Annotated in this window: 65 protein-coding genes (2 of these 65 running past the window's edge); 26 read left to right on the forward strand and 39 right to left on the reverse strand. The window is 42.3% G+C overall.

The window, feature by feature from the left end; translation table 11 throughout:
• From ABIB50_RS07480 to ABIB50_RS07495, 4 genes are all read left to right on the forward strand, one after another.
• Positions 1 to 168, forward strand: partial view of an NUDIX hydrolase gene (locus ABIB50_RS07480; RefSeq protein ID WP_429378573.1) — the final stretch only. The gene continues 381 nt to the left of window position 1, outside the view; only the last 168 of its 549 coding nucleotides appear in the window; the start codon falls outside the window, past its left edge; its stop codon occupies positions 166 to 168.
• A gap of 87 nt (positions 169 to 255) precedes the next feature.
• Complete coding sequence (locus ABIB50_RS07485; protein ID WP_429378575.1) at positions 256 to 894, forward strand: hypothetical protein; 639 nt, start codon at positions 256 to 258, stop codon at positions 892 to 894.
• Positions 891 to 1,193 (forward strand): winged helix-turn-helix domain-containing protein, encoded by a 303-nt coding sequence (locus ABIB50_RS07490; RefSeq protein WP_429378577.1) that lies wholly within the window; start codon positions 891 to 893, stop codon positions 1,191 to 1,193. Before ABIB50_RS07485 ends, ABIB50_RS07490 begins: the two co-directional genes overlap by 4 nt.
• An 81-nt stretch (positions 1,194 to 1,274) precedes the next feature.
• Complete coding sequence (locus tag ABIB50_RS07495) at positions 1,275 to 2,006, forward strand: ferritin-like domain-containing protein (protein ID WP_429378579.1); 732 nt, start codon at positions 1,275 to 1,277, stop codon at positions 2,004 to 2,006.
• Between the two features lie 82 nt (positions 2,007 to 2,088).
• On the opposite strand, the gene ABIB50_RS07500 is transcribed toward ABIB50_RS07495, so the two are convergent.
• The 4 genes from ABIB50_RS07500 to ABIB50_RS07515 form a co-directional block, all read right to left on the reverse strand.
• Complete coding sequence (locus ABIB50_RS07500; RefSeq protein ID WP_429378581.1) at positions 2,089 to 2,280, reverse strand: cold-shock protein; 192 nt, start codon at positions 2,278 to 2,280, stop codon at positions 2,089 to 2,091.
• 138 nt (positions 2,281 to 2,418) lie between these two features.
• Positions 2,419 to 2,607 carry a cold-shock protein gene (locus ABIB50_RS07505; protein ID WP_429378583.1) on the reverse strand — a complete coding sequence of 63 codons (189 nt, stop codon included), beginning with the start codon at positions 2,605 to 2,607 and terminating at the stop codon, positions 2,419 to 2,421.
• A gap of 62 nt (positions 2,608 to 2,669) precedes the next feature.
• Complete coding sequence (locus tag ABIB50_RS07510; protein WP_429378585.1) at positions 2,670 to 3,092, reverse strand: PH domain-containing protein; 423 nt, start codon at positions 3,090 to 3,092, stop codon at positions 2,670 to 2,672.
• An 87-nt stretch (positions 3,093 to 3,179) separates the two neighbouring features.
• A complete protein-coding gene (locus tag ABIB50_RS07515) occupies positions 3,180 to 3,896 on the reverse strand; it encodes a hypothetical protein (protein WP_429378587.1) in 717 nt (238 codons plus the stop codon).
• A 56-nt stretch (positions 3,897 to 3,952) separates the two neighbouring features.
• On the opposite strand from ABIB50_RS07515, the gene ABIB50_RS07520 reads away from it, so the two are divergent.
• Genes ABIB50_RS07520 through ABIB50_RS07530 form a run of 3 tightly spaced genes read left to right on the forward strand, consistent with a single transcriptional unit; the run spans position 3,953 to position 6,779 of the window.
• Positions 3,953 to 4,666: an SAM-dependent methyltransferase gene (locus tag ABIB50_RS07520; RefSeq protein WP_429378589.1), complete on the forward strand. Its 714-nt coding sequence runs from the start codon at positions 3,953 to 3,955 to the stop codon at positions 4,664 to 4,666.
• The gene (locus ABIB50_RS07525; protein WP_429378591.1) at positions 4,667 to 6,274 is read left to right on the forward strand and encodes an FAD-dependent monooxygenase; all 1,608 of its coding nucleotides are present in this window, start codon (positions 4,667 to 4,669) and stop codon (positions 6,272 to 6,274) included.
• On the forward strand, positions 6,267 to 6,779 hold the full coding sequence (locus ABIB50_RS07530) for a GtrA family protein (RefSeq protein WP_429378593.1): 513 nt from the start codon (positions 6,267 to 6,269) through the stop codon (positions 6,777 to 6,779). Before ABIB50_RS07525 ends, ABIB50_RS07530 begins: the two co-directional genes overlap by 8 nt.
• Positions 6,780 to 7,198: 419 nt before the next feature.
• Here ABIB50_RS07530 and ABIB50_RS07535 read toward each other — a convergent pair whose 3' ends face one another.
• From ABIB50_RS07535 to ABIB50_RS07560, 6 genes are all read right to left on the reverse strand, one after another.
• The gene (locus tag ABIB50_RS07535) at positions 7,199 to 7,798 is read right to left on the reverse strand and encodes a tRNA-(ms[2]io[6]A)-hydroxylase (RefSeq protein WP_429378595.1); all 600 of its coding nucleotides are present in this window, start codon (positions 7,796 to 7,798) and stop codon (positions 7,199 to 7,201) included.
• Between the two features lie 16 nt (positions 7,799 to 7,814).
• Positions 7,815 to 7,985, reverse strand: a complete 171-nt coding sequence (locus ABIB50_RS07540; protein WP_429378597.1) for a type II toxin-antitoxin system RelE/ParE family toxin — start codon at positions 7,983 to 7,985, stop codon at positions 7,815 to 7,817.
• Positions 7,986 to 8,119: 134 nt separating this feature from the next.
• Positions 8,120 to 8,296, reverse strand: a complete 177-nt coding sequence (locus ABIB50_RS07545; protein ID WP_429378598.1) for a hypothetical protein — start codon at positions 8,294 to 8,296, stop codon at positions 8,120 to 8,122.
• 25 nt (positions 8,297 to 8,321) lie between these two features.
• A complete protein-coding gene (gene nadD, locus ABIB50_RS07550; protein WP_429378600.1) occupies positions 8,322 to 8,894 on the reverse strand; it encodes a nicotinate (nicotinamide) nucleotide adenylyltransferase in 573 nt (190 codons plus the stop codon).
• A 46-nt stretch (positions 8,895 to 8,940) separates the two neighbouring features.
• The gene (gene gmk / locus ABIB50_RS07555) at positions 8,941 to 9,510 is read right to left on the reverse strand and encodes a guanylate kinase (protein WP_429378602.1); all 570 of its coding nucleotides are present in this window, start codon (positions 9,508 to 9,510) and stop codon (positions 8,941 to 8,943) included.
• 68 nt (positions 9,511 to 9,578) lie between these two features.
• Positions 9,579 to 10,457, reverse strand: coding sequence for a YicC/YloC family endoribonuclease (locus ABIB50_RS07560; RefSeq protein ID WP_429378604.1), 879 nt, complete (start codon positions 10,455 to 10,457; stop codon positions 9,579 to 9,581).
• A gap of 195 nt (positions 10,458 to 10,652) precedes the next feature.
• Here ABIB50_RS07560 and ABIB50_RS07565 point away from each other — a divergent pair, with 195 nt between their 5' ends.
• Positions 10,653 to 11,348, forward strand: coding sequence for a hypothetical protein (locus ABIB50_RS07565; protein WP_429378606.1), 696 nt, complete (start codon positions 10,653 to 10,655; stop codon positions 11,346 to 11,348).
• Positions 11,349 to 11,350: 2 nt separating this feature from the next.
• Here the strand turns inward: ABIB50_RS07565 and rnc are convergent, their stop codons facing one another.
• The 3 genes from rnc to ABIB50_RS07580 are packed head-to-tail and all read right to left on the reverse strand — an operon-like array spanning position 11,351 to position 13,593.
• Positions 11,351 to 12,076, reverse strand: a complete 726-nt coding sequence (gene rnc / locus ABIB50_RS07570) for a ribonuclease III (protein ID WP_429378607.1) — start codon at positions 12,074 to 12,076, stop codon at positions 11,351 to 11,353.
• A 6-nt stretch (positions 12,077 to 12,082) separates the two neighbouring features.
• Positions 12,083 to 13,336, reverse strand: coding sequence for a beta-ketoacyl-ACP synthase II (fabF, locus tag ABIB50_RS07575; protein WP_429378609.1), 1,254 nt, complete (start codon positions 13,334 to 13,336; stop codon positions 12,083 to 12,085).
• A gap of 20 nt (positions 13,337 to 13,356) precedes the next feature.
• Complete coding sequence (locus ABIB50_RS07580; protein WP_031266521.1) at positions 13,357 to 13,593, reverse strand: acyl carrier protein; 237 nt, start codon at positions 13,591 to 13,593, stop codon at positions 13,357 to 13,359.
• Between the two features lie 151 nt (positions 13,594 to 13,744).
• Between ABIB50_RS07580 and ABIB50_RS07585 the strand changes: the two genes are divergently transcribed.
• From ABIB50_RS07585 to ABIB50_RS07595, 3 genes are all read left to right on the forward strand, one after another.
• Positions 13,745 to 14,164, forward strand: coding sequence for an IPExxxVDY family protein (locus ABIB50_RS07585; protein ID WP_429378611.1), 420 nt, complete (start codon positions 13,745 to 13,747; stop codon positions 14,162 to 14,164).
• A 65-nt stretch (positions 14,165 to 14,229) separates the two neighbouring features.
• Entirely contained in the window at positions 14,230 to 15,666 is a 1,437-nt protein-coding gene (gene pyk / locus ABIB50_RS07590) for a pyruvate kinase (RefSeq protein WP_429378612.1), read from the forward strand.
• A 379-nt stretch (positions 15,667 to 16,045) separates the two neighbouring features.
• The gene (locus tag ABIB50_RS07595; RefSeq protein ID WP_429378614.1) at positions 16,046 to 17,308 is read left to right on the forward strand and encodes a BamA/TamA family outer membrane protein; all 1,263 of its coding nucleotides are present in this window, start codon (positions 16,046 to 16,048) and stop codon (positions 17,306 to 17,308) included.
• Positions 17,309 to 17,480: 172 nt separating this feature from the next.
• Here ABIB50_RS07595 and ABIB50_RS07600 read toward each other — a convergent pair whose 3' ends face one another.
• From ABIB50_RS07600 to ABIB50_RS07630, 7 genes are all read right to left on the reverse strand, one after another.
• Positions 17,481 to 17,918, reverse strand: coding sequence for an SPW repeat domain-containing protein (locus ABIB50_RS07600; protein WP_429378616.1), 438 nt, complete (start codon positions 17,916 to 17,918; stop codon positions 17,481 to 17,483).
• A gap of 87 nt (positions 17,919 to 18,005) precedes the next feature.
• Positions 18,006 to 18,392, reverse strand: coding sequence for a hypothetical protein (locus tag ABIB50_RS07605; RefSeq protein WP_429378618.1), 387 nt, complete (start codon positions 18,390 to 18,392; stop codon positions 18,006 to 18,008).
• A gap of 44 nt (positions 18,393 to 18,436) precedes the next feature.
• On the reverse strand, positions 18,437 to 18,931 hold the full coding sequence (locus ABIB50_RS07610; protein ID WP_429378620.1) for an energy transducer TonB: 495 nt from the start codon (positions 18,929 to 18,931) through the stop codon (positions 18,437 to 18,439).
• A gap of 18 nt (positions 18,932 to 18,949) precedes the next feature.
• Complete coding sequence (locus tag ABIB50_RS07615; RefSeq protein WP_429378621.1) at positions 18,950 to 19,747, reverse strand: energy transducer TonB; 798 nt, start codon at positions 19,745 to 19,747, stop codon at positions 18,950 to 18,952.
• Positions 19,748 to 19,752: 5 nt separating this feature from the next.
• Positions 19,753 to 20,199 carry an energy transducer TonB gene (locus tag ABIB50_RS07620; RefSeq protein WP_429378622.1) on the reverse strand — a complete coding sequence of 149 codons (447 nt, stop codon included), beginning with the start codon at positions 20,197 to 20,199 and terminating at the stop codon, positions 19,753 to 19,755.
• A 113-nt stretch (positions 20,200 to 20,312) separates the two neighbouring features.
• A complete protein-coding gene (locus ABIB50_RS07625) occupies positions 20,313 to 22,595 on the reverse strand; it encodes a TonB family protein (RefSeq protein ID WP_429378623.1) in 2,283 nt (760 codons plus the stop codon).
• A gap of 2 nt (positions 22,596 to 22,597) precedes the next feature.
• Positions 22,598 to 22,969, reverse strand: a complete 372-nt coding sequence (locus ABIB50_RS07630) for a BlaI/MecI/CopY family transcriptional regulator (protein ID WP_429378624.1) — start codon at positions 22,967 to 22,969, stop codon at positions 22,598 to 22,600.
• Positions 22,970 to 23,119: 150 nt separating this feature from the next.
• Here ABIB50_RS07630 and ABIB50_RS07635 point away from each other — a divergent pair, with 150 nt between their 5' ends.
• The gene (locus tag ABIB50_RS07635; RefSeq protein WP_429378625.1) at positions 23,120 to 24,523 is read left to right on the forward strand and encodes an MBL fold metallo-hydrolase RNA specificity domain-containing protein; all 1,404 of its coding nucleotides are present in this window, start codon (positions 23,120 to 23,122) and stop codon (positions 24,521 to 24,523) included.
• A 95-nt stretch (positions 24,524 to 24,618) separates the two neighbouring features.
• On the opposite strand, the gene ABIB50_RS07640 is transcribed toward ABIB50_RS07635, so the two are convergent.
• The 5 genes from ABIB50_RS07640 to ABIB50_RS07660 all read right to left on the reverse strand — a co-directional run bounded on the left by ABIB50_RS07640 (position 24,619) and on the right by ABIB50_RS07660 (position 28,914).
• Positions 24,619 to 25,317 (reverse strand): DUF4197 domain-containing protein, encoded by a 699-nt coding sequence (locus ABIB50_RS07640; protein ID WP_429378626.1) that lies wholly within the window; start codon positions 25,315 to 25,317, stop codon positions 24,619 to 24,621.
• 30 nt (positions 25,318 to 25,347) lie between these two features.
• Entirely contained in the window at positions 25,348 to 26,358 is a 1,011-nt protein-coding gene (locus tag ABIB50_RS07645) for an inorganic phosphate transporter (RefSeq protein WP_429378627.1), read from the reverse strand.
• A 17-nt stretch (positions 26,359 to 26,375) separates the two neighbouring features.
• On the reverse strand, positions 26,376 to 27,026 hold the full coding sequence (locus tag ABIB50_RS07650) for a DUF47 domain-containing protein (RefSeq protein ID WP_429378628.1): 651 nt from the start codon (positions 27,024 to 27,026) through the stop codon (positions 26,376 to 26,378).
• A gap of 47 nt (positions 27,027 to 27,073) precedes the next feature.
• Positions 27,074 to 28,138, reverse strand: coding sequence for a sensor histidine kinase (locus ABIB50_RS07655; protein WP_429378630.1), 1,065 nt, complete (start codon positions 28,136 to 28,138; stop codon positions 27,074 to 27,076).
• Between the two features lie 242 nt (positions 28,139 to 28,380).
• Entirely contained in the window at positions 28,381 to 28,914 is a 534-nt protein-coding gene (locus tag ABIB50_RS07660; RefSeq protein WP_429378632.1) for a YceI family protein, read from the reverse strand.
• Between the two features lie 84 nt (positions 28,915 to 28,998).
• Between ABIB50_RS07660 and ABIB50_RS07665 the strand changes: the two genes are divergently transcribed.
• Complete coding sequence (locus ABIB50_RS07665; protein WP_429378633.1) at positions 28,999 to 29,505, forward strand: hypothetical protein; 507 nt, start codon at positions 28,999 to 29,001, stop codon at positions 29,503 to 29,505.
• Between the two features lie 44 nt (positions 29,506 to 29,549).
• Here ABIB50_RS07665 and ABIB50_RS07670 read toward each other — a convergent pair whose 3' ends face one another.
• From ABIB50_RS07670 to ABIB50_RS07690, 5 genes are all read right to left on the reverse strand, one after another.
• On the reverse strand, positions 29,550 to 29,645 hold the full coding sequence (locus tag ABIB50_RS07670; RefSeq protein WP_429379239.1) for a hypothetical protein: 96 nt from the start codon (positions 29,643 to 29,645) through the stop codon (positions 29,550 to 29,552).
• A 33-nt stretch (positions 29,646 to 29,678) separates the two neighbouring features.
• On the reverse strand, positions 29,679 to 30,323 hold the full coding sequence (locus tag ABIB50_RS07675; protein ID WP_429378635.1) for an HD domain-containing protein: 645 nt from the start codon (positions 30,321 to 30,323) through the stop codon (positions 29,679 to 29,681).
• Positions 30,324 to 30,357: 34 nt separating this feature from the next.
• Positions 30,358 to 30,624: a helix-turn-helix domain-containing protein gene (locus ABIB50_RS07680; protein WP_429378637.1), complete on the reverse strand. Its 267-nt coding sequence runs from the start codon at positions 30,622 to 30,624 to the stop codon at positions 30,358 to 30,360.
• A gap of 89 nt (positions 30,625 to 30,713) precedes the next feature.
• The gene (locus ABIB50_RS07685; protein WP_429378639.1) at positions 30,714 to 31,208 is read right to left on the reverse strand and encodes a hypothetical protein; all 495 of its coding nucleotides are present in this window, start codon (positions 31,206 to 31,208) and stop codon (positions 30,714 to 30,716) included.
• Between the two features lies 1 nt (position 31,209).
• Positions 31,210 to 32,382 carry a THUMP domain-containing class I SAM-dependent RNA methyltransferase gene (locus ABIB50_RS07690; RefSeq protein WP_429378640.1) on the reverse strand — a complete coding sequence of 391 codons (1,173 nt, stop codon included), beginning with the start codon at positions 32,380 to 32,382 and terminating at the stop codon, positions 31,210 to 31,212.
• A gap of 221 nt (positions 32,383 to 32,603) precedes the next feature.
• Here ABIB50_RS07690 and ABIB50_RS07695 point away from each other — a divergent pair, with 221 nt between their 5' ends.
• The 4 genes from ABIB50_RS07695 to ABIB50_RS07710 all read left to right on the forward strand — a co-directional run bounded on the left by ABIB50_RS07695 (position 32,604) and on the right by ABIB50_RS07710 (position 37,535).
• The gene (locus ABIB50_RS07695; protein ID WP_429378642.1) at positions 32,604 to 32,966 is read left to right on the forward strand and encodes a DUF3127 domain-containing protein; all 363 of its coding nucleotides are present in this window, start codon (positions 32,604 to 32,606) and stop codon (positions 32,964 to 32,966) included.
• A 284-nt stretch (positions 32,967 to 33,250) separates the two neighbouring features.
• Entirely contained in the window at positions 33,251 to 35,011 is a 1,761-nt protein-coding gene (locus ABIB50_RS07700) for a sensor histidine kinase (protein WP_429378644.1), read from the forward strand.
• A gap of 111 nt (positions 35,012 to 35,122) precedes the next feature.
• Positions 35,123 to 35,815 (forward strand): response regulator transcription factor, encoded by a 693-nt coding sequence (locus tag ABIB50_RS07705; RefSeq protein ID WP_429378646.1) that lies wholly within the window; start codon positions 35,123 to 35,125, stop codon positions 35,813 to 35,815.
• Positions 35,816 to 35,972: 157 nt separating this feature from the next.
• Complete coding sequence (locus tag ABIB50_RS07710; RefSeq protein WP_429378647.1) at positions 35,973 to 37,535, forward strand: M20/M25/M40 family metallo-hydrolase; 1,563 nt, start codon at positions 35,973 to 35,975, stop codon at positions 37,533 to 37,535.
• Positions 37,536 to 37,601: 66 nt separating this feature from the next.
• Here the strand turns inward: ABIB50_RS07710 and ABIB50_RS07715 are convergent, their stop codons facing one another.
• Positions 37,602 to 38,174 (reverse strand): pentapeptide repeat-containing protein, encoded by a 573-nt coding sequence (locus ABIB50_RS07715; protein WP_429378649.1) that lies wholly within the window; start codon positions 38,172 to 38,174, stop codon positions 37,602 to 37,604.
• Between the two features lie 67 nt (positions 38,175 to 38,241).
• Here ABIB50_RS07715 and ABIB50_RS07720 point away from each other — a divergent pair, with 67 nt between their 5' ends.
• Complete coding sequence (locus ABIB50_RS07720) at positions 38,242 to 38,478, forward strand: DUF433 domain-containing protein (protein ID WP_429378650.1); 237 nt, start codon at positions 38,242 to 38,244, stop codon at positions 38,476 to 38,478.
• Complete coding sequence (locus ABIB50_RS07725) at positions 38,468 to 38,821, forward strand: DUF5615 family PIN-like protein (RefSeq protein WP_429378652.1); 354 nt, start codon at positions 38,468 to 38,470, stop codon at positions 38,819 to 38,821. The genes ABIB50_RS07720 and ABIB50_RS07725 overlap by 11 nt, the downstream gene beginning before the upstream one ends.
• Here the strand turns inward: ABIB50_RS07725 and trpC are convergent, their stop codons facing one another.
• The 5 genes from trpC to ABIB50_RS07750 form a co-directional block, all read right to left on the reverse strand.
• Positions 38,822 to 39,607, reverse strand: coding sequence for an indole-3-glycerol phosphate synthase TrpC (gene trpC / locus ABIB50_RS07730; protein ID WP_429378654.1), 786 nt, complete (start codon positions 39,605 to 39,607; stop codon positions 38,822 to 38,824).
• Positions 39,608 to 39,665: 58 nt separating this feature from the next.
• Positions 39,666 to 40,316, reverse strand: a complete 651-nt coding sequence (locus ABIB50_RS07735; protein ID WP_429378656.1) for an anthranilate synthase component II — start codon at positions 40,314 to 40,316, stop codon at positions 39,666 to 39,668.
• Between the two features lie 53 nt (positions 40,317 to 40,369).
• Positions 40,370 to 41,785 carry an anthranilate synthase component I family protein gene (locus tag ABIB50_RS07740; RefSeq protein WP_429378657.1) on the reverse strand — a complete coding sequence of 472 codons (1,416 nt, stop codon included), beginning with the start codon at positions 41,783 to 41,785 and terminating at the stop codon, positions 40,370 to 40,372.
• 223 nt (positions 41,786 to 42,008) lie between these two features.
• Positions 42,009 to 42,446, reverse strand: coding sequence for a cytochrome B (locus tag ABIB50_RS07745; protein ID WP_429378658.1), 438 nt, complete (start codon positions 42,444 to 42,446; stop codon positions 42,009 to 42,011).
• 385 nt (positions 42,447 to 42,831) lie between these two features.
• Entirely contained in the window at positions 42,832 to 44,022 is a 1,191-nt protein-coding gene (locus ABIB50_RS07750) for an anhydro-N-acetylmuramic acid kinase (protein WP_429378659.1), read from the reverse strand.
• A gap of 168 nt (positions 44,023 to 44,190) precedes the next feature.
• Between ABIB50_RS07750 and nagB the strand changes: the two genes are divergently transcribed.
• The 4 genes from nagB (at position 44,191) to ABIB50_RS07770 (ending at position 53,551) form a co-directional block, all read left to right on the forward strand.
• Positions 44,191 to 46,107, forward strand: coding sequence for a glucosamine-6-phosphate deaminase (gene nagB, locus ABIB50_RS07755; RefSeq protein ID WP_429378661.1), 1,917 nt, complete (start codon positions 44,191 to 44,193; stop codon positions 46,105 to 46,107).
• Positions 46,108 to 46,831: 724 nt separating this feature from the next.
• Positions 46,832 to 47,932 (forward strand): acyltransferase family protein, encoded by a 1,101-nt coding sequence (locus ABIB50_RS07760; RefSeq protein ID WP_429378663.1) that lies wholly within the window; start codon positions 46,832 to 46,834, stop codon positions 47,930 to 47,932.
• Positions 47,933 to 48,028: 96 nt separating this feature from the next.
• Complete coding sequence (locus tag ABIB50_RS07765; RefSeq protein WP_429378664.1) at positions 48,029 to 50,893, forward strand: M16 family metallopeptidase; 2,865 nt, start codon at positions 48,029 to 48,031, stop codon at positions 50,891 to 50,893.
• A gap of 93 nt (positions 50,894 to 50,986) precedes the next feature.
• Positions 50,987 to 53,551, forward strand: coding sequence for a ligase-associated DNA damage response DEXH box helicase (locus tag ABIB50_RS07770; RefSeq protein ID WP_429378665.1), 2,565 nt, complete (start codon positions 50,987 to 50,989; stop codon positions 53,549 to 53,551).
• A gap of 20 nt (positions 53,552 to 53,571) precedes the next feature.
• On the opposite strand, the gene ABIB50_RS07775 is transcribed toward ABIB50_RS07770, so the two are convergent.
• Together ABIB50_RS07775 and ABIB50_RS07780 are read right to left on the reverse strand one after the other, a co-directional pair.
• On the reverse strand, positions 53,572 to 54,138 hold the full coding sequence (locus ABIB50_RS07775; RefSeq protein WP_429378666.1) for a DUF922 domain-containing protein: 567 nt from the start codon (positions 54,136 to 54,138) through the stop codon (positions 53,572 to 53,574).
• Positions 54,139 to 54,153: 15 nt separating this feature from the next.
• Positions 54,154 to 55,101 carry an SPFH domain-containing protein gene (locus tag ABIB50_RS07780; RefSeq protein WP_429378667.1) on the reverse strand — a complete coding sequence of 316 codons (948 nt, stop codon included), beginning with the start codon at positions 55,099 to 55,101 and terminating at the stop codon, positions 54,154 to 54,156.
• Between the two features lie 72 nt (positions 55,102 to 55,173).
• Between ABIB50_RS07780 and ABIB50_RS07785 the strand changes: the two genes are divergently transcribed.
• The 3 genes from ABIB50_RS07785 (at position 55,174) to ABIB50_RS07795 (ending at position 55,998) form a co-directional block, all read left to right on the forward strand.
• Positions 55,174 to 55,359: a hypothetical protein gene (locus ABIB50_RS07785; RefSeq protein ID WP_429378669.1), complete on the forward strand. Its 186-nt coding sequence runs from the start codon at positions 55,174 to 55,176 to the stop codon at positions 55,357 to 55,359.
• A 176-nt stretch (positions 55,360 to 55,535) separates the two neighbouring features.
• The gene (locus tag ABIB50_RS07790) at positions 55,536 to 55,721 is read left to right on the forward strand and encodes a hypothetical protein (protein ID WP_429378670.1); all 186 of its coding nucleotides are present in this window, start codon (positions 55,536 to 55,538) and stop codon (positions 55,719 to 55,721) included.
• Positions 55,722 to 55,812: 91 nt separating this feature from the next.
• Positions 55,813 to 55,998: a hypothetical protein gene (locus ABIB50_RS07795; RefSeq protein ID WP_429378672.1), complete on the forward strand. Its 186-nt coding sequence runs from the start codon at positions 55,813 to 55,815 to the stop codon at positions 55,996 to 55,998.
• Positions 55,999 to 56,057: 59 nt separating this feature from the next.
• Here ABIB50_RS07795 and ABIB50_RS07800 read toward each other — a convergent pair whose 3' ends face one another.
• Positions 56,058 to 56,097 carry the 3' portion of a C40 family peptidase gene (locus tag ABIB50_RS07800; RefSeq protein WP_429378673.1) on the reverse strand. 542 nt of this gene lie beyond the right edge of the window, so 40 of the gene's 582 nt are visible here — the last part of the coding sequence; the start codon falls outside the window, past its right edge; it ends in the stop codon at positions 56,058 to 56,060.

A 56,097-nucleotide genomic window follows, 5' to 3' on the forward strand; every position in this document is an offset into this window, starting at 1 on the left:
AAAGGCGGCATCAAAGTGCAGGAACAAGCGTTAGACGAGCATGAAGAAATTGTGGTTGAAGAATACACCATCGCCGAAGTGAAGCAACTGCTGGCTGATAATAAAATAGCCCAGTCGTTACATTGTACCGGGCTATTTTATGCGCTGATGAAATTGGGCGAGCTTTAATCAACCCCATCTCCTATTCATTTTTTCTTAAAATAAATTTGCCCAATCCATTTATATTCGTTTACTTTGAATTACAAAGTTCTTTATATGAAAGAAACCGATATTAAAGACGACCTGGCATCCATACGCAGTTTAATGGAGCGGTCATCAAAGTTTATATCACTTAGTGGCTTATCAGGGATATTGGCCGGCGTATATGCTTTAGTAGGGGCTATAGCGGCCTATAAGATCTTACAACACGCACCTCCTTATCAGCTATCCTTTGGCGTTGATACTTCCCCAGATTATGCTGATAGCACTACTACTATTTTACTTCCATTGATCCTGGTAGCTATTACAGTGCTGGCTGTATCAATATTAACTGCTATCATACTTTCATATCGCAAAGCACAGCAAAAAAGTCAACCTTTCTGGAGCAAAACCAGTAAAGCGCTATTGTTCCACATGGCCACTCCATTGCTTGCCGGCGGGCTTTTAATCATCATATTTATAGCACGCGGCTATTTTGGTATAGTTGCACCGGCATCATTAATATTTTATGGCTTATCGTTAGTTAGCGCCAGTAATTTTACTTTTAATGCGGTAAAATCGCTTGGCTTGTGTGAAATAGTTTTGGGTTTAATTAGTGCTTTGTATCCCGGTTACGGTTTGTATTTTTGGGCGATAGGATTTGGCGTGCTGCATATTATTTACGGCAGTGTGATGTACTTAAAATACGATAGGTGAAAATACAATTTGATAAATTAGATAAAGCTTTTGAGAACCGCCTGCGCCTGCAAATTATGAGCGTATTGGTGGCTAATGATCGTTACGACTTCAACTCGCTTAAAGAACTGCTGGATGTTACGGATGGTAACCTGGCATCGCATTTAAAGGGCTTGGAGAAGGAGGAATATATACTGGTTAATAAATCGTTTTTGGGACGCAAGCCAAATACCAATTATGAAGCAACAGTCAAAGGTAAAACAGCATTTAAAAATCACCTGGATGCTTTGGAGCAGTTAATAAAGTCGACAAAAAGATAAACTATATTTTTTTATCTATTTACTTTGAAATACAAAGTACTTTTTAAACCATAAATCTATAACCCTTTAAAAAATATCATCATGAACAACAGCCAATACTGGATAAACCATTTCAGGGCAAATGCCACCGAAAAAAGAGTGAATTGGGACATAGAACCCATAATAACAGACGAAGAAATAGCAACCATCCTGCCATCACTGCAAGCCTGGCAACTGGGCGAAACATCCGAAGGGAAGCACCTAATTGCCGCGTCAACCAAGTATGCAATAAAAGTTGGCGACCCGCAGTATTTAGTGGCCGTGCGGCTGTTTATCAAAGAGGAGCAAAAACACGGCAATAATTTGGGCACTTATCTCGACCTTATAAACAAACCCCGGATTAAGAAAAATTGGGGGGATAACTTATTCAGAAAAATTCGTTACTTCAACACCAATATGGAGCTGTGGACGGTGGCCGTTATTATAGTTGAAAGCACCGCGCAGATCTTTTACCAGGCGCTTAAAGATGCTACCAAATGTACGCTGCTAAAACAGATCTGTACCGATATATTGATAGATGAAGCTTATCATATTACTTTCCAGACAGAAAGGCTGGCCATGATCTATGAAGGCAAAAGCAATTTCTCAAAAAGCTGGCGGGTTGTTGGCTATAACCGGTTCTTTTACGCCACTTCTGCGCTGGTATGGTTCGCGCATAAAAAATTATTTAAGGCTGGCGGCATAACCTATGAAATGTATACCAAAAAAATGCACTGCAAATATCTTAAAACACTCAAAATCGTAACAGATACCGAGAATGCCTTGTGGATTTAAGCCCTTATATCTAAACCTTATCAACTAAAAAAGCCTTCCCGCAAATAGCGGGAAGGCTTTGTAATGACGGATAAATATATAGTTAAGCTACTTTTACATTTATAGCATTGATACCTTTTCTGCCATCTTCAACATCAAAGCTAACGGTATCGTTATCACGAATGTTGTCGATCAATCCTGTTGAGTGTACAAAGATTTCTTTGCCACCATCATTAGGTGTAATAAAACCAAACCCTTTGGTCTGATTAAAGAATTTTACTGTTCCTGTTTGCATTATATTTTAATTATTTTTGGTAAATATAAGTTAAATTATTGATAATTAAATAAATATGTTTTTTATCGCCAAATTTTTGTCAATAAAAAAAGCCTTCCATTGTGATGGAAGGCTTTTTTACGATTAATAAATATAGTTTTAAGCTAATTTTACATTTACCGCGTTAAGGCCTTTTTTGCCGTTTTGTACTTCGTATTCTACTTCGTCATTCTCGCGAATTTTGTCTACTAAGCCTGATACGTGTACAAAGATCTCTTCTCCGCTTTCAGATTTGATGAAACCGAAGCCTTTAGAGTCATTAAAAAATTTTACTGTTCCTGTTGCCATTATTGATTGTTTTTAAAATTAATGCAAGGTAGTAAAATATTTAATATTCAATACTATACCCATTATTTCGATATTTTTTTCTCTTTTAGCTTTACTTCTATGTTATTATTTATGGTTTGTAAGTGTGCAATGAAGTCCATTTTATGAGGCGGCGAGATAACAACACTGTCGTATTTATTAAAAAATATTTCAATCCTGTCTGACGATAATGCCGGGGCGCTTAATGCCGAATTAGTTTCCACTATTGATTTAATTGCTGAAATATCAATGTCTACGTTATAGAAAAAACCACTATGTACGTTAAGAATATAATCGTTTACAGTGTAATAAGTGGTAACTATCATATGGATCAGAAAACCAATTATTAAAAGGCTACCTATTAAGGCTAACCATAAACCATTGATTAAATAAAAGACGGATAGCCCGCCCATCAAAATAACTAACGGGATCCACACAATAGGGCCAATTTTTGATTTATAAACCATCTTACTTAGGGTTTTAGGTAATAAGTTAGACGGTATACGTGTTAGTTTGGTAATATGTTTATTATTTAACTAATAAGCATTAAAACGCTACGCCGCGTCCGAGATGTATTTAACCAAACATCGTTTTGCTACCGGCAATAGGGTTTGCTCCAGCGGGAAAGTAATATTGCTATGCACATAATATACAGCAGGGTTAGGCAGGTGTTTGTTTTGTTTGATGAGATGCAGCTTTATCGCCTCGGGTGTGTTGATAATGCTGTGCTGGTAAGTATCTATCAATTGAATGTTTATACCCCGGTATTGATCATCCTTATCTTCAAAAATCGTGAAATGATATTCGTACAAATGATTAGTAGTCTCCTTACCGTTACGCAGCGAAAAGTATCCGTCATAAGGCAACAGTGGCATTATGCCAACCGGGTCGATATTTAAACAGCTCTCCACAAAATCATAGATCTCTTTACCGGTTTGTATAGCGGGGTCCATTTGATGCAGCGCATAGGCAATGATCTGTTCTATCTCGCGCATGGTGCTGTCATCTTCCACAATTTTTTGATAGGTGAGTTTTACAGCAGCGATATCAGTCTTGGTTAACCGCTGCGGGAAGGCATTTTGCAGCGTGGTTTTATTTTGCTTAAAGCAGACAAGATTATTGTAATGAAACACCAGGTCGCTTAAGTTTGGGTACAGGCGGGTTCTATCAAAATGGCGGTTTATCTCCTGCAGATAGGCTAATAGCTGGTACTTTTTGTACTCAAAATCTATCGAACCTTCAATAAACCAGTTAATGCCTAATGATTTCATAAATCTATCTCCCTTACATGCCCCTTAAATTAAACAAAAATGACCAATTTTGCAATATGCCCAACGGAACCCTGTTTTTAATACCTGTACCGCTTGCCGAAGAGGCCGCGGCCAAAACTTTTACTCCTTACCTGGTTGATACCATAAACCACATAAAGGAATACATCGTAGAGAATGAAAAAACTGCGCGTCGTTTCTTAAAAGAAGCTGGTCTTAAAACACCACAAAGCGAGCTTGTGATCCATGATTACGGCAAGCATGCACGCGGCGCAAGTATCAAGCCTTATTTTATTGGCCTGCAATCTGGCAAGGATGTAGGGTTAATGAGCGAGGCCGGTTGCCCCGGCGTAGCTGACCCGGGATCAGAGATTGTTGCCGAGGCGCATAAGCGTGGAATAAAAGTTGTTCCGTTGGTTGGGCCAAGTTCTATTTTGCTGGCGCTGATGGCATCGGGCTTTAATGGCCAGGGTTTTGCCTTCCAGGGCTATTTGCCTATTGATAAAGTGGAAAGGAGTAAACGGATAAGGGAGTTGGAAGGTCTGTCAGACCGCTTAAATCAAACCCAGATCTTTATCGAAACACCTTTCCGCAATAACCCTTTATTAGAAGAAATACTACGGACGGGACATCCAAAAACCAAGCTTTGTATTGCCAGTAATTTAACCGCGGTTGATGAGTTTGTGCAAACTAAAACCATCGCCGAATGGCAAACCCAGGTGCCCGATCTGCATAAAAAGCCAACCATTTTTATTATATCGCGTTCTGTATAAGTGTTAATTGCGCAGCAACATACCTCTGTTTTAATTGTGGGTGCCGGCCCGTCGGGGTTAATGATGGCCGCCCAGCTGTTACGGCATGGGGTGCAGCCAATTATTATCGATAGCAAGCAAGGGCCGACAGATGAATCAAAAGCGTTGGCGGTACAAGCCAGGTCGCTGGAGATCTATCGGCAAATGGGTGTGATAGATCGTATCATCGATGGTGGCAAACAGGCTGGTGGCGTAGCATTTAATTATGATGGCAAAGTGCTGGCCCAATTGTCAATGGCCAACACGGGGGAAGGGTTAACCAAGTTCCCCTTTATCCATCTGTATCAGCAAAGCAAGAACGAGCGGCTGTTGCTTGATTTCCTAACAATTAATTGCTGCCCGGTTTATTGGGATACAAACCTAATCACCGTTAAACAAGTTGGCAAACAGGTAGAAGTTCAGCTACAGTCGGGTACAGAAACAGTAAGCCTTACTGCGGATTGGCTAATAGGTGCCGACGGCGCCCACAGTATGGTACGCAAACAGTTACAAATACCTTTTAATGGTGACACCTATACAAACGAGTTTTACCTGGCGGATGTGGAGTTGGACAATCAGCAGCTAAGCGAAACAGAGGTTGGTTTATATCTGTCAAAAAATGGATTCGCGGGTTTTTTCCCGATGCCGGAGGCTCATTGCTATCGCGCGATAGGCAACTTGCCCGCGGGCATCGTAGCTACCGAGAATCTGCAACTTGAAGATATACTGCCGCATTTAAAAGAGGTTACACAAACCGAAATTAAAGTAGTTAATCTTAAATGGTTCACTACCTACCGCCTGCATCACCGCATGGCCGATAATTTTAGGAAGCAAAGCGTTTTTTTAATTGGCGATGCGGCGCATATCCATTCGCCGGTTGGGGGGCAGGGTATGAATACCGGCTTGCAGGATGCTTATAATTTGGGGTGGAAATTAGCAGGCGTTGTAAATAATCAGCTTAAAGAAAATATTTTAGACACCTATGCAGCCGAGCGCATGCCGGTGGCCAAGGATCTGCTTAACACTACCGATAAAATGTTTAAGGTAGTAATGTCAACCAGTTGGCTAACCTTATTGTTTAAGAAGTGGGTATTGCCTAAACTGCTTAAGTTTGTTTGGAGCAAGGATGGTATCCGCGAGATCTTTTTTAAACGGGTATCACAAATATTTATTAAGTACCGTCATAGTGCCATCAGTTTGCAATTAAGTAATGCTAACCAAGTTAAAGCCGGCGACCGCCTGCCTTACCTAAAAATATTTGATGAAAAGAAACAGGAAGAAACCGACCTGCACGAATGGTGCGCCAAGCCCGGTTTTACGCTTATTGTATTGGGCAAACTGCAAGAGCTGGACCTGTTTACACTGGCTAAATGGATCACCCAAAACTATCCCGCAAATCTTAATTTTTTTTATCTGCCGCCATCAGCTAAAAATTCGGAGGTATTTAAAACTTTTGAGGTTAGTAGCGAGGGTAAAAAGAAAGCGCTCATCATTCGCCCGGATATGCATATAGGGTTAATAAATGATGTGGTTGATATTGAGATGATGGATAATTATCTACATAACGTGGTGGGAGTGAAAAATGCATAATGTCCATCTATTTATCAAGAAAAGTATCCTGTTTATAATCGATCTTTTTTATCCCCTATTTAAAAGGCTATTTTCCCTGCAAACGTTTAGATACCTGGCTTGCGGCGGCGTTAATACTTTGCTTGATATAAGCATGTTTGCGGTAAGCTATCATTTAATATTCAGAAAGCATAATGTATCAATCGGGGCTGTAACTATCAGCTCACACATTGCTGCTTTATTGCTGGGGCTTTGTATCACATTGCCGATTGGCTACTATCTTAACCGGTACGTAGTTTTCCAGGAATCGGGCTTGCGACGCAGGGTGCAGCTATTTCGCTATATTTCGGTGACTTTTTTATGTATCTGCCTTAACTATACGCTGCTTAAATTATTTGTTGATTACCTGGGTTGGTATCCTACCCCATCAAAAGTGTTAAACACTGTTTTTGTGGCCGCGTTTAGCTATATAACCCAAACATATTTACTTTTCAGGAAACAGGAAACCATAAACCCCATGGGCTAACAAAAAAGCGCCCCCGATTAACCGGGGCGCTTAAATCAAAATACTCACACCTCATTTTTGATTACCTTATCGGGGTATCGTGTATATATATAATTAATAGTTATTCGTATGTATCGGCACAAAGGTGTTGGTGTATGATGATTGTATCTGCAACTAAACTACCCGGTTATCGACTAAATCGGGCGCGCGGTTTCTTTGGCCCCTCAACTAAATACACCGCAGCGAAACTAATTTCTGTAACGAGTGCCCGCTGTGCCGTCATTAGTCTTTAACCAGGTAACTGTATAACCTTTTATCTCGCTCTCAATCCTATCGCTTAAGTTTAAATTACAGGTTAAAGGTGCAGATAGCCGGCCGGCGATCTAAATTTGTATCGTTGAATGTAGTTTTTGTGTCGATAAACGTCAATACCGGTTGTTTTAGCCGTGGATAGTTTCGGCTTTACCGTAGTTTTTTACTACCTGCGCCTCAAACTCCAGGAACTCTTTCCAGCGCTTATCTACATTAATAGCAACGGCGTGCTTTTTAGCCAGGTTAATAAACATGGTATAATGAGTGGCCTCACTTATCATTAATTCATGATAAAATTCTGAGAGCTGTTTGTCATTAATATTTTCAGACAATACCTTAAAGCGTTCGCAACTGCGCGCTTCTATCATGGCTGAAAATAACAATCTGTCGATCAACTGCGCTTCTCTGCCGCCACCGACAATGATGAATTTACGCAACTCGTTTACATAATCATCCTTACGTTCTTTACCCAACACATAACCGCGCTGCAAAATAATCTCATGCACTCGTTTAAAGTGATCCATTTCCTCCTGCACCAACGCAATCATTTGCTGCACCAGGTCGCTAAGGTTTGGATTTTGAACGATAAGCGTAATGCCATTGGTAGCAGCCTTCTGCTCGCAATAGGCATGGTCTATCAATAATTCTTCAATATTGCTTTCTACCACATTCTTAACCCAAGTTGGGTCGGTAGGCAGTTGTAGTTTAAGGATTGTTTTTTCGCTCACAGGTCAAAGGTAGTGGTTAATCTTCGTCAGTAAAAGCGGGATTATTTGTTATTGAACGGGCGTTATGATGGATAGTAAGTATACTAATTTGTGTATCAGATAACACTTCATAAATGATCCTGTAATTTTGAAGAATTAGTTCACGAAAGCTGTCGTTATTTAAGTCCTCCAATTCCTTTCCTAACAATGGCTGATATTATAATTTATCAATAGCAGTCTCTATTTTCTTACGCTCAAGAGTGGCATATTTTGGAGAATCACGCTTTATATAGTTAACTATTTCTCTTAGATCATTTTTAGCAATCTTTGAGACTACTATTTTCACCACGATTCCACTTCTTTTTTTAGATCATCCCAGTCAGTTCCTTCTCCGTCAACTATTTCCTTTTGCGCTATTTCGATCTTCTGCAACAGTATTATTTTGCCTATTAAATCTTCAGTCGAAACATTCTCAGGCATATGATCAATAAGCTGGTGCACTTTATCTTTAGTAAGCATATCTTCTCCTTTTTATAAAAAAAAATTACTTATACAAACTCTTACTCTCAATAAATTTTAAAACAGGATCGGGTACAAAATATTGTACGTTCTTTTTCTCTGCGATAGATTTACGGATAAAAGTAGCTGATAACTCCATCTGCGGAGTCATGGTAATAGTTACCGCAGGGTGCGACGCCAGCTCAGCATTTTCATAACCCGGGCGCGGGTAAACATAGATTTGGTAATCGCGCAGTATCAGTTTGTAGTTCTTCCATTTAGGCAGGCTCACCAGGTTGTCAGACCCCATAATCAACGCAAACTCGTGCTGCGGGTATTTCTCCTTTAAATGGGCAAGCGTATCAATAGTATAGGATGGCTGTGGCAATTTTAATTCGACATCGCTAACTTCTATATTTTGGGCGTTATCTGTAGCCAGGCGGGCCATTTCTAACCGATCATAAGTGTTTATCAGGTCGCCATATTTTTTTAGCGGATTTTGGGGCGATACAACTAACCAAACTTTATCTAAAGTTGTATGGTTAGCCAAATAGTTGGCAATAATAAGGTGCCCAATATGGATAGGATTGAAAGAACCAAAAAGCAGTCCTATTTTCATTATTTATCAGTTAATAGTAATGTGTAGAGATATTAACCGGCAGCAACTATACAATAAAGTTCCTCACCAATTCTTCCGCCTCTTTGCATGCCGTTTGAAGATCGTGATTTTTTAGGATAATATCAAATCGCGGCGCGTAATTCAATTCTTTTTCTGCTTTGGCAAAGCGTTCTTTTAATTTATCGGCGCTATCTGTACCCCTGCCTGTTAAACGCTCCTTTAAAACGTCAAGTGATGGCGGCTGTACAAATATGGCCAATGCCTGCCCGTTATATTTACGCTTAAGGTGCAGGCCACCCTCTACATCGATGTCAAATATTACGGTTTTACCCTTTTTCCAGATGCGTTCTATTTCGGTACGCAGGGTGCCGTAAAAAGTACCAGAATAAACCTCTTCAAACTCAACAAACTGCTTCTTGGCTATCCGGTGTAAAAACTCTTCCTTAGTTATAAAGTGATAAGCTTTATCTTGTTCCTCATCACCGCGGGGCATCCTGGTGGTGGCTGATATAGAAAACTCCAGTTCAGGAAATTTAGTAAGCAGGTGCTTCACTATAGTAGTTTTACCAGCTCCAGATGGTGCAGAAAATATAACGAGTTTTCCTTGTTTGGCCATTGGGTATTAGTCATCGGTCACTGGTCATTGGGTAAATAGCCTAATGACTATTGACCAATGACCATTAACTATAATACGTTAAGTAATTGTTCTTTAATTTTTTCAAGTTCCTCTTTCATCCCCACTACCAATTTTTGGATATTGGCATCGTTGGCTTTTGAACCTAAAGTATTTATTTCGCGGCCTATCTCTTGCGATATAAAGCCAAGTTTTTTTCCATTGGCATCGGCATTTTTCAACGTCTCGATAAAGTAATCGCAATGGGTTTTTAAACGTATTTTTTCCTCCGTGATATCCAGTTTATCAATATAATAGATCAGTTCCTGCTCAAAACGATTGTTGTCTATACCCTCGCGGCCGGCAGCTTCACTTAAAAAAGTATTCAGGCGCTCACGGATAACCGGTACACGTTTAGGCTCTTCAACCTCAACCAGTTTAAGGTTTTGCAGGATGATATCTATCCGGTACTTAATATCCTGCTCTAAGGTGTTACCTTCATCACTTCTAAACTGCTGGAAAGCCGCCATAGCCTGGTTAAAGGTCTTTTCGGCAATTTTCCATTCATCTTCTGATAGCGTCTCCTCGTCGTATTTAACTACTTCGGGCAGGCCAAGTGCCAGTTGCAGCAGGTTGGTTGCAGGTTCACCTACCTCCTCGCTAACCGCTTTTAGCTGCGAGTAGTAGTTTTTTAACAATTCGGTATCAATACCAGCTGCTTTAACCGGGGCCGAGTTTGTCTGCTCTATATTAAACGATAGGTTTACCTTACCCCGCTCTATCTGCTTACTGCAATCGTTACGTAACTGGAACTCTTTCTCAGAGAATATTTTGGGCAGGCGAAGCGACAGTTCAAGAAACTTACTGTTCAGGGATTTGATCTCGACCGTATATTTTGTGTTACCTGAGTCGAAAGTTGCAATTCCATATCCTGTCATGGATTTTATCATGCGCAAAGATAGTTTTTTTAGGCTGTTTACCCAACCCGGTAGTGAAATTGACTTATATCTTAAAAAAATAGCTACAATTTAGTATATCCGCATTAATTTAAAAATTAACACTTTTTTACATTTTCCCTCGTTTACAATGTGTAATTTTGTTTGTTGATCAAGTCATTTATATATTATCGTTTCAGCGCAGCACTTATGCTGTGTTTTTGTTTAGTATCAGTTGCTTCTGCACAGCAATTATTTACTGTTAAGGGTGTCGTATTTAAAAAAAACACCCCTATAACTATTGCTTTTACCTCCATAAGCAACTTAAACCGTAAAACCGAAGTATTGAGCGATGAACTGGGCGGCTTTCGTATCCAGGCTGCCATAGGCGACTCGCTACTGTTCAAAAAATCCGAATATACCAGCCAGGTTATCGTGGTCTTAAAATTTTCAGACCAGTCTGTTTACATGCAGCCGGTAATTCATTTAGACCAGGTTACTATTAAGGACTTGAGTAAAAAACAAATGCTTAATGATGTAATGGACGATTATAAACGCAAGGGTCAATACTCATCTTTAAACCCAAGTGTGGGTTCTGTTTTAAGCTCGCCGTTAACCGGATTATATGAGCTGTTTGGTAAGGGTCCTGATCAGGCCCGCAAGTTTCAGAGGTATACCAAAGAAGAGCTGGAACGTGTAGAAGTAGCCAAACGTTATAACAAACCGCTGATTAAAAAGATCACCAATATGCCCGATGAGGACCTGGAAGATTTCATGATCAATTTCACACCTAATGTTGAGGATATCAGGATCTGGACAGATTACGATATTATCAAGTACATACAAAGATCGTACGACTATTTTAAGAATAACAGGGGCACCCTGAAATTACAAAAGCTTAATTAGTTTTAAATCCCCAAAGCTTCGCAAGCCTTTTCGGCAGCTAACTTCTCTGCATTTTTTTTGCTGAACTCTTTTCCCAAGCCCATTATTTGCCCGTCTACACTGGCCTGTACGGTAAACAGCTTGGTGTTTTCGCCATCGCCGTTATCAATCAGATCAAAAGAGATATCCTTGCTATGGCGCTGGCACCATTCTATCAGCTTGCTTTTAAAGTTGGTCTCGGTTTGTTCAAGGGTATGGATATCAATATGCGATTTGATGATATGGTTAACCAAAAAGTTCCTGGTAAAATCGTAGCCCTTATCTAAATAAACAGCGCCAACCAATGCCTCAAAGGCATCGCCTAACAATGAGCCCTGCCTGGTTGGGCCCAGTGCGCGGTTGTCATACTCTATCAATTTTTCAAAACCCAGTTTGCGCGCCAATTGGTTAAGGTTAACCCGGCTTACAATTTTTGAGCGCAGCTCGGTCAAAAAGCCCTCATCCTCATACGGATAAAGCTTAAAAAGCACCTCGGCAACAACGCTGCCCAAAACAGCATCGCCCAAAAACTCCAGGCGCTCGTTGCTGTTTTTTACGCCTTTTTTTACGCTTTGCGCTACTGATTTATGGCGAAACGCCAACCGGTATAACGACAAATTGCCCGGTACAAAACCGAGCAAATTTTTTAAAACTTTAACGTACTTTCTGTGTGGAGAGAGGTATAGTTTATATAACCGGCTAACTGGCATCCACTATTAAGCTTCGTATTTTTTAAATATTACAGAAGCATTGTGGCCGCCAAAACCAAAACCATTACTTTGTACAATGTTTATATCGCGTTTTTGAGCCTTGTTAAACGTAAAGTTTATTTTAGGGTCAAACGTCGGATCATCGGTAAAGTGGTTAATCGTTGGTGGTATGATGCCATGGTTTAAGGCTAATATAGATGCAATAGCTTCAACCGCGCCGGCAGCACCTAATAAGTGGCCCGTCATTGATTTGGTTGAGCTGATATTTATCCGGTAAATATCTTCGCCAAAAACATCCTGTATAGCCTTAATTTCCTGCGGGTCACCAATTGGAGTAGATGTTCCGTGAACGTTTACATAATCAATATCTGATGCCTGCAGGCCTGCGTCCTCAAGCGCCGAGCGCATTACCAGTGCAGCACCAAGGCCGTCCGGGTGAGGGGCAGTCATATGGTAAGCATCAGCACTCATGCCGCCGCCCATCATTTCTGCATAAATTTTAGCACCACGTGCTTTAGCGTGTTCAAGTTCCTCTAAAATAATGGTACCTGCGCCTTCACCTGCAACAAAACCGTCGCGGTCAAGATCAAACGGGCGCGATGCCGTTGCCGGATCGTCATTACGTACAGACAGCGCGTGCATCGCATTAAATCCGCCTATACCGGCCTCATTAATAATAGCTTCAGACCCACCGCTTATAAACATATTAGCTTTACCCAGGCGGATATAGTTAAAAGAGTCGATAAGCGAGTTGTTTGATGATGCACAAGCAGAAACTGTCGAGAAATTTGGACCACGCAAGCCATATTTAATGGAGATATGCCCCGGCGCTATATCGGCGATCATTTTTGGAATAAAGAACGGATTAAATCGTGGTGAACCATCGCCCTTGGCAAAGTTAACCACTTCATCTAAAAAGGTTTTTAAACCACCAATGCCTGACCCCCAGATAACACCAATGCGGCTGGTATCTAATTTCGAAAAATCTACACCTGCGTCTTTTACTGCTTCTTCGGTACTATACAAGGCGTATTGTACAAAAGGATCAAGCTTACGCGCATCCTTTCTACCCAAAAAAGCGTCTGCGTCAAAGCCTTTAACTTCGCACGCGAATTTTGTTTTGAACAGTGTTGTGTCAAAACTCTTGATCAAAGCTGCGCCACTTACTCCGTTGATCAATGAGTTCCAGTATTCTGGAACGGTATTGCCAATTGGAGTAAGTGCCCCAAGCCCGGTTACTACAACTCGTTTAAACCCCATTTAATTAAATTAAGGAGAGCTTATTTAACGTTTTTTTCAAGGTAAGCTACGGCTTGACCTACTGTGCCGATAGTCTCAGCCTGATCGTCAGGGATAGCCACATTAAATTCTTTTTCAAATTCCATGATTAGTTCCACGGTATCTAAAGAGTCAGCACCAAGGTCGTTGGTGAAGCTAGCCTCAGGTGTAACTTCAGATTCGTCAACACCCAATTTTTCTACGATTATAGCTTTTACTCTTGAAGCGATATCAGACATAGTATTATAGTTTAATGATTAATAATTTCAGTGCAAAGAAAAATAAAATCTATCAAATATCAAATCTAAAACTTTTTAGTTTAGAGGGTAACAAAATTTTAGATCAAAAGGTTTCAATTTGTATTTTTACCGGCGCAAATGTAATGATATATTGAATAGAAAATTTTTAAAATTTGAGATAGATCTGGATTTTGTGCTCATCGCAGTAACAACTTCGCTTAAAGACTATCGTATTTGTTACTTAATTAACAAATATTTAAATTTTAATTTTGTCAAAACCGATGACCTGGCTGTTGATATACACCCTGGCGCACCATCGGTATACTTCTCTTTATATGAATATAACTGGGAAGCCAGTGAAACAGATTTCTTTTTTATTGGCAATAAAGGCAGCGACGGCTATTTAATACCCGAGATGAAAAAGGCAGATTATTTTTTAATGATAAAAAATTATATTGATGATAATGACCTTGACAACCTTATTTCGGCATTAAATAAGATCCCTGAAATTGTGGCAGCAGTAAAGATTGACCCTAAAAAAATAAAATCACGCGAAAATCTCTTATTTTAGCGCCGAATTAAAAAAAGAGCACGAAGCGTTTTATATACGCTGCCCAAATATTGAACCCATAAACTATGAATATACCGTATAACCGTACTAAGATTGTCGCTACAATGGGCCCTGCCTGTTCTAAAAAAGAAACATTGTTAGCAATGATCAAAGCCGGCGTAAATGTTTGCCGCCTTAACTTTTCGCATGGAAAGCCAGAAGACCATAAAAAGTTTGTTGACCTGATAAGGGAAATAAATAACGAGCATAAAACAAACGTTGCCATGCTTGCTGATTTACAGGGCCCTAAGATCCGCATTGGTTTAGTAAAAGATGGCGGTATACACCTTAAAAACGGTACCCATATTAATATTACTACGCATGAGTGTATAGGCGATGATAACCAAATCTACATTACGTATGATACTTTCCCGCAGGATGTACAGGCCAATGAAATTATTTTATTGGACGATGGCAAGATCCAGATGCGGGTTATTGAAACCAATAAAATTGATACTGTAGTTTGCGAAATTGTACACGGCGGGATTTTAACATCACGTAAGGGCGTTAATTTACCAAATACCAAAGTGTCTATCCCAAGCTTAACCGAAGAGGACCTGGAGAACTTACAATACGCCCTTGAGTGGGATATTGACTGGATAGGCTTATCATTTGTACGTAACGCTGATGATATAACGGAGCTTAAACAAGTGATAGCACGCAGCGGCAAGGCAGCCAAAGTAGTTGCTAAAATTGAAAAGCCCGAGGCTATAGACAATATTGATGCCATTATAGCCGCTACAGACGGTGTGATGGTTGCACGTGGTGACCTGGGCGTTGAAATGCCTTTAGAGGAAGTGCCATTGCTGCAAAAAATGATAGCCAGCAAATGCCGTGCGGCATCAAAACCGGTTATTGTTGCTACCCAGATGCTGGAATCAATGATAACTACCCCGCGCCCTACACGTGCCGAGGTTAATGATGTTGCAAACTCTGTATTAGACGGCGCCGACGCGGTTATGCTTAGCGGCGAAACATCAGTTGGCGAGTTCCCGCTGATAGTTATTGAAACTATGGCTAAAATTGTACGTAACGTTGAAGAGTTGGGTTATCCATACAATTCAGACAGAGGGTCTGTATCTGACGTAAACTCTGCAGGTTATTTAAGTGACGCCGTTTGCGAGTCAGCAGTTCACCTGGCCGAGCGTACCAACGCGGTTGGTGTAGTATCTATGACTACATCAGGCTATACTGCCTTCCAGATATCAAGCTACAGGCCAAGGGCACGTACCTTTATATTTACGGCTAATCCACACCTGTTAAACGCGCTTAGCCTGGTATGGGGTGTACGCACTTTTTATTATGATAAAGTTGAAAGTACCGACCAAACTATAGCCGATGTTAACAATATGCTTAAAGCCGAGAACCTGGTAGGCACTGGCGACGTGGTAATTAATACTGCTGCTATACCTATTGTTAATCATGGTAAAACCAACATGCTTAAAGTAACTGTGATAGACTAATATCACCAATTACATACTAAAAAAGGGCTGCCCGTTATTTAACAGGCAGCCCTTTTTGTTAATATATGCCTGCGCGGCACACTAACTCTGATACCCTGGCAGCATTGCCAAAATAACAATCCCAATACAATCTTACTATCTTCATAACTTTGATTTATCGTTATCCGTTTAAATATGACTATTAAATTTACTTAAGGTTTATTTTCTATTTACAATATTATAATTAGCTTTAAAAACATGCCTTATTTATTAAAGATACAATTTGTATCTTTTTTGTTACATAAAATTTCATTTTTATTATGCTTTTATTATATTCGTTGCATTAAGCCCCTATAATAAATTGATTAAACAAGTGTGGAAGCATGCTATTACAGTGTGCATGGTACTATTAAGTACCGGGATATTATTTGCCCAGGACAAACAGGATTCGCCCGAGGTATTGCGCAGGCAAACCGATGCAAAGGAAGTTATAAGCAATTTTTTTAGCGGCAAAAAGAAAGCCGACACCACATTAAACGGTAAAACCCACTCTACATTTTCTACATTGCCATCCGCAGGTTATAACCCCAGTGTTGGTTTTTCGGTTGGTGTAACCTCAACCGGGGGCCATGTTTTTGGCAATCCAAAAACTACAACTTTCTCAGTTGTAAATGCCAATGCCTATATATCTACGCTGGGCCTTGCATCATTCGAGGCTAAGAACAATATATTTACTAATGACGATGAATATAACATACAAGGCGGCATACAGGTTGGTAAAACCGTAGCGCTTGATTATGGGGTGGGTACGGGCCACCGTGTACAGGGCGACGGAACCTTCGCGCTAAATGATCTTCCGCTGGATAATAACCCTGATGTTTTCCCCATAAAATTTTCCTACCTTAAGTTTTCTGAACGGGTGTACCGCCGTATTTTTAAGAACGTTTACGCAGGCGCGGGTTTCATTTTTAATAAATATAGTAATATCGACGATGAGCGCCAAAGCAGCAAAGGCCCCACTGGTATTAACATAAACACGCACAATTACAGGTACAGCCGGATAAATGAGTACCCAACTTCGGGCTACTCGGCAAGCGGTTTATTGTTTAACGTTGAATATAACTCAAGGGACCATATTAACCGCACTCAAAACGGCATGTATGCCGACGTTGTTTTAAGAGTAAACGAAACCTGGCTGGGCAGCGAGCACAGGGCCGTACAGCTAAAAACAGAGTTAAGAAAATACTGGGCTCTATCACAAGTAAACCCCGAGCATATGCTGGCATTTTGGTATTGGGGCACTTTTTTGCTTAACGGGTCTGTGCCTTACCTTGAATTACCCGGCACAGGCAGCGACGCGGCTAACCGCCTGGGCAGAGGTTACACTATAGGCCGTTTTAAAGGCACCTCCTTTGTTTATAGCGAAATGGAGTATCGTTTCCCCATCACAAAAAATAAGTTGTTCAGCGGCGTGGTTTTCACCAATGCCGAAACAGCAAGTAATAGCCGTACTATAAATTTAACAGAGTTTATTGAGCCGGGCGCCGGTGTGGGCCTGCGCTTGTTGTTTAACAAATATTCGCGCTCAAATCTTTGTATTGATTATGGCGTGGGTAATTATGGCTCGAAAGGGATATTCCTGGGCCTTAATGAAGTATTTTAATTTTGAGCTAAAAGCTTAAGGCTAAAAGCAGAAAGCTTTTTGACGATCAACGTATCTTTTTCGCTTTTAGCTTTGGACTTCCTGCTTTTAGCTTCTTTTAATACCCCTGTTAACGCAAAAAGCGGGTCAGTTAAAAAACTGAACCCGCTTTTGTTTTATATTATAAAAAACCTTAGTGGTTTAATCTGCCTTCGTGTGCATCAGTTGAGGTGATACCTGCCTCGGGCAAAGCGCGGTGCGGGCGGGTTAAAAACGGTGACTCGGATGCAAAGATGCCTTTAATCATTAACGCGGCGCCTAATAAGAAATGCGGCCAGAATACTTCATTGCAAAAAGCGTAGGTCCATGGCAATGCTAACAGGAATGATCCCATTAATACATCAACACAACTTTGCATTTGTATAGGGAAAACTTTAAGAAAGCTAAAACCGGTTGGGCTTTCGCTAAACATTGACATGATCAACTGCAACCATCCCATTAATAATGGCATTAATAAGGCTGCAGCAATAGTAACATGGCTAAACTTAAACAACCATGGCGATGCTAATAATAACGCTGCGATGGCATAATTTAAAACTCCGTATGCTGTTCTTGAAATGAAAGGCTTCATTGTATGTTAGTTTTGTACTTGTTTACGGCAAAATTAATAATTTATGCCTAACATTTTTGGTTAATTTAAAAAAATCCTGAAAGGTATTTACGCTGTCCTTTTAACGATTTTTGAGGCTAAAAACGCAAACAAGCCTAACACAATACCTGATATAACACCAATTATCAACCCAAAACCCGACATATACAACCGTGGATGAATACCGTTATACATGGTTGTCATATCCGCATGATTGGCCGAATAGCTATTGTAAAAAAATGCATGAGCAGCGGTTATCCAGATACAGTTAAATACACTTACCATAAAACCGTGCAGGAAATATTTGCCCGGCACTACTTTGGCAATTACATAGGCACAAAAAACAAATATCACCAGCCAAAAAGCGGGTTCAATTTTTTCGGGGATAAGTGATATGGTAGCAAATGCCATGATCAGCCCGAAGAATGACAGTTGAATAATAAGTTTCCAGTTCATGATGTTGCTGATTAATTTATAGTAAATATAAAAATTAAGATCTGCTAATTATTATGAAGCGTAAGCGGCCCGTCGTCGTTTTTTGGATCTTCAAACTTATAGGTAAACTCTATTGGTGCACCATATTGCACCCTTACCGGCTTGCCGTCTTTTATCCCCGGTTTCCATTTTGGCGATTTTTGTATCACCCTCAATGCTTCTTCTGTAGTACCGCCACCCGGGCCTTTAGTAACTTTAAAATTTGTTAACGTTCCATCTTTTTCAACAATAAACTGCATGATAACCTTACCCTGTACCTGCGTCAGCTTCATTTGTTTGGAGTACTTTATGTTCTTTGATAAAAATTTAATAAACTCCGCTGCTCCGCCTGGGAAGGTTGGTTGTTCATCAACTCTAAAATAAACACTGTCGGCGCGTATAGTATCCCTGATGCTGTGAGCACGCACATTGATTGATAACAGTAATAATACGCAAACAAATAACCCTGTTTTGGTAAACCGGATAGCAATATCTTGCTGTAAATGAGTTAATTTAAGCATATCATTTAGCTTTAATGTTTAATGATCCAAAGTAAAAATAACCGATGCGGTATACTGCGTTCTTACAAACTTATTTCCTTCCCATATACCCGCGTACCACTTAGGCGATAAAGCCATCAACCGTACAGCTTCTGCCTTCATAGCTTCCGATGGCCCGCTTAATGCCTTAAAGTTAGACAAACTTCCATTTTTTTCTACAACAAACTGCACAACAGCTTTTCCGGATATGCCTTTGTCGCGATCGTCTTTAGGGTAACGGATATGCTCGCTTATAAATTTATTAAACGCGTCCGGCCCGCCCGGGAAGCGCGGGTCGCGCGTTACCTCTGGGAAAATTTCATCACTATAGCTATCATGTAATTCACCTCTGCCAAATGCAACGGGCATAGCACACCTAACCCTCACCGCCTTACCGTCCTTAATACCCGGCTCCCATTTTTGTGAGAGGGCAATTACACGTTCTGCTTCCCTATTCAAACTATCATTAGTCCCCCTTATAGCTTTGATACCAGACAATAAACCATCTGGCTCAACTATAAACTGTACAAGAACTCGTCTCTGCTTCGGATCGTCAAAATCTTCCGCATCGCGATATTTAATGTTATTGCCAATAAACTGGAAAAGAAATTCAATACCGCCCGGAAAGGTAGGTGCCTTGTCAACTTTCGAATAAATGGTATCGCTAAGCAATGCAGGTTTGAAGGTACTGATCCTGTCATCAGCCTTACAGGTGTTTATAGCTACTATTGAAAACAACAATGCCACCAAACAATATTTAGTTAACAACCTGTAATACCGGTTAAAAGACCGACGCATATTAATTACCTGTTTAAACTAAAGTTTATGGGCACAGTATAGTAAACCCTTACCAACCTGCCGCCCTGGTAACCGGGTGTCCATTTAGGCGATAAAGAAAGCACCCTTACCGCTTCATTACCCATTGCCTCGGTTGGAGTATGTAAAATTTCAATGTTTGATAAATGGCCATCTCTTTCAACAACAAATTTGCAAATTACCCTGCCCTGGACTTTGTTTTTAGCGTCATCGGCAGGATATTTTATATTATTTCCCAGGAATACGCCAAATGCCTGTAAGCCGCCCGGAAACTGCGGCTGTACGTCAACCCGTGAAAAAATGCCTTCTTTAATGGTATCTGTAACAGACCGGCGAATTGCTGCCTTGCTGCTGTGTATAGTTGTAACAAATAAGGCGGCCAGTAAAAATAATAACGGCGCTGATGATTTTTTTAAAGTAAATTTTAAGTTCATAGATGAGGTTTATAATTTGATATAAATATAATAAATATCAGCAAATACTAATATAATCAACCAACAAAGCCCTGCAAACTATAAGTATGCAGGGCTTTGTTCATAAATTGATGTTAAGGTTTGGTAGTTGTTTTTTTGGCTTTGTAAGTTGTTATTTTTATAACCCCGTTTTTACCGGCGCTGCCGTACAGTGCTACAGCTGTCTTATCTGTAAGTACTTCCATTCCGGCTATATCTTCCTGCTTAATGTCTCTAAGCGTAAAGGTTCCGGGTTTTTTCCGCACACCATCTATTATATACAGCAGGTTTGTTCTTCTCTCGGCCGCTTTTACAATAGAATCGGCCTTTGCATGTCTTATTTTATCTTCCTTCGACTCTCCTAATTTATTCTCCTCTCCTAATTGAAAGCTTATAGGTACAGTGTAATTAACCCTTACCGCTTTACCTTCTTGCATACCGGGTGCCCATTTAGGCGATCTCATTAATACCCTTACCGCTTCTTTAGCCATTGTTTCACTTGGGCTGCGTACCGATTTAATATTTGTTAAAGTTCCATCTGCCTCTACAATAAACGAACAAATAACTCTTCCCCGCCTGCCGGCTTCACGATCTTCTTTAGGGTAATGAATAGTTTTACTTAAAAAATTTGAAAAGCCTTCCATTCCGCCCGGGAACACCGGGCCCTTAACAACCTGGCTATATACCTTATCGGCACCATCGTTGTTATCTTCTTTAGATATATTAAAGCTTATCGGCACGGTATAAGTAGTTCTCACCTTCGCATTGTCTTGAATACCGGGTGCCCATTTAGGCGATAATAATAGTACTCTTACCGCTTCTTTAGCCATGGTTTCACTCGGGCTACGCAAAGATTTAATGTTTGTTAAAGTTCCGTCTTCTTCAACAATAAATTGTGCTATAACCCTGCCTGATACGTTATTTTCACGATCTTCTTTAGGATAACGGATATTGGCTGCTAAAAATTTACCGAAAGCTTCCAAACCACCCGGGAATTGTGGCTGTTTTTCAACCCGGTTATAAATCTTGCCGTCTGGCGGCCCCGGTATGGTAAATTGGATAGGCACTGTGTAAGATACCCTTACCGCATGGCCATTTTGTACACCAGGCACCCATCTGGGCGACTTTAACAGTACCCGCACCGCTTCTGTTTTCATGCTTTCGCTTGGGCCGCGTATTGCTTTTACATCTGATAATGTACCATCATCTTCCACTACAAAGGATGCAATTACCCTCCCCTCTGTTTTGCCTTCCTTGTCGGCGGCCGGATATTTTATATTGTCGGCAAGGTAACGCCCAAATCCTGATATCCCCCCCGGGAACTGTGGTTGCTTCTCGACTTGCGAAAAAACAGGCCCCTTTTTTGGCACCGTATCTACATTAATTTCATGATCAATATTTTCAGCTATCGTTATGTATTTGTTCGCGTCTTCCACCGGTTTATTTTCCGCCGGTATTTCACTGCTATTATCCAGCATTGGCACTACATCTGCCGCAGGCGTTAATAATACCTTTTGCGTTTTTTTGTTGATAGCCGCTACTGCTTTACTGTTGTTTATAGTGGCTGATGAAAAGATCAGCATTAAAATAAATAGCGGTGCCGATAGCCCGTATTTAGCCAACGCTATGCGCTGCGACCTGTTTTTCTGTAACATCATGATGCGTTGTTTTAATAGGCTGTGATTATAAAAGGGTGTAACCAGTTTATGGGTTTCTACCTGGAAGGTTTGGCTTAGCAGCAGCATGGCATAGTCTACCTTATCGGTACCTGCCTGTATTACCTGCATGTCGGCAATATATTCATGGATATATTTTATAGCAAAGCGGTACAGGTAAACCACCGGGTTAAACCAGTTGATGATCATTACTGTTTCAATGATCATTACGTCAACCGAGTGCCATTGCCCGGCGTGCACCTGCTCATGCTCGGCTATTACTGATGATGGGGCTATGTTTTCGCCAAGGCTTATCTTCTTAAAAAAAGAATAAGCTGCTGATGGGGAAGGCTTTTCGATAGCTTTTTTCAATACCAGCAATTGCCAGCCCAAACGGATAATTAAAAATAAAGTGACTGTAATATACAAGGCATTAATTACCTGGCCCAGTGTAATACCGGTATCGGCCGCGGGTTTAACAGTAAAGTTGTAAACCTTACCTACCGGCATACTGTATATGGTTTGCTGTACCTGTTGGGTTATAAACAGGTTCTGTACCCAGTTTGCCTGTATCAACGGGATTAGGAATGACAGCAATGACGCCGCCACCAGATAAATCCGGTTAAGCTGGAAAAACGTTTCCCTGCGTAACAACAAAACATAAAAGCCGAAGAATAATACCAGGTAAAAGTTTACCAGTAATAAATAATGCCACCAGGTCATAACTATTTATTTTTAAGTTTCTCAATCAGTTTCATGATCTCGTCTGCGTCTTTCAGGTCTATCTTTTCTTTCTTCACAAAGTACGAGAACATGTGTTGTACAGAATTGTCAAAATATCCCTGCATCAATTTATCTGTAGCAAAGTTTTGGTATTGCTCCTTACTGATGATGGGATAATACTCGTGGCTTTTACCAAAAGCGTTATAGCTAACAAAGCCTTTGGCTTCCAGTATCCTTATAATGGTTGATACGGTGTTATAAGCCGGCTTGGGCTCGGGCAGGTGTTCCATCACATCTTTTACAAAGCCTTTTTCCAACTGCCAAAGTATTTGCATTAGTTGTTCTTCGGCGCGCGTTAGTTCCTTAATTTCCATGGGGTTTGTGTCTATTAAATAAGCTTGGTTAATAATCTTAAACGAAGATATTAGTTTGAAATGATATTAACAACTAATTTTTTAGTTTATTTTTAATTAAACATTTTTTCACCACCTTCGTTGTCCTACTTTCAACCTGGATTATACTAAATGGATATAACTTTTCACGGCGCCGCCCGTAATGTAACCGGCAGCAAACACTTAGTGCATTTGCAAGATGGCACCAGCATTTTACTGGATTGCGGCATGTTCCAAGGGCTTGGCGAAAACACCGAGGGCCTTAATGAGCATTTTGGGTTTAACCCCAATAAGCTTAACTACATGATCCTGTCGCACGCGCATATTGATCATTGCGGATTAATTCCCCGCCTGGTAGCCGAAGGCTTTAACGGTCCTATATTTTGCACATCGGCCACGTTTGATCTTACCCGGATATTATTGCTTGATTCGGCCAAGATCCAAATGAGCGACGCCGCGTATAGCAATAAGCATCGCGAAAGAAAGGGCCTGCCCCTGTTGGAGCCGTTATACAACGATCAGCAAGCCGAAGAAGCATTGAAGCTATTTAAGGTGGTAGAGTATCACCAGGAGTATGCCATCACCAAAAATGTAAAATTCCATTTTAGCGATGCCGGGCATATATTAGGCAGCTGCGCGGTGCATTTGGTGGTGAACGAAGGCGGCAAAGAAACCCGCGTAACTTTTAGCGGCGATGTTGGCCGCTACGGCGATCTGCTGTTAAAAAGCCCCCAGCGCTTCCCCCAGGCTGATTATATTTTACTGGAGTCGACTTATGGCGACTCGCTGCATAAATCATTAGAACCTATTGAAGATGCGCTGCTGGAGGTTATTAAACATACCTGCCTTGAGAAAAAAGGCAAAGTAATTATACCTGCTTTCAGCGTTGGCCGCACGCAGGAATTATTGTATGCTTTAAACGCGTTAGAACTAAAAGGCATATTGCCTGATGTACCTTATTATGTTGATAGCCCCTTATCAGACAAAGCCACACAAGTATTAAAGGAACACCCCGAAGTTTATAACAGCGGTGTTAAAGAGGTTTTAAAGGTTGATGACGATCCGTTTGATTTTAAGGGTCTGCGGTTTGTACAATCAACCGAGGAGTCGATAGCATTAAATGGCAATCCGCAGCCCTGCGTTATCATCTCTTCATCAGGCATGGCCGAAGCGGGGCGGGTAAAGCATCATATTAAGAACAACATTAACAATCCTAAAACCACTATATTAATTGTAGGCTACTGCGAACCAAACTCGTTAGGCGGGCATTTGTTACGCGGTGACCAAGAGGTGTTTATTTTTGGGGATAAGTACGAGGTTAAAGCCGAAGTACGGTCCATCAAATCAATGAGCGCCCACGGCGATTACGAGGACCTGCTGCATTTTTTAAAATGCCAGGACCCTAAAAAAGTAAAGAAGATCTTCCTGGTGCATGGCGAGTATGAGGTACAGCAGCACTTTGCCCAAACGCTAAACCAGCATGGGTTTGCTAATGTGGAGATCCCGTATCAACATCAAAAGATAGCGTTGGAGTAAAGCAATCTGTCCGCGTTGTCATTTCGAACGGTAGTGAGAGATCTATACAAGACAGTTACGCTACCTATCCATGTATAGATCTCTTTTAGGCTCTGCTATTTCTTAAAAGCCTTATCAGCAAAATCAAACACCTTTTTTAATAATGGTGTGGACCTTGTGCCGCCTATATTTTTACGGATGCTTAGCTCCTGCACAGCTATTTCGATAAATAAGCCATCGATAGCTTTTTGCGTGGCGTAATTGGCAATATCAGGGTTTATCTTACGCACAAATGGAACCCGGTTATAGCTATTGGCTAATATGGTATAGTAACGTGTAGCGTTAACCTTATTCAGGCTGGCCTGTATAACCGGCTGAAATTTTTCCATCAGGTCTGTAGTGGTCGAGATCTTGAAATATTGGGTAGCGGCATCCTGCTGGCCCAGCAAAATGTTGGTCACGTCCTGCAAGGTCATTTTTTTAATGGCGCTTATAAATATTGGTTTGGCTTGTACTACGGCATCTTCGGCGGCACGGTTCAGGCCTAATATGGCGTTATCACAAACTTTACCCATGCCCATTGCGCGTAAAGTTCTTTCGGCTTTTTGTGCCTCGGGTGGTAACAATATTTTAACAGCCGCGTTCCTGAAAAAACCATCAACTGCCGATAGCTGGTCGGCACTTTTAATAGTGCCCTGCTCAAGAGCCTGCTTTAAAGCGGTGCCAATTTCAAGCGATGTAGGGATGATTTGGGCGCGGCTGGATAATGCCAGGCCAATAACAAATAGGGGTAACAACAGTAATGATTTTTTCATACTGTAAAACTACTAAAAAAGAGACGGGTTTTATCTTATGGCGTGCATTGTCACAAATACCAGCCCGGCTATTAATGCCGAAATAGGAATGGTAATGATCCAGGCCCATACCAGGTTAATGGTTACGCCCCAACGAACTGCTGATACACGCTTGGTTAAACCCACACCAATAATTGAACCGGTGATAGTATGTGTTGTAGATACCGGGATAGCTAAACGCTCGGTAATAAACAAGGTAACAGCACCGGCTGTTTCGGCGGCAACACCTTCAAGCGGGGTTATCTTGGTAATTTTCGAGCCCATTGTTTTTACGATCTTCCAACCGCCTGACATGGTGCCCAAAGCGATAGCTGTATAACAAGCCAACGGGATCCACTCGGGCATTGCGGAACCACTCGGGATAATTTTAGAAGCAATTAAGGCCACATATAAGATCCCCATAACCTTTTGGGCATCATTGGTACCATGTGCAAAACTTAATGCCGCGGCTGATACTAATTGCAGCCTCTTAAACCACCTGTCGGCAGTGGCGGGTTTTGCCCGTTTACAAATGTGTAATATTAGTATGGTTATAAAATAAGCTATAATCAAACCAATAAATGGCGCTAATACAATGTAAGCTATAATGGTAAGGATATAGTGCATATTAACCGCATCTAAACCGGGCAAACCTAAATACAATGCATTGGTTATACCCGCGCCTGCAAAACCACCTATTAAAGTATGCGATGAACTTGAGGGGATACCAAACCACCAGGTAGTTAAGTTCCAGGTAATGGCGGCAATAAGGCCTGCCAATATTACGTGCAGGGTTATAAAATGTTCATTCACAATTTTGGCAACGGTGTTGGCAACCTTGTGGTCCTTAATAAAAAAGTATGCAGCAAAATTAAAAACGGCAGCCATTAATACCGCCTGGAAAGGCGTTAACACCTTGGTAGAAACAATGGTAGCAATAGAGTTTGCCGCATCATGAAAACCATTGGTGTAATCAAAAATCAGCGCCAGCGCAACTACAAAAACTAAAAGGGTAGTAACCATTTATTTATAATAGTTGATTATGCGTTTTTAACTAAGATAGACTCCATAACATCTGCCGCGTCTTCGCACATATCTGTAGCGGTTTCAAGGGCAGCGTAGATCTCTTTATATTTTATTAAGCGGATAGCGTCTTTTTCGTACAGGAAAAGATCGGCAACGGCGCGGTCAAATACATAATCGGCCTGGTTCTCTACACTGTTTATGCGGATGCACGAGTCGGCAATGGCGCGTACGTTTTTAAGGTCCTTCAATTCTCGTACGGCTTTCTCCAGGTCAATGCTGCACTGTAATACCAGTTCTGATAATTTTAAGATATGCTCGTTATAATCATCAATACGATAAAGGTTCATACGGTTGGCGGCACCCTGGATATAATCGGCAACATCATCAATAGCGCTGGCTAACGAGTGGATATCTTCACGATCAAACGGGGTGATAAAGTTTTTACCCAACTCTAAATAAACCTGGTGGGTAATTTCATCACCTTTATTTTCCAGTTTATCAATTTGTTTAAAAAGCTCCTCGCGCGTTGCAGGGTTATTGCTGTTAACGGTTTCAACCAAAATGGTTGCCATTGCTACAACGTTATTTGATGCCTGCTCAAACAAAGGGAAAAATATCTTTTTATCCTTAGGGACAAAATACTGGAAAATGCTATTTAATGACATACTGATAAATTATTTGGTAAAGGTACGTTTGGTATGTTAAATTAATGTTAACTTTTTAAAATCGGTAGCCCGGTAAAAGGCAAATTTTGTTTCACTTTTTGCAACGTAAATCCAAATGTTGACCCTACCCCTTCTGTACTGCGCACATTAATAGTTTGCTGATGGGCTTCTACAATATGCTTAACAATTGCCAGCCCTAAACCAGATCCCCCTATTTGCCGCGAACGGCTGGTATCTGTCCGGAAAAAACGCTCGAATAAACGGGGCAGGTACTTTTCTTCAATGCCCATTCCATCATCTGTAACTTCTATTAATACCTGGTCATGCAAATCAAACAACGTTACCCAGGTATTGCCCCCCTCAGTACCATATTTAAACGAGTTATCTATCAGGTTGACCAATACCTGCGTTATCTTTTCGCGGTCGGCATTTACCTGTATCGGCTCATCATATTTTTGCTTAAATATGGTTTTAATGTTATGTTGCCTGGCCTTCATTTCTGAAGATTCCAGCACTTCTTTTATCAGGTCGTTGATTTTAAATTTGGTATAATTAATAGGCAGCTCGCCCGACTCTAACTTTGAAATCTCATCCAGATCTTTGATCAGGTAACTTAACCTGTCTACATTTTTTGATGCCTTGTCTAAAAACTGGCGGGCCATATCGCGGTCCTCCATATCATCATCCTGTAATGCTTCGATATATCCCTGTATGGCAAACAAGGGCGTTTTAAACTCGTGCGATATATTGGATAAAAAATCACGGCGAAATTTTTCCTGGGTGCGCAGGCCCTCTATCTCGCTTTTCTTTTCGCGGGCCCATTCCTGCACTTCGTGCTCAACATCGTTTATCGGGTCTGAGCTCATGTGTTCGCCCAGGGCGTCGCGCAGGTCGCGCCCCAGTTTAAGGTTATGGATGAGCTTGTAAATGAGTTTAATTTTGGAGTAAACGTACTTTTCTATCAAGTAATAAAAAACTATGAAACTGGTAAATATGGTAACCACAAAGGTTATAGCCATATCATAAAATTTATGCTGAAAGTAGTAGTTTACCGCCGACAGCGTAATTGCCACTGCCAAAGCGTTTATAAAAACCAGTACACGTAATTTCATAAAGTAAAGGTACTTTTTTTAGTGAATGGTTTATTGGGGGAATGTTAAGGTTTGATTAACATATTTTAACGAAGCAGTTTTTAGGTTTATACACCAGGTGTTCCATTTTGCGAAAGTGGAACACAAGGAACACTATGAAACACCCCGGAACACCATAATAGTTAAAGAAATTAATTAAAAATGGAGTGACAAGATTTTGCGGGAGTTAGATAAGCAACATCTAAATATCAACCACTCAACACTTATTTACCCACCTGCACCTCAATACTCACCGACACATCATTACCCATCACTAAACTTTTACCCCCGAGATTAAAATCAAGGCGGTTTAATTTAAGGCCGCCTTTAAAGGTGGCGCCCGATGCATCAGTAGTATAAGTAAAGGGCACCTCGAAGGTTTTGGTTATACCTTTTATGGTGAGGTTGAACTGGCCGGTATATTTATCGCCGCTTTTATGCTTGAACGATACGGATTTCATCGTAATAGTTGGATATTTCGCTATATCAAAATACTCCTCGCCGCGCAGGTGGCTGTCGCGCAAATCGTTATCGGTATTGATAGTTTTTACATCCAATATGGCTTCAATAGTGCTGGTTTCCAACTTATCAGGATCAAAAACCAGGCTGGCTGTTAAGCCATTAATACTGCCGCCGGTGTTAATGCCCAGGTTTTTCAGTTGAAATTTTATGGCGGACTTTAGAACCGTAACCTTCTGGGCTGATACAAGATTGACTAAAATTAACAGGGGAATAATTAGGGCAACAATACGTTTCATACTGCGAATTAACGGCGTTTATATTTGTAATAGTATTGTGTGTTGTTTTTTTTACATTAGTAAACCAAACCACCTCGTCAATCTATGGAAACAAATGCAGCATATAAATTTGAACCTATATGGGTATCAGTATTAAGTATTACGGCGTTAGTAATGAGTTATAATTTTCTAAAGGGATTTATTGCGAGACCTTCCTATGACGTTCCGGGCTTAATTTTTATGTCCGCCCCATTAGTCTTGAGTCTACTATTTTTACCAATGGGCGTAAAAATGTTATTAGGAATACCGGCAATAACTTTTACTCATGATCAGTTGATAGACAATGTATTTGGTATAAAAATAGATTGGGAGAACGTTCAAAATGTAAGGCTGTCCGGCTCTCGTAAACCATTTTTAACAATTGATTTAAAAGATACGGACAAATTCTACTCGTCAATAAATAATCCGCTTAAGCGAATTGCGATAAGGATGCTGTTTGCTTTGTCTCCCGGCGATGCATCTGTAAACTTAGCTTTTGTAGCCGGCGATAACCATGCTATAGTTGCAGTAACCCAGGTATATTGGGAAAAGCATTATCAACCTAATATTTAAAACTCAACGTGCGCCCTATTGACAACAACATATAGTGCCAGGTGTTAAAACTCCACATGCGCCCTGATCGACAATACATTTACCTGGCCGCGGTCCTTATTGTAAGCCGGGTTAATGATAAACTGATAATCGGGAGATATAAAGAGCTTGCTTTGGTAAGCGCTTAGTTTTAATTATTTAACCTCTAAATAAAACTGTTGTAAATAGTCTTCCATAAAACCATGGCGCTGCTGTGCCAATTGTTTGCCGGTTTGGGTATTCATTTTGTCTTTTAGCAGCAACAGCTTCTCGTAAAAATGGTTAATGGTTGGTGCGGTAGAATTTTTGTAGGCCTCTTTACTTTGATTGGGCACTGGCGGTACATCGGGGTTATAGATCTCGCGCCCCTTGAAGCCCCCATAACTAAAGGCACGGGCAATGCCTATGGCACCAATAGCATCCAGCCTGTCGGCGTCCTGAACTATGGCTAATTCGGGCGAGTGAAATGAAGGCTTATCAAAACCCGACTTAAAAGACATATACCTGATAATGTTTTGCACATGCAGGATAGTTGCTGCATCTATACCGATATTTTGTAAATAGTTACCGGCGGTTGCCGGGCCAATTTCTTCATCGCCGTTATGGAATTTACTGTCGGCAATATCGTGCAGCAAGGCGGCAAGTTCTACGGTTAATTGGTCTGCCGGTTCGGTTTGTGTTATGCGTTTGGCGTTCGTCCAAACCCGGTGTATATGCCACCAGTCATGCCCGCCTTCGGCGTTCTTTAGCGTGTCCTGAACAAATAATATTGTTTTATTAATGATTGCTTCGTGATCCATATTTGCTTATTGTACTGCAAATATAGCATCCTGTTTAATCTGTACCGGTAAGTATCAGTTTGAGTTCTGCATCTTCAGTGTCAGCCTCCAGCAAATCCCCTGCCTTTATTTCTAAAACGTCTGCAATCTGAAAAAGCCTTTCAACAGTAATTTTTGTATAACCCAGTTCTATTTTACTGTAAGCATTTTGCGAAATATTTAATTTATAGGCCAGGTACTCTTGCGTATAATTTTTCGCTTCTCTTTTCTTTCTGATAGTTGCCGCTATGGCTTTAACTTTAAAATTAATTTTATTGCTCATATCCTGATAGGGGGTTAAAACCACTATATACGAAGATTTTGAGCGGGTAGATTTATTTTTTTAATTTTAAATTACAGTATCTTAATTTTTTATTGCAGCAGGTAATTTATATTAACCGCAGGTAATAAAGTTGCCATATCAAGGGGTACCTGATCTAAAGATACAACAGGTTTACGGCGCGAATAATAATTATACATAGCCTTCTGCAACCCAGGCACGGTTGTAGCCGGCGGCGTAAAACCAATGCTAAACGGAATTATAAAATCATGCAGTTTTTCATGATCGGGTATTATCCATTTATGATTTGATTTTTGCAATGCGGCAATTATTGGCTGGGTAAGCGCAATATCATCAGCATAATAAATAATTATTTTTTTGATGGTTCCCTTTTCATCCGCAGTAAATTTAAAAACTGCGGTACCGGTGGCTCTTTGCGCAATTAGTTGCGGCGATATTACCACGCTGTCCTTAAAAAACTGAGCCATTATTTCTTTCCCTCCCTGGAACGGGAAAGCCAATTGATCTTGCGCCTTTGCGTAAAAACCTGTCAATAAAATAACGGCAATTAATACTATTTTTTTCATGTTATTCTTCTCTTGGCTCGCGTTTGGTGCCTTCGTACAATTCGTACTCTAATAGCCGGCAGTCCAGCTTACCATTATAAAACTCAACTTTTCTTGAGGCACGCAGGCCAATCTTTTTGGCCAGGTCGGGGTTGCCGGTAAAAATATATCCTTTATAGCCCAGGCATTTTTTCTTCATAAAATCGCCTACACGCTTGTAGGTCGCTTCAAGTTTGCTGTGTACACCCAGGCGTTCGCCATATTCAGGGTTAAACATTACAATGCCCGGTGCTTCGGGTACTTCCGTTTCCTCAAAATCACAAACACTAAATTCTATTAAATGTTCTACACCAGCGGTATTTGCATTTTTTTGGGAGATGTCAATAGCATCCTGTGAGATATCGGTAGCTATAATTTTAAAGCCAATACTTTTTTTGGCCTTATCCTTTAATGCGCGGCGTTCGGCAAAAAATACAGTTTCATCATAGCCCATAATGTGCATAAACCCATAATTCATCCGGAATAGCCCCGGGTGCTTATCGGTAGCCAATAAGGCCGCCTCGATAGCTAACGTGCCCGAGCCGCACATTGGGTTGATAAACGTGCTGTTCCGGTCCCAATGGGTAGCCATTATGGTTGATGTAGCCAAAGCCTCAAGCATTGGTGCCTTGCCCGGTATTTTACGATAGCTGTGTTTAGCCAGGGTTTCGCCCGATGTATCCAAAAATATTTCGGCCTTGTCATCCTGCCAGTAAAGGTGAATTACAGTTTTGTTATTATCGGCACCAGAATTTGGACGAATCCCTTTTTTTGATTTTATGCGGTCCACAATAGCATCCTTAACCTTTACGTTGGCAAACAGCGGGGTTAATATATGCTCATTATTTACGTTTGACGTCACCGAGAAAAAGCCCGAAAAATCTATCAGCTCTTCCCACTCAATTTGTACCAGCTCGTCATACAACTCTTTCGGATCGGCAGCGGTAAAACTTTTTAACAGGTATAATATCTGGCTTGCACAGCGCAGGTTTAAATTTAAGGGGATGGTTTCTGTAACAGTGCCCTGCAGCTCAATGCCGGTTTGGAATACGCGTGTCGGGGAGAACCCTAATTCTTCTACTTCCTGCTGCAAATAAGGCGAAAGCCTTTTGTTACAGGTTATTATTATTTTACTCTCGGTGTTAAAAACTGACATTATTTGATATTGAATGACGTTAGATGGACTAAACTATTATCTAACTCACTACATTTTATTAACAAGTTTAAAGATAAGCTGCAAAAGTAACCTTTAATAAACATAGCCACAATAATTGTTTTACCAAGCTGCTTTGGCCAATTTATTGTGGAAAACTTCAGGGATAATGTGAGAATTTACAACCCATTATCTGTTAACTTTACACTTTAATTTTTTGAACTATGGAAATTAAGGGTAAGATACACGAAGTGTTCCCGACCGCTCAGGTTACTGAGGCGCTTAAAAAAAGAGAAGTTATTATAGAGTATGTGGAAAACCCGCAATACCCTGAATACTTAAAATTTGAAGCTATACAAGATCGTTGCAACTTGTTGGATAATGTAAAAGTTGGTGACGATGTGGAGGTTTTCTTCAACTTAAGAGGCCGCCCATGGACTGACAAAACAGGCAAAAAGAGTTATTTTAACTCTATGCAGTTATGGAAGATAAACGTACTAAGCGGCGCTGGTAGTGCTGCGGCTCCGGCATACGCCGCCCCGGCCGATATCAGTGCAGCCCCTGAGGATGACGATTTACCCTTTTAATAAAGCATAAAGCCTGTCACAGACTTTTTTAGTAAGTAAAACCTCGCTTCGGCGGGGTTTTATTGTTTATGCCTCACACTACCCTCTCCAAAGGAGAGGACTTCGATGCAAAATTTATAAATTAAGCAATCTAAAGCCCCTCTCCAAAGGAGAGGGGCTGGGGTGAAGCTATTTGTTAAAAATTGTTAAAACCACCGTTTATACCTTTATTTAAAATATTTTTGTTAGATATAATAATCAGTTAAAGTTTGAAAAAGAGGAGCATACAGATAATTATTGGATTAATGGGTTTCGCACTTATAGGTGTGGTTGCTATGCAATTGTATTTTTTAAGGCAATCGTATGATATGCAGTCCAAGCTATTTGACCGCTCTGTTAACGAGGCTTTAAACAACGTTGTTTCCAAACTGAGCAAGCGCGATGCTTATAACTTTTTAATGACCAAAACGCAGCGCAATGTTAACGGCCAGCTCCAAACGATAAAATCTGTTTCAATAACCGATAATAACCATATAGGGCCCGATAAATTTATCAGTAAAGATTCATTAAAGAAACAAGCGCGCCGCAAACGCAAAATAGCCATATTGCATGATAGCCTTAAGCATTTACTGATGCAACAAAGGCTGGACGAACTGGAAGACAATCTTGGCTTGCATGCTGAAACACAACTTGATGAATTTGGAGTACCCTATGTTGTTTTTACACCGGTAATAAAAAACCCCGGCAAAAGCATCGGCATGAATAAAAAAATTGAGAAATATGTAATTATTCATAGAACGTATATCGACCCACAGTTTGGGGCGCAGGTACTTACCAAAACAACCATTAACCCGCTTTGGTTAAAAGAGCAGGAACGCAAACAAAAAGAAAACCAAATTAGCCGGGTAAAGAAATTACTTGTGGCCGACTCATTGCATGACCTGCAAGCTGCCAACCGCAATAATGTTATGCAAAACATTTTTGAGGAATACCAGCGTGTTGGCGAGCCGTTAACCAAACGTATAAGTAATCCGTTTTGGATAGACACGCTGTTACGTATGGAGTTGCATAACCAGGGTATTGACCAGCCATTTAGTTATGAAGTATCAACAACCAGGAATGATTCGGTCATCTTCTCTACAGCTATGGATAAAACAGGCGCCAGGCCGGTGTTTACCTCCGCAAACACCTACCAGACCCGCATATTTAAAGAAGAAGTTATAAACGATCCGGGGATGATAAGACTGGCGTTCCCTCAAAAAAATTCGCTGATACTGGGGCATATGGCCAGTACATTAGGCACCACCGCCGGTTTATTGCTGATATTGGTTTTTTGTTTTGGATATACCCTGTTCTCTATCATCAGACAGAAAAAAATCTCTGAGATGAAAACAGATTTCATTAACAACATGACCCACGAGTTTAAAACCCCGGTATCAACCATAATGATAGCCAGCGAGGCTTTAAAAGACAGTGATGTTGCTATTGACCGCACACGCATTGCAAGGTTGGCTAATATTATTTACGAGGAGAATGAACGCCTGGGCAGCCATATCGAACGTGTGCTAAACATTGCCAAGATAGATAAGAACGACTTTAAGCTGGAGAAAAAGCCGCTTGATGTTAACGAGATGATAAGCATTGTGGTTGACAGTATGGCGCTTAAACTGCAAAAATGCGAGGCCGACCTGGTGCTGGAGCTTGATGCAGATAACGCCGTTATTAATGCCGATGAGCTGCACTTTAGTAATGTATTATATAACCTTATAGACAACGCTATAAAATACAGCGGAGATAAGCCGCAGATAACCATAACCAGCACCAACAAAAACGGCCATGTTATAATTAAAGTGGCCGATAAAGGTATTGGCATGAGCCGCGATCAGCAAAGCAAAATATTTGAACAGTTTTATCGCATACCTACCGGTAACGTGCATAATGTTAAAGGTTTTGGTTTGGGATTGAGTTACGTTAATACAGTAGTAAAAAGGTTAAACGGTACAATAAATGTACGCTCAGAGAAGGATAAGGGGTCGGAGTTCGAGCTGAAATTTCAGGGTGCCTGATTAGTCTGCAAGTCCGGAAGTCGGGGAGTCAGAAAGATACTTGCAGTATTGCCAATAAATAACTTCCGGACTTCCCGACTTTCGGGCTTCCGGACTAAATAAACCTATCCTATGAAAAAAATATTACTGGTTGAAGATGACCCTAACCTTGGTCTGCTTTTACAGGATTACCTGCAGCTAAAGGGAAAATTTGACGTTGTTTTATGTACCGATGGCGAAGAAGGCCTGCAAGCATTCACCAAAGCCAGCTACGACCTGTTAATATTAGATGTAATGATGCCCAAAAAGGATGGTTTTACCTTAGGCAGAGATGTGCGCAAGATCAACCCGCATGTACCCATAATATTTGCTACTGCCAAAGGGATGATCGAAGATAAAACCGAAGCATTTACCCTTGGCGGCGACGACTATATTACCAAACCTTTCCGTATTGAAGAGTTGCTGCTACGTATTAACGCCCTGCTTAAACGTACTGACAGCGCCGAAAAGAAAGAAGAGCTACAACCGTCGCGGTTTGAAATTGGCAGATACCAGTTTGACTATACCACACAAATTATAACTATCGACGGCACACAGCAAAAGCTATCAACCAAAGAAGCCGAATTGCTGCGCCTGCTTTGCCTTAAACGCAACGAAGTACTTACCCGCGAAGAAGCCCTGCTGCATATCTGGCATGACGACAACTACTTTAACGGCCGCAGTATGGATGTATTTTTAAGCAAGATCCGAAAGTACTTAAAAGATGACCCGTCAGTAGAGATCATTAATGTGCATGGTAAGGGGTATAAGTTGCTGGTGAATTAATTTTATTGTAGCGCTTTACAAATTGTACTGTGCCAGGCACAGGTGTAACACCTGGCACGGGTGGCACACCTGGTACACTGCTTATCCTATTGCTTCGGGCATTTGTTTTACAGCAAAAAATGGATAGATTTGGGTTACAACTGAACTCAATATCATCATGAAAAGAAAATTACTTTATGTACTGCTGCTTACCGCAGGAACCATTGGCTCGGCATCCGCTCAAACCGACCAACAAATGCTCGACAGAATTAAGGACGAAGGGTTGGAAAAATCACAGGTTATGGCAACCGCTTTCCAGCTTACCGACGTGGCAGGCCCGCGTTTGGCTAATTCGCCCGGCTTAAAACGCGCCCAGGATTGGGCCGTGAATGCCCTAAAAACCTGGGGTGCGGTAAATGCCAGGCGCGAACCCTGGGGCAAATTTGGCAAAGGCTGGGAAGTTCAAAAAAACTACGCCGCTATTACCGCGCCTTATTACCATGCAATCATCGCTATCCCGAAAGCCTGGACCCCCGGTACCAATGGATTGATAAAAGGCGACGTTATGGTTATTAAAATTGATACCATTACCGATATTGATAAATACAAAGGCACGCTAAAAGGCAAAATTGTAATGACAGATGTTAAAGGCAGTATTGAAAACACCTTTAAACCTGATGCAAGCCGATTAACCGACTCGGCCTTAACTGCCATGGCTAACGCGGCGCCGGTAGCACCTGGTGCAGGTGGCCCACGCAGGGGTGGCCCGGGCGGTCCGTTTACTCCCGGCCGTATCCAGGCATTGCTTGCTTTACGTGCAGCAATTACAAACCTATATGTTAGCGAAGGCGTAGGCCTGGTGCTAAGCCAGGGCCGTGGTACCGATGGTACAGTATTTACCACCAACGGTGCATCATATGCTGATACCGCTCATGCTGTTGCCCCTGAATTAGAAACCAGCGGCGAAGATTACCAGCGTATTTTACGTTTAGCTAAAGCAGGTATTAAAGTGGAGTTGGAGGCTGATATTAAAACCGAATTCTTTACAAATGATCTGCAGGGATATGACGTAGTGGGTGAGATACCTGGCACCGATCCTAAATTAAAAGACCAATTGGTTATCATCGGTGGTCACCTTGACTCATGGCATGCCGCCACCGGCGCTACAGACAATGCTGCCGGCAGCGCGGTAATGCTGGAAACCATGCGCATTTTAAAGCGTGTTGGGTTTAAACCGCGCCGTACTATCCGCATTGTATTATGGAGCTCTGAGGAGCAAGGGTTATTTGGCTCGCGCTTCTACGTACTTAACCACTTTGGCGATCCTAAAACCATGATATTAAAACCAGAGGCTGCAAAAGTTTCGGCTTACTATAACTTAGATAATGGTACAGGTAAAATACGCGGTGTATATTTGCAGGGCAATTCGGCTGTAGGCGCTATATTCCAATCATGGTTAGCTCCGTTTAAAGATATGGGCGCAAACACCGTAACTATTGGCAATACAGGCGGAACCGATCACCTGTCGTTTGACGCGGTTGGTATCCCCGGCTTCCAGTATATACAGGACAACATGGATTACGGCACCCGTACCCACCACAGTAACCAGGATACTTACGACAAACTAAGCGAGGCTGACCTTAAACAAGCCGCCACCATTAACGCCTGGTTTGTTTACAATACCTCACAACGCGACGAAATGATGCCGCGTAAGGAGTTGCCAACAGCTCCAAAAAACTAATACTAGAAAGGCCCCGAAATATCGGGGCCTTTCTTTTTTACAGCACATGCTGTAATTATGGTCAGATTACACCACTTTTATACCATATTTTACTAAAAGCCCCTCAAGCCCGCCTGCCGAAAACGAGGCGCGCTTAATGGTGTTTAGTTCGGGGTCGATAATGAAGTTTGATGCGGTAGTGAAGTTTACAGCTGTAAGATCGGTCCGGTTAAAAACAGCGCCGTTAAGGTCGCATTCATCAAAAGCGGATCCGGTGAGGATAGCCTCAGTAAACGTTACTTCTTTTAATGATGATTTGATAAAGTTGGTTTTAGGCATCTTCTTAGCCATGAACGAGGAATAATCCAGCATGCATGACTCAAATCTAACGTTAAACAAAAAATCCTCGCTGGGGCTAAAGTTTACGCCCAGGATCTTGCATTTCTTAAATACCACATTGTTTAAAGTCGACCGGCTCCATTTGATCATGGATAGGTTACAGTCCTCAAAAACACAATCAATCAACTTACAAAGGGCAAACTCAGCATCCGTAAAATCGCATTTCTTAAACACACAGTTGTTAAATTCGGTGTTTCTTTCCGTAGTCTTGGCGTAGTTTAATTCGGTAAAGGTTTTATCGTCGAGGATGGTGGAACTCATGGTGCAAAGATAAAAAACCAATTTTCACGAATTTCATTTATCTATAAAAATTGGTTAACTTTATGTTATGAATAATGATAGCCTGCTTGAGCGTATTACCTTTACACCTGAAATATTAGGCGGGAGGCCTGCAATCAGAGGTATGCGCTTTTTGGTAAGTGATATATTAGAACTATTAGCAACAGGAATGTCAGAAGCTGATATTTTAGACCAACACCCTGTCTTACAAAAGGAAGATATCCAGGCAGCGCTTTTATATGCTTCCCGAAAGGTAAAGAACACCGTAATTATTCATGCCGCCTGAGAATTGGGAGATATGGCTTGATACCCAGCTCTCGCCAATCATCGCAAAGTGGATGGCCGAGCATACTGGCCACGTTGTAAAATCATCATACAGCCTGCAACTAAATAATGTGTCGGATATAGCTATTTACAATATGGCAAAAGCCGCCGGTAATATTATTCTTGTTTCAAAGGACGCCGATTTTGATGAGTTGGTAAATCGCTTGGGATCGCCTCCAAAACTTATAGTTATTAAGAAAGGCAATTGCGATAATCGTGAAATGTGGGATTTTATTAAACCTAATATTATAAAAGCGATAAGAATACTCACAACATCTGATGTTGATATTGTAGAACTTGATTGATTACTTCAATCCCTCAACAAACTCTTTCATTGCCAATCCCGGATCAGCCTGTTTCATAAAGTTCTCGCCTATTAAAAAACCGTTAAAGCCGGCTTTTTTTAAGCCTTTAATGGTATCTACATCACTTATGGCGCTTTCAGAGATCTTTAAAAATTCGGCGGGGATATGTTCGCCCAGTTTGTAGGAGGTTTCTACAGATACCGTAAAATCGGCCAGGTTGCGGTTGTTTACGCCAATAGCATCAAGGTTAGGGTTGATACTGCGTTGCAGCTCCTCCAGGTTATGCACCTCTAACAAAACGTTTAACCCAAGGCTTTTAGCCAGCGTTGCCAGCGTATCAATTTCCTTTGGAGTTAGTATGGCGGCAATAAGCAGGATAATATCGGCGCCTAATGATTTTGCTTCAATTACCTGGAACTCATCTATCATAAAATCCTTACGCAAAACCGGGATGGTATTTGCCTGGCGGGCCTTAAACAGGTCGGATTTGGTGCCCATAAAAAAGTCGGTATCGGTCAACACGGATAATGCCGAGGCACCTGCCGCCGCATAACCATTGGTTACTTCCACAACACCAACATTGTTATTAATAATGCCTTTTGATGGCGAACGGCGCTTAAACTCGGCTATAATACCGGTACGTGCCGGGTCAAGCAAAAACTCCTTGAACGAGTAAGTCTCCCGGCCAAACAGCGGCGTGGCTTCCAGTTCTTTAACAGTGGTATTTTCTTTAGCTTCTTTTACTTCAGCTTTTTTATTAAGAACAATTTTATCAAGAATATTCATTGGCCCTTAACCTCCGCCTTAAGCGGAGGAATATTTGGTTAAGTATTATGGTTTGTGGTTAATTGGCAAAACTAACTAAATTATTTGTTACTCCCCCTGTAGGCTGGGGAGTCAACCAGTTTTGCATCATTTCTTTACCAAACTCGGTAAGGATGGATTCCGGGTGAAACTGCACACCGCGTACATCATATATTTTATGCCTTAACGCCATGGCCGAGTTATCCACCTCATCAATCGCCGTTACGGTTAATACATCAGGGATAGATTTTTCATCAACCACCCACGAGTGGTAACGGCCAACTTTAAACTGGTGCGGCAAGCCCGCAAAAAGCCGTTCGGTATCATCGGTAACCGTAATGGGGGTTGCTATACCGTGCATAGGTTGTTTTAAGTTGTACAACTTGCCGCCGAAAACTTCGGCAATGGCTTGCTGGCCAAGGCATACACCAAAAATACTTTTGGTTGGGGCGTACCTTTCAATTACCTCCAACAGTAAACCAGCTTCTGACGGGATACCGGGGCCCGGCGAAAGAATGATCTTATCGTAAGCATCAACATCCTCGATCTTAAACTGATCGTTTCTCCAAACCTCGCATTGCAGGCCAATCTCGTTCACCAGGTGTACCAGGTTGTACGTAAACGAATCGTAATTATCAATAATTAAAATTTTGCCCCCCGGGGAGGAAGCGTTTTCTTTGCTAGTTTCCATATCAATCTTTCCTTTCAGTATTTTATTTGTTCCCCCTTCAGGGGGTTAGGGGCCTATAACTCTTCTGCCAGTTCAAGCGCCTTACGCAGCGCTGCTATTTTATTATTTACTTCGTTAAGCTCACTCTCGGCTACTGAGCCGGCAACAATGCCTGCCCCTGCCTGGTAGTGCAGCGTATTATTTTTACTTAAAAACGAGCGGATCATAATAGCATGGTTAAAATCACCGTTAAAGCCTAAGTAACCTATGGCACCGCTGTAAAAGCTCCGTTTTATATTCTCGTTCGCATCTATTATCTCCATTGCACGGTATTTTGGCGCGCCGCTTAGCGTACCTGCCGGGAAGGTATCAGCCACTACTTTAAACGTAGGCACATCAGGCAGCAGGTTGCCGCTTACCATGGATACCAGGTGGATCAGGTGCGAATAGTATTGCACCTCTTTAAAAGCCTTAACTTCCACGTGCTCGCAATGGCGGCTAAGGTCGTTACGGGCAAGGTCAACCAGCATTACGTGCTCGGCCGACTCTTTAGGGTCATTTTTCAGGCTCAAAGCAAGTTGTGCATCCTTCTCGTCATCGCCGGTACGTTTAAAGGTGCCTGCTATTGGGTAAATGGTAGCCTTGCGGTTTTTTATGGTGATCTGCGCCTCGGGCGATGAGCCAAAGATCCTGAAATCGCCATAATCAAAATAAAACAGGTAGGGCGATGGGTTGATGGACCGCAACGCGCGGTACACATTAAACTCGTCACCCGTAAACTCTTTAGAGAAAGCCCGCGACGGCACTATCTGGAAAACATCACCCCTATAAATATGCTGCTTCATCTTCTCCACTATGGCAATAAAGCCCTCATCGGTCAGGTTTGATTGTTCCTCAGCCTTGCTCTGGAAACTATATTCGGGGAAGTTCTTGTTTTTTATCAGGTCAAGGATCTTGCTCAGGCCGCTGTTTTCGCCTTCCACCTCGCCCTCGGGCATGTTATGGAACACGTACAGTTCATTTTTAAAGTGATCAATAGCAATAATATAGCGGTAAATATTATACTGCATTACCGGGATCTTGCGGGTAGTATCGTCGCTCTTTTTAAGGCGGATAGTTTCAAAATGCTCAACCGCCTCATGCGTAAAGTAGCCAAACAACCCATTGGCGGTAATTTTCACTTCGGGCTGGGTAGTTTCAAAGCTGGCCAGGAAATCTGTTAGCTGGCTTATCAGTTCAAACTCGCCTTCTTTTAATGTTTCTTCGGTGCCATCTGGATAGCGTTTGTTTAGCTGTCCGTCGTTTAGGGTAAGCCCGCCAATTGGGTCGCAGCAAACGTAGCTGGTACTGTTTTCGCGGCTGTGGTAGTCAGAGCTTTCAAGCAGTAACGAGTTAGGGAACACATCGCGCAGGCGCAGATATATGCTTACCGGCGTAGTAGTGTCGGCAAGTAGCTTTTTATAAGTGGTATTAATTTTATACTGTTTCATTTGTGTTGTTAAAAATAGTTGTAAAACAAAAAACCCGGCGAATGAGGGTCGCCGGGTTTTTGTATTAGGTTTACAATTGGTTAGTTTCCTATGGTCAAAAAGTTATCCGGCTGCCAAATTTAATTGGTGCCACCAGCTTTTTATATTTACCTTTTTGATCATTGTGGACGCAAATTTATAAAGAAATTTGAATTGGCAAATTTTTTCTTCAATTATTTTTAACTTATTTTAAGATAGAAATTTTGCCCGCAGCCAATGTGCCAATAATTATAAGCAGTGCAATGGTATAAAACAGGGCAATAGTTTTGTGCTTAGCTTCGGGCAAAACCAGCTTTTTGCTCTTGCTGTGGCCTATAGTTATCAGTACCAATGCAATAAGCATCATTACCCAGTGCTCAACCGTAAAATAGCGGGTAACAGGGTCCTTCATGGTGGTGCTGTTAAAGGCAACCAGCGGACTAAGGAAATATAATACTATCCCTATCAGCAATTGCGTATGTGCCGATATCATGGCAACCAGGTTACTTATGCGGTTACGGTTGGTGTATGGCCTGCCGCTTAACCAGCCTATAAAAGCCATTAAAATGGTATAGATAAACAATACCAAAATGATATACCTGAAACCCGAGTGCAGGTGCTGTACAAAAGTGTATGCGTTCATTGTGTGTGAATTTTTTTGCTAAGATAATGATAATAGTTTTGAGTGATGAGTTTTAGGTAGTGAGTTTTGAATCGTTATCGGCTACCATCCGCGGATGGGAAAAAGCAGTAGAAAATTTAGCAGTTTTTTAACCCCGGTTTTTTTGAAAAATCTGACGAAATAATTTCAAAAATCAGGGCGATTTTTTGTTGTTATTTTATTGATTGATAGCATTTTATAAAAAGTAATCAAACGTACCCATATATGTACCTTTAGTAACCATTTGTGCGGGGTTTGTGCACCTTTTGTTACCACATAACACCCACTTTTTTGCATACTTTATGCGCACTCATCATCGCGATAATGCACGTGTTAAAAACCTGGCAATGGCATGCGGGGAGAGCATCTACCCCGCAAAACTAAATTTCCCCATCAACACCGATGGATTAGTACCTATATGCAGTGGCTCGCCGGCCAGAGCCTCGTTGCCTAACAGGGCAAAAAGTATGGCTTCTTTGGCGTCGGGGTTAATGCCCAGGGCGGCGGTATCGGCAATGGTGGTGCGGTATAATCTTTTTTCGAGGTATTGCATCACAAAGGGGTTCTTCGCTCCGCCGCCGCTAACAAACATTTGGGCGCCTTTGGGCAGGTAGGCGCGCACAAAATCGGCAATGGCTTTGGCGGTGAAAGCGCTAAGTGTGGCTATTACATCTTTATGATCTATATGGCTGGTGCCTGATCGTTCCTGCGCTTTGCGTACATACTCGTCGTTAAACAGTTCGGGGCCGGTTGTTTTGGGCGGGGTCTCGCCAAAGAACGGGTGTTTAAGCAATGAGCTTAACAGCGCCTCATTCACCTCGCCCGAAAAGGCAATAGCCGAATCTTCATCATACGCTTTATCAAACCAGGTGCGGCAAAACATATCTATCAGCGTGTTACCGGGGCCAATGTCCGAGCATAGCACCTTGTCCATATCCCCATCCGCAGGTAAAAAAGTAAGGTTGGATATGCCGCCAATGTTTACCAGTATCCTGTCCTCGCCTGCCTTACTCCCCAGCAATACATCGCCATATAAAGCCAGCGGAGCGCCCTCGCCCCCGGCGGCAATTTGCTTCTGGCGGAAATCGCTGATGGTTAAAATACCGGTCTTAACCGCGATATGGTCGCCGTCGCCTATTTGTAAAGTAGCGTTTGGATAGCCCTCCTGCCGGTGCAGGCGTTTTGGCGCGTGGTAAATGGTTTGGCCGTGGCTGGCTATAAAGTCGACATCACCGGGCTTAACGTTCCAGTTGGTTAATGCCTGTAGTATCAGTTCGGCGTGGTAGGCGCCTATAAAATCATTCAGTAAACAAACTTTCTCCAGGTCGACCTGCCGGCGCGAAAAAATGGACCGCACCTCGCTCTTAAAAAAGTCGGCGTAGGGTATGGTGGTAAACTGCAGCAATTGGCATTGGGTAGCCAGGCCGCTGCCGGTAAATTTACAAAGCGCTATATCCAAACCATCTAACGATGTGCCCGACATTAAACCAATACCAATACGCGCGGGTTTTTGGGCGATGGTAAATAAGTGCTGGAGATTTGTGTTGAGTTGTGCCATGTTAGTTAGTTAGCCCCCTCTAAATCCCCCCCGGTAGGGGAGACTTTTAATAAAGCCCTCGCTACCGGGGAGGGTTGGGAGGGGCTCCTCAAGTTATGAAATTATACCTCCGGAGCAAAATTTAAATTAATAATTTACGATATTTGCTGCTCCGACCCAACTTTATATATGGCCAGATTAAATTTGTTAGAAGAAACCCGCTACGAAAAACTACCCGTAACGGTATATCCAAATCCTGCTGCCGGCGCCGCAGCCGTAGCACAACGCATTGCAAAACTTATCCGCAGTAAAGCCGACGGCGAAAAAACCGTATTGGGCCTTGCTACCGGCGTAACCCCCATTGCTGTTTATACCGAACTGATAAGGCTGCATAACCAGGAGGGGTTAAGTTTTAAAAACGTAATAACCTTTAACCTGGACGAATATTACCCCATGAAACCCAAAGCCATACAAAGCTACGTGCGTTTTATGAACGAGAATTTATTTGACCATATCGATATCGACCGTAAAAATATCCATATCCCCGACGGTACGTTGCCAGAGGATAAGATAGCTGCTTTTTGCCTGAACTACGAAAAGCAAATTGAAGAGCTTGGCGGCCTCGACCTGCAAATTTTAGGTATCGGCCGTACCGGTCACATTGGTTTTAACGAGCCTGGCTCGGCGCCAAACTCGGGCACAAGGCTGGTTACTTTGGATGACCTTACCCGTACCGATGCCGCGCGCGATTTCGGCGGTAAAGAAGCGGTACCAACCAAAGCCATTACCATGGGTGTGGGCACCATATTTAAGGCCCGCGAAATTATATTGATGGCCTGGAGCAAGAAGAAAGCGCCGATTATTAAAAAAGCGGTGGAGGGCGAAATATCAGGCGAAGTACCGGCCACCTTCCTGCAGCTATCAGACAACGTTGAATTTGTGCTGGATGAACCGGCGGCATCAGAGCTTACCCGTTTTGATACGCCCTGGCTGGTAAAAGACTGCGTTTGGGATAACGACCTTAAAAAGAAAGCGGTGATATGGCTTGCAAACAACGTAAATAAGCCGATATTAAAACTGATAGACGAAGATTATAACAACAACGGCATGGCGCAACTGGCGACAGAGCAGGGGCCGGTATATGAAATTAATATAGATATTTTTAACCAGATCCAGCATACCATAACCGGCTGGCCGGGAGGCAAGCCTGATGCTGATGACAGCCAGCGGCCAGAGCGTGCGCAACCCGCAAAGAAACGGTCGGTTATATTTTCGCCGCACCCTGATGATGATGTGATATCAATGGGCGGTACGTTTATAAGGTTGGTAGACCAGGGGCATGATGTGCATGTGGCCTACCAAACATCGGGCAATACCGCGGTGTGGGATGACGATGTATTGCGTTACATGGAGTTTGCCATTGATTTTGAGAAAAGCCGCGGCGATGACACGTCGAAACTGCAGCGCATTCATAATGATATGCGGACTTTCTTTGCCACCAAACAGCCTAACGAGATAGATACACCCGAGGTACGGGATGTAAAAGGTTTTATCCGCAAAAGCGAGGCTATTGCAGGGGCACGTTATGCGGGTTTGCATGACGACCATATCCATTTTATGGCCCTGCCATTTTATGAGACTGGTAAAGTAACCAAGAACTCGGTAAGCCAGGTTGATGTGCAGATGACTGTTGACCTGCTGCAACAAATAAAACCGCACCAGATATTTGCCGCCGGCGATTTTGCCGATCCGCATGGAACCCACATTGTATGTTTTAATATTATACTGGCGGCCCTAAATCAGCTTAAACAAACCGAAGATTGGGTAAAAGATTGCTGGCTGTGGATGTACCGCGGCGCCTGGTTTGAGTTTGCCACCCACGAAATTGAGATGGCCATCCCACTATCGCCCGACGAAGTTATGCGCAAGCGCCTGGCCATATTTAAACACCAGTCGCAAAAGGACCCGGCCGTTTTCCCGGGCGAAGATGCAAGGGAGTTTTGGGTTAGAGCAGAGGATCGTAACCGCGAGACGGCACAAAACTATGACAGGTTAGGATTTGCAGAATACGCAGCTATGGAAGCGTTTAAGCGTTACCATTATTAATAGCCTGCCCTCCGCGCGTCATTGCCGTAAAGGTTTAGTAATTCGGTAACAGAATTATATAACCTTTACGGCAATGACGTGTGGGTAAACAGCGCAATGTAGAGACGCAATATTTTAGGTAAAGTAGTATATAGTTACCAAAGAAAAACTGATAAAAAACTATCAGATTTCAATACAAAACTAAATACAGTATTAAACTATAATCCTAAAAATAAAGAGTATATATGAAATCTTGGAAAATAGTTATAGGTGTGTTTTTTATAATTATAGGAGTTCTTTTCTTTATGTTTTTACGGGCGCTGAACGACCCGGAATTGAGGGAGAATCAGGCAGGATCAGCTTAGGTACATATTTCATTTCTTCAATTCCCATAACAATAGGTGCAATTATTCTATTGCTTCAAAAAAACAATAAAAAATCAATCTAAAAGACTTACTCCATTGGTGTAAACTGGTCTGTACTTACCAGGAAAATCGCTATTGACCATAGGAGGCTCCGCTGGAGCCGTTAAGATGTGGGTATTTACTATAAACAGGTAGTTCCGCCGGAACTCTCTTTTTTACACTCCGGAGGAGTAACCTGTTTATAGTAATAAAAAACACAGTGGAAGGCTCCGGAGGTGCCTCCTTAAAAGATTTAATTTTTAAAAGCGATTTCCCTCGGTATTTACCAATATTTTGCATCCCTTATCAAGAATAATTATATTAGAGGATTATAACCCATAATGAGCAAATCCCAATCCCAAAGGCTCCTTTCCCTGGACGTGTTCAGAGGAGCGACCGTAGCAGCCATGACCCTGGTCAACAATCCCGGCGATTGGGGCCATATCTATCCGCCGTTTGAGCATTCTGTATGGAACGGCTGTACGCCTACTGATTTGGTGTTTCCTTTCTTCCTGTTTATTGTAGGGGTATCTATTGTTTATTCCATGGAACGCAAAATTACCGACCCATCGCAACACGGGAAATTAATATTGGGCGCTTTAAGGCGGGGTTTTTTGCTGATCGCTATCAGTTGGGTTATCCACATGATATTGCATCCGGGGTTTGAGCATATGCGTTTCCCGGGTGTGCTGCAACGTATCGGGTTGGTGTTTTTTATCTGCGCGGTGCTGTATATCAAAGCCTCACAACAGGTGCGCGACTGGCTCTTTGTTATCCTGTTAATAGGCTACTACGTAGTCATGAATTTTGTGCCTGTGCCCGACACCGGTGTACCAAGCTTACAACCGGCAACCAACATGGGCGCCTGGTTGGATCGCCTGGTGTTCACTACCAATCACCTTTGGAAGGAATCAAAGACCTGGGACCCGGAAGGTTTATTAGGGACCATCCCTGCTATTTGCACCGGCTTATTCGGCATCCGTGTAGGCAGCTGGCTAAAACGTAAGGACCGCGATGACAGCATTAAAGTAAGCTGGCTGTTTACCTATGGCGTATTGGCGGTAGTTGCCGGTTTGGTGTGGGATCTTTTCTTCCCCATAAATAAAGCGTTGTGGACAAGCTCATTCGTATTATATACCGGGGGTTGGGCAACCATCGCGTTAGCATTTTGTTATTGGCTGATAGATGTACAGGGGTATAAAAGAGGTATCGGGTTCTTTCTACCTTTTGGTGCAAATGCTATTACTGCGTATGTATTATCCATCTTTATCCCACATTATATCAACCTTATTAAATTATGTGGGGGATCACTTTTCCAGATACTGTATAAACCATATTTCACACCCGAAGCGGCTTCGCTATTTTCCGCCGTAGTTATGGTTTTGATTGTTTGGATCCCCATGTTGATATTGTATCTTCGTAAAATCACCATAAAGGTGTAATGCCCGAACTCAAAGCCTTAAAATTTAACGCATAAAATAATTTTTAACTAACCTCTGCGTTTTTGCATCTTAGCAGAATATTACCAAACACATATAATGAATTTTAGAAAGACCATTTTGTTATGGGCTGTTACCTTGCTTGTTACCACAGGCAGTGCGTTTGCCCAGGTTAAAAAAAAACCGGCTCCTACAAAAAGAACTACTGCTGCCATTAAACAACAGGCTGGCGCTGTAACAGCCGCAGCATTACCGGTTGACCCCAACGTTATAGTAGGCAAATTGCCTAACGGGTTAACCTATTACGTGCGTGCAAACAACCAGCTTAAAGGCAAAGCACAGTTAATGCTGGTAAACAAAGCAGGCTCGGTGTTAGAAACAGAAGCGCAACGCGGTATGGCAACACTGATACAACGCATGGCTTTTAACGGTACGCGCGATTTCGCGAAAGCTGATATGGCAAGCTACCTTACTAAACTGGGCATAAAATACGGTCCGGATATTAATGCCATCACCTCGTTTGATGAAACTATTTACCAGCTATCGGTACCAACCGATACGCCTAAAGTATTTGCAAACGGGTTTAGTTTATTAGCCAATTGGGCCGCCCGTATAAACTTTGACGCCGCCGCTTTAAGCGCCGAAAAAACCACCCTTGCAGCACAGGCTGCATTGGGCGGCAAAAACGCCGAGGACAGGCTGCAGCAACAAACCCTGCCCGTGTTGTTAAACAAATCGCCATACGCCTACCGGATGCCAATGGGCACCGAGACTACGGTTAAGGGATTTACTGAAGCAGCTGTAAAAAGTTTTTATGCTGATTGGTACCGCCCGGACATGCAGGCCATTATAGCTGTCGGCGATTTTGATCCAAAACAGGTAGAAGAGCAGATAAAATTTAACTTCTCATCATTAAGAAATCCATCGCCTGCTAAACCACAACCACAATATACGGTTACACCTACCGCAGGCACAACCGTAAAAATAGCTACCGATAAAGATTTTAATTATACACTTTTCCAGGTTATAGTTAAGCATCCGCAGGCCATTGTTAAAACGCAGGCTGATTACCTGCAATCTATGCGGATAACTTTATTTAACCAGATCTTAAATACACGTGTAACCGAGCTTACCAAAATACCTGCGCCGCCAATATTGTTTGGGCAGGCCGCTTATGCCGATTTTATAGGCAAGCAGGATGCATTTTCGGCGCTTGCCGTAGTAAATAGCCCGCAGAGTTTAGAAGCCGGCGTTAAAGCCGTTATGGCCGAGGTGCTGCGTGCACGCAAATTTGGCTTTACAGTAACCGAGCTGGAACGCGCCAAACAGATCGCGCTTTCGCAAATTACTAATGCCTACAATGCTAAGGACAACACCCCGCCGGCAAATTTTGCAGGCGATTATGAGCGCAACTTCATAAACAAGCAAGCTATCCCCGGCATAGATTTCGAGTATAACTACTATATCAACAACATAGGCAAAATAACCCTTGCCGAAATGAATGCGCTGGCAGCCAGGCTGATCTCTGATCAGAACCGGGTAATACTGCTGGAAGCTAATGATGCGCAAAAAGGTAATTTACCAAACGAGCAAACCCTGCTAAAATGGGTAGCCGATGCGGGTACCGGGCTTACACCATATGTAGATGACAGTTCAACACCATTTATGGCCGCACTACCTACCCCCGGCAAAGTGGAAACCATGAAGGTTGACAGTACCATATCTGTAACAACGGTTACTTTAACTAATGGTATAAAAGTTATATTAAAGCCCACAACCTTTACTCCTGGTCAGATACTGATAGCGGGGTATAGTTTTGGCGGCACATCACTGGCCGGCGACCAGGATTTCCTATCGGCAAATATTGCTGCAAATATAGTAAGCAATAGTGGTGTGGCCGGTTTTAACCAAACGCAGTTAGTTAAAATGATGCGCGATAAAAGCTTTAGCATTACCCCATATATCAGCGATATAACCCAGGGCGTATCAGGGTATGCCGTTGGCGATAGCTTTGAACCGGCGCTGCAGCTTTTGCATTTATATTTTACCAGTCCGCGCAAGGATGCCGAGGTATGGAAAACGTATATCAGCCAGGCGCAATCGGCTTTAACCAGGAATGCCAATGCCCCCGGCAGCGTATACCAGGATACTGTTTTGGCTGTTTTAGGCAACTATAGCCCCCGCAGCATGGCGGCTACAGCCGATAAGCTAAATGCGGCAAGTTTGGATAAAGCTTATGATTTTTACAAAGCACGCTTTGCCGATGCAAGCAATTTTACCTTTACTTTCACCGGCGATTTTTCGGTTAACGCAATCATCCCGTACCTTGCAACCTACCTGGGCAGCCTGCCGTCGACAAACGGCAAGGAAACCTTTAAGAATTTAGGCATCCATCCGTCGGCGGGCCAGGTAACAAAAACCATATACAAAGGCGCAGGTAATAAAGCTACGGTACAATTAATATTTAGCGGTGATTATAATTATAACGACGAAAATAACACGCAGATTGATGCCCTGGAAGAGATCCTGAACATCAGGCTGGTTGATTCGCTTAAAGATGGCAACGGTATATATTCGCCGGGCGTAAGGGTTAATTATGGCAAAAACCCCGAAGGCAGGTATAAAGTAACCCTATCCTTTTTAGCTGATGTAGACGGTGTTGACAAAGCTACCGCTTACATACTTAACGAGATAAATAAACTCAAACAAAATGGCGCTGCCGATAATGATGTTAAACTATTTATAGCGCGCCAGGCACGTACCATACAGAGCCAGTACAAGCAAAATACTTTTTGGCAGGCTACATTAACCACCTCTGCACAAAACCAGGAGGACCCTGATAAAATTTTAAGCCGCGTGCAGGACCCGGGCCAGGTAACCCAGCAAAGCACCAAAGACGCTGCTATAAGATATTTAGGCGGTAATAATTTGATAAAGATCATTTTGCTGCCCGAGAAGAAATAATAGCGCGGTTTGCACCAAAGATCAAGTCCTGCCCATAAACCGGCAGGACTTTTTTTATTGATAGCACAAAAGATTTATTATTTTGTTAGCTCAATGATGATAAGCCCGGGGGAAAAAGTTATACAGCAATGGTACAAGCAAAAAAACTGGCACCAGTTTCCGTTTCAAAAAGAAATGGCGGAGGTTTACCTTGCAGGCAATTCGGGTTTATTGAACGCCCCTACCGGTAGTGGTAAAACCTTTGCTTTGTTTTTGCCTTTCCTGGCTGATTTTATTAATAAACACCCCGATTATAAAAGCCGCCAAAACAATGGCCTGCAAATGCTTTGGATAACGCCCCTGCGCGCCTTAACCAACGACATCAGGAAAGCCATGCAGGAAGTTTGCGATGATTTGGACATCCCCTGGAAAATTGCAACCCGCACCGGCGACACCCCCGCTGCCGAAAAAGCCGCACTAAAGAAAAAACTACCCGAAGTACTGCTCACCACCCCCGAAAGCCTGCACCTGATGCTGGCCCAAAAAGAATATCCCAAAATATTTCAAAGCCTGCAGGTACTGGTAGTTGATGAATGGCACGAGTTATTAGGTACTAAGCGGGGTGTACAGGTGGAGCTGGGGTTAAGCAAGTTGAAGAGCCTGGGCCGCGAAAACATTCAAAACTCAAAACCCACCACTCAAAACTCACCACTCAGAATTTGGGGGATCTCTGCCACCATAGGCAATTTAGAACAAGCAGCCGACGTATTGCTGGGCAATGATTTCCCGCGGGATAAGATAAAAATGGTGCGGGCCAATGTGGATAAAAAACTGGTTATCCAATCCATCATTCCGGAGAATATTGAGAACTACTCCTGGGCCGGGCATATTGGGTTAAAGCTGTTGCCGCAGGTTATGGATATCGTAGCCAAAAGCAAAACCACGCTGATATTTACCAATACGCGGTCGCAGTCAGAGATCTGGTACCACGCCATTTTAGACAATTACCCCGAGTATGCCGGGGTAATGGCCATGCACCACGGATCGCTGGATAACGAGCTGCGCAACTGGGTAGAGGCCGCCCTCCACGCCGAAGCGTTAAAGGTTGTGGTATGTACCTCAAGCCTTGACCTGGGGGTTGATTTCAGGCCCGTAGATACGGTGATCCAGGTTGGCAGCCCCAAAGGTGTCGCGCGGTTTATGCAGCGTGCAGGGCGCAGCGGGCACCATCCGGGCGCTACATCAAAAGCTTACTTTGTACCTACGCATTCATTAGAATTATTGGAAGGCGCCGCCCTGAAGCAGGGTATTAAACAAGGCATTTTTGAAAGCCGCGACCCAATGCTGCTGGCTGTGGATGTGCTGATACAATACATGGTGACCTTAGCGGTATCAGAAGGATTTAGAGCCGATGAATTATATAAAGAGGTTACCGGCACCTATGCCTTTGCCGACTTGCGCCGGGGTGAATTTAACCAGTTGCTTGACTTTATAACCAACGGCGGCAAAACCCTGGCGCAGTACGATGAGTTTTTAAAGGTCGAAATAGAGAATGGGGTATACAAAGTATTTAATCGCCGGGTGGCCATGCGGCACCGGTTAAGCATTGGCACCATAACCAGCGATATGAGTATCCGCGTTAAATGGTTAAGCGGCGGTAGTTTGGGTACGGTTGAAGAATCTTTTATCTCCAAGCTTAAACCCGGTAATACCTTTTGGTTTGCGGGGCGCAGCCTGGAGTTTGTGCGGATAAAAGAAATGAGCGCCTATGTTAAAAAATCGACTTCAAACAAAGGGATGATACCCAGCTGGAACGGTGGGCGGATGCCATTATCATCGCAGCTATCGGCAGTGTTCAGGGATAAACTGGACGAGGTGGCCCATGGTATAGAAAAGGACGAAGAAGTAATTGCCCTAAAGCCATTATTTGTTTTACAGCAAGAGCTATCACACCTGCCGCAAAGCCATGAGTTTTTAATTGAATCCTTTAAATCGCGCGAAGGGCACCACCTCTTATTTTATCCTTTTGAGGGGCGATTGGTGCATGAGGGCATGGCATCATTATTTGCCTACCGGATCTCGAAAGTAAAACCTGCCAGCTTCTCCATCGCTATGAATGATTACGGGTTTGAATTATTAACGGACGAAGATGTGCCTATTGAAGAGGTGTTAGAAGATGCCGAATTTTTCTCGATAAATAATTTACTGGAGGATATCCAGCATAGCTTAAATGCGAATGAAATGGCGCGCCGCCGCTTCCGGGATATCGCCAGCATCGGCGGATTAGTGTTTAACGGGTTTCCCGGTTCGCAGGTAAAAAACAAACATTTGCAGGCATCATCATCATTATTGTTTGATGTTTTTAGCGAGTATGAGCCTGATAACCTGTTGGTGCGGCAGGCTTATAACGAAGCGCTGGCATTCCAGTTAGAAGAGTTTAGGCTGAGGGCAGCACTACAGCGCATCATCACCCAAAATATCATCCTTAAAACTATTGAACGCCCCACCCCGTTTGCTTTCCCGATAATGGTTGACAGCCTGGGCCGTGAGCGCCTTACTACCGAAAGCCTGGAAGACCGCATTGGCAAAATGGCCCGCCAATATGGTGCTGAAGGCGTGGGCGGTAATGAAAATAAAAAGCCGCGTAAAATTGGGGTGACCAGGAAGAAAGGTTTTTGATCTTTTTGTCAACTATTAGCTTAATACCCCACCCGTTCCACCGGTGGCATATACATCAGCCTTTTTTGAAAGTACACATCCCAGCTATGTTGCTGCGTTGCATCGCGCATATTTTGGGTGTCAACATCGTAGTTGGCGTTTAGCTCCTGGTATTTTGCATGGATCCGGTTAAACAGGTCGTTGGCTTGCGAGCGGTAATAATTTTCGTCAAAACGTGTCCGGTTTATCATGCGCAGCAGCTCTTGCTGCTCCATATAGGATATGGTATAGTGGCCCTGTTCATGGCTAAGTATCCGGGCAAGGTGTTTTTTATCGGTTACCTGTTTCATGTCTATCCATGACCGTTGATGGTCAACCGTTAGCCGCACATCAGCAATTAATTTAAACCTGTCGCCTTGTCCTGCCCCTTCGTAATGGAAATTAATGGAGCATTTAGTATGGGCTATTGCGTTATTATCGCCGGGGTTGGGGATACCACCAAAATCAGCGGCAGTTAACTGGCGATAGGAGCCTTGTGCCAAAACCCAATTATTAAGGCACAGTATTAACGCAGCAACACCTATCACCCCCGTAAATCTTACCCGCATAGTTTAATAATTAGTTTAAATCTTTTTGCCTTTGACTTTGTCAGGCTGCAAAAGGTTTAAACTCATCATTTCTTTCATGGTTTGGTGCATGGCATCGGTTGATCCGTCAAGGAAAATAACGTTCCCTTCAGAGTTTTCGGCGAAGTATTTGATGGATTCCGTCCACATGGTAAACAGTATTACCGAGGTATCCATATGTGCTGTTTCCATTTCTTTGGCGGCAACTGTCATACCCTTGGCAACTTCCTGGCGGAATAAAGCCACACCCTGTCCGCGTAATTGCGATGCCTGGCGCTCGGCCTCGGCAGATATTTTAATAGCATTACCCTCAGCTTCGGCAGCTTTTGTTTTGGTGATCAATAAAGCCTGACCCTCGTTTTCGGCGGCAGCTTTCAGGTTATTTGACGCCACAACCTGGCTCATTGATTTCATGATCACGTCATCAAACGTAATATCATTTAATTGCAGATCCTGTAAATGATACCCCCAGGTTTCCAGGATCTGGTCAAGCTGCTCTTTTACATGATCCACAATATCGCGCCTCAATATCAATACTTCTGATTGTCGTTTGGTTGCAACAAACGCGCGGATAGATCCCTCCACCGTACGGATCAATGCCTGCATTAAATTGCGCTCATCAACAAATTTAAAGGCTACGTTTTTTATGGTCTCTTCCTGCTGGTCTAATACCGAATATAACAGCATAGCCTTAAAATAAACGTTTGCCTGGTCGAACGTTACGGCCTGGAACTCCAGTTCGACAGAGCGGTTTTGAATGGATATTTTTGAATAGATGGCCTCAACCAAGGGTATTTTAAAATTTAAGCCCGGAGTAAGAATGCGACGAAATTTCCCAAATATGGTAATAACGGCAATAGTGCCTTGTTTAACGGTTACAAACGACGAAAAAACAATTATGAGTAAAATAAAAACGATAAATAGCAAAACTATTTGGTTTGTCATGGCTTATTAGATTTAGTGAAATAAATATAGTGTTATTTATTAAAGAGATCATTAAATATAAACAACAACATTATGAACGTAAAAAGAACTTTCGGAACAATACTAACCATTCTGGGCATTATTGGTCTAATTTACACCGGCATAGCTATTATACAACACAGCAACGGTATTACCGAGCTTGCTGTTATTGGCGTACTTGGCGTAATATTTTTTTTAACTGGTATAAGCCTGGTAAGAGTTACCAAAGACGAGGCTTAAGCCCAATAATATCAGCGTAAAAAACGTTACACTACCGCCACAGTACCGGGGATTTTTGGGGATTTATAGCGCATCCAAAAATCCCCAATTGATTACGTTTAAGCTCCTTTAAAGTCGATTTAAAATTGGTGCATAATTTGAGTGCTAAGGTTACCAAATTAATTTAAACGCAGTAAATGAAATCGAGACCAACGCTGGGCACCATATTAACTTTAGCAGGCATTATAGGGCTAATTTTTGCAGTAGTAGGCGAGTTAACCAACTATATAACCCGCAGTGCATTTGCCGGCATTACCTTATTAGGTTGCATCATATTTTTTGCGGGCGTTACTTTGCTTCGCGACCAACTTGAACATAAATAGCGTTTCAATATAGTTTTTTATAGGGTCTGTCAGTTTTTTGCTGACAGACTTTTTTATTAACAGAAAGTTGCACCTTTTAACCCTAACCACAATGAAATCTAAAATTATCGGAGTTGTATTTACGATTGCAGGCGTAGCCGGTTTAATATATGCAGCTGTATCGCAGTTTACCAACGGGATGGCCAAACACCCTGTAGCCGGTATAGTGTTAGTGTCGCTGCTAATAGTTTTTATTGGAATAAGCCAGCTTTACAAAAAACAACCGGACGAGTATTAATTATCGGTCATAAAAAAGCCTTCTCATTGCTGAAAAGGCTTTTCACTGTGAAAATATGTTTAGTTGTTGTCTTTGCTATCGCCAGGCACACCGCTTAGC

The organism is Mucilaginibacter sp. UYCu711 (assembly GCF_050433825.1).
Taxonomy (GTDB): Bacteria; Bacteroidota; Bacteroidia; order Sphingobacteriales; family Sphingobacteriaceae; genus Mucilaginibacter.

Coding starts and splice junctions, on each gene's coding strand:
- ABIB50_RS07485 (WP_429378575.1), top strand. CDS start 256: ATGAAAGAAACCGATATTAAAGACGACCTGGCATCCATACGCAGTTTA.
- ABIB50_RS07495 (WP_429378579.1), top strand. CDS start 1,275: ATGAACAACAGCCAATACTGGATAAACCATTTCAGGGCAAATGCCACC.
- ABIB50_RS07500 (WP_429378581.1), bottom strand. CDS start 2,280: ATGCAAACAGGAACAGTAAAATTCTTTAATCAGACCAAAGGGTTTGGT.
- ABIB50_RS07505 (WP_429378583.1), bottom strand. CDS start 2,607: ATGGCAACAGGAACAGTAAAATTTTTTAATGACTCTAAAGGCTTCGGT.
- ABIB50_RS07510 (WP_429378585.1), bottom strand. CDS start 3,092: ATGGTTTATAAATCAAAAATTGGCCCTATTGTGTGGATCCCGTTAGTT.
- ABIB50_RS07515 (WP_429378587.1), bottom strand. CDS start 3,896: ATGAAATCATTAGGCATTAACTGGTTTATTGAAGGTTCGATAGATTTT.
- ABIB50_RS07520 (WP_429378589.1), top strand. CDS start 3,953: ATGCCCAACGGAACCCTGTTTTTAATACCTGTACCGCTTGCCGAAGAG.
- ABIB50_RS07530 (WP_429378593.1), top strand. CDS start 6,267: ATGCATAATGTCCATCTATTTATCAAGAAAAGTATCCTGTTTATAATC.
- ABIB50_RS07545 (WP_429378598.1), bottom strand. CDS start 8,296: ATGCTTACTAAAGATAAAGTGCACCAGCTTATTGATCATATGCCTGAG.
- nadD (WP_429378600.1), bottom strand. CDS start 8,894: ATGAAAATAGGACTGCTTTTTGGTTCTTTCAATCCTATCCATATTGGG.
- gmk (WP_429378602.1), bottom strand. CDS start 9,510: ATGGCCAAACAAGGAAAACTCGTTATATTTTCTGCACCATCTGGAGCT.
- ABIB50_RS07560 (WP_429378604.1), bottom strand. CDS start 10,457: ATGATAAAATCCATGACAGGATATGGAATTGCAACTTTCGACTCAGGT.
- ABIB50_RS07565 (WP_429378606.1), top strand. CDS start 10,653: ATGCTGTGTTTTTGTTTAGTATCAGTTGCTTCTGCACAGCAATTATTT.
- rnc (WP_429378607.1), bottom strand. CDS start 12,076: ATGCCAGTTAGCCGGTTATATAAACTATACCTCTCTCCACACAGAAAG.
- fabF (WP_429378609.1), bottom strand. CDS start 13,336: ATGGGGTTTAAACGAGTTGTAGTAACCGGGCTTGGGGCACTTACTCCA.
- ABIB50_RS07580 (WP_031266521.1), bottom strand. CDS start 13,593: ATGTCTGATATCGCTTCAAGAGTAAAAGCTATAATCGTAGAAAAATTG.
- pyk (WP_429378612.1), top strand. CDS start 14,230: ATGAATATACCGTATAACCGTACTAAGATTGTCGCTACAATGGGCCCT.
- ABIB50_RS07595 (WP_429378614.1), top strand. CDS start 16,046: ATGGTACTATTAAGTACCGGGATATTATTTGCCCAGGACAAACAGGAT.
- ABIB50_RS07600 (WP_429378616.1), bottom strand. CDS start 17,918: ATGAAGCCTTTCATTTCAAGAACAGCATACGGAGTTTTAAATTATGCC.
- ABIB50_RS07605 (WP_429378618.1), bottom strand. CDS start 18,392: ATGAACTGGAAACTTATTATTCAACTGTCATTCTTCGGGCTGATCATG.
- ABIB50_RS07610 (WP_429378620.1), bottom strand. CDS start 18,931: ATGCTTAAATTAACTCATTTACAGCAAGATATTGCTATCCGGTTTACC.
- ABIB50_RS07615 (WP_429378621.1), bottom strand. CDS start 19,747: ATGCGTCGGTCTTTTAACCGGTATTACAGGTTGTTAACTAAATATTGT.
- ABIB50_RS07620 (WP_429378622.1), bottom strand. CDS start 20,199: ATGAACTTAAAATTTACTTTAAAAAAATCATCAGCGCCGTTATTATTT.
- ABIB50_RS07625 (WP_429378623.1), bottom strand. CDS start 22,595: ATGACCTGGTGGCATTATTTATTACTGGTAAACTTTTACCTGGTATTA.
- ABIB50_RS07630 (WP_429378624.1), bottom strand. CDS start 22,969: ATGGAAATTAAGGAACTAACGCGCGCCGAAGAACAACTAATGCAAATA.
- ABIB50_RS07635 (WP_429378625.1), top strand. CDS start 23,120: ATGGATATAACTTTTCACGGCGCCGCCCGTAATGTAACCGGCAGCAAA.
- ABIB50_RS07640 (WP_429378626.1), bottom strand. CDS start 25,317: ATGAAAAAATCATTACTGTTGTTACCCCTATTTGTTATTGGCCTGGCA.
- ABIB50_RS07645 (WP_429378627.1), bottom strand. CDS start 26,358: ATGGTTACTACCCTTTTAGTTTTTGTAGTTGCGCTGGCGCTGATTTTT.
- ABIB50_RS07650 (WP_429378628.1), bottom strand. CDS start 27,026: ATGTCATTAAATAGCATTTTCCAGTATTTTGTCCCTAAGGATAAAAAG.
- ABIB50_RS07655 (WP_429378630.1), bottom strand. CDS start 28,138: ATGAAATTACGTGTACTGGTTTTTATAAACGCTTTGGCAGTGGCAATT.
- ABIB50_RS07660 (WP_429378632.1), bottom strand. CDS start 28,914: ATGAAACGTATTGTTGCCCTAATTATTCCCCTGTTAATTTTAGTCAAT.
- ABIB50_RS07665 (WP_429378633.1), top strand. CDS start 28,999: ATGGAAACAAATGCAGCATATAAATTTGAACCTATATGGGTATCAGTA.
- ABIB50_RS07675 (WP_429378635.1), bottom strand. CDS start 30,323: ATGGATCACGAAGCAATCATTAATAAAACAATATTATTTGTTCAGGAC.
- ABIB50_RS07680 (WP_429378637.1), bottom strand. CDS start 30,624: ATGAGCAATAAAATTAATTTTAAAGTTAAAGCCATAGCGGCAACTATC.
- ABIB50_RS07685 (WP_429378639.1), bottom strand. CDS start 31,208: ATGAAAAAAATAGTATTAATTGCCGTTATTTTATTGACAGGTTTTTAC.
- ABIB50_RS07690 (WP_429378640.1), bottom strand. CDS start 32,382: ATGTCAGTTTTTAACACCGAGAGTAAAATAATAATAACCTGTAACAAA.
- ABIB50_RS07695 (WP_429378642.1), top strand. CDS start 32,604: ATGGAAATTAAGGGTAAGATACACGAAGTGTTCCCGACCGCTCAGGTT.
- ABIB50_RS07700 (WP_429378644.1), top strand. CDS start 33,251: ATGGGTTTCGCACTTATAGGTGTGGTTGCTATGCAATTGTATTTTTTA.
- ABIB50_RS07705 (WP_429378646.1), top strand. CDS start 35,123: ATGAAAAAAATATTACTGGTTGAAGATGACCCTAACCTTGGTCTGCTT.
- ABIB50_RS07710 (WP_429378647.1), top strand. CDS start 35,973: ATGAAAAGAAAATTACTTTATGTACTGCTGCTTACCGCAGGAACCATT.
- ABIB50_RS07715 (WP_429378649.1), bottom strand. CDS start 38,174: ATGAGTTCCACCATCCTCGACGATAAAACCTTTACCGAATTAAACTAC.
- ABIB50_RS07720 (WP_429378650.1), top strand. CDS start 38,242: ATGAATAATGATAGCCTGCTTGAGCGTATTACCTTTACACCTGAAATA.
- ABIB50_RS07725 (WP_429378652.1), top strand. CDS start 38,468: ATGCCGCCTGAGAATTGGGAGATATGGCTTGATACCCAGCTCTCGCCA.
- trpC (WP_429378654.1), bottom strand. CDS start 39,607: ATGAATATTCTTGATAAAATTGTTCTTAATAAAAAAGCTGAAGTAAAA.
- ABIB50_RS07735 (WP_429378656.1), bottom strand. CDS start 40,316: ATGGAAACTAGCAAAGAAAACGCTTCCTCCCCGGGGGGCAAAATTTTA.
- ABIB50_RS07740 (WP_429378657.1), bottom strand. CDS start 41,785: ATGAAACAGTATAAAATTAATACCACTTATAAAAAGCTACTTGCCGAC.
- ABIB50_RS07745 (WP_429378658.1), bottom strand. CDS start 42,446: ATGAACGCATACACTTTTGTACAGCACCTGCACTCGGGTTTCAGGTAT.
- ABIB50_RS07750 (WP_429378659.1), bottom strand. CDS start 44,022: ATGGCACAACTCAACACAAATCTCCAGCACTTATTTACCATCGCCCAA.
- nagB (WP_429378661.1), top strand. CDS start 44,191: ATGGCCAGATTAAATTTGTTAGAAGAAACCCGCTACGAAAAACTACCC.
- ABIB50_RS07760 (WP_429378663.1), top strand. CDS start 46,832: ATGAGCAAATCCCAATCCCAAAGGCTCCTTTCCCTGGACGTGTTCAGA.
- ABIB50_RS07765 (WP_429378664.1), top strand. CDS start 48,029: ATGAATTTTAGAAAGACCATTTTGTTATGGGCTGTTACCTTGCTTGTT.
- ABIB50_RS07770 (WP_429378665.1), top strand. CDS start 50,987: ATGATGATAAGCCCGGGGGAAAAAGTTATACAGCAATGGTACAAGCAA.
- ABIB50_RS07775 (WP_429378666.1), bottom strand. CDS start 54,138: ATGCGGGTAAGATTTACGGGGGTGATAGGTGTTGCTGCGTTAATACTG.
- ABIB50_RS07780 (WP_429378667.1), bottom strand. CDS start 55,101: ATGACAAACCAAATAGTTTTGCTATTTATCGTTTTTATTTTACTCATA.
- ABIB50_RS07785 (WP_429378669.1), top strand. CDS start 55,174: ATGAACGTAAAAAGAACTTTCGGAACAATACTAACCATTCTGGGCATT.
- ABIB50_RS07790 (WP_429378670.1), top strand. CDS start 55,536: ATGAAATCGAGACCAACGCTGGGCACCATATTAACTTTAGCAGGCATT.
- ABIB50_RS07795 (WP_429378672.1), top strand. CDS start 55,813: ATGAAATCTAAAATTATCGGAGTTGTATTTACGATTGCAGGCGTAGCC.